Origin of the sequence: Actinoplanes oblitus, from assembly GCF_030252345.1 — a bacterium.
GTDB lineage: Bacteria > Actinomycetota > Actinomycetes > Mycobacteriales > Micromonosporaceae > Actinoplanes > Actinoplanes oblitus.
The window spans coordinates 115343-171706 of record NZ_CP126980.1; the positions used below are offsets into that span (position 1 = coordinate 115343).

At 69.4% G+C, this 56364-nt stretch carries 52 protein-coding genes, 4 tRNA genes and 3 rRNA genes (1 of these 59 running past the window's edge); 34 read left to right on the forward strand and 25 right to left on the reverse strand.

Features of this window, described 5'->3' with window-relative positions:
• Together Actob_RS00500 and Actob_RS00505 are read right to left on the reverse strand one after the other, a co-directional pair.
• Positions 1-217, reverse strand: partial view of a polynucleotide kinase-phosphatase gene (locus Actob_RS00500; RefSeq protein ID WP_284917935.1) — the beginning only. 2276 nt of this gene lie to the left of the window's left edge; 217 of the gene's 2493 nt are visible here — the first part of the coding sequence; it begins with the start codon at positions 215-217; the stop codon falls past the left edge of the window.
• Positions 214-1587: a 3' terminal RNA ribose 2'-O-methyltransferase Hen1 gene (locus tag Actob_RS00505; protein ID WP_284917936.1), complete on the reverse strand. Its 1374-nt coding sequence runs from the start codon at positions 1585-1587 to the stop codon at positions 214-216. The genes Actob_RS00500 and Actob_RS00505 overlap by 4 nt, the downstream gene beginning before the upstream one ends.
• A gap of 98 nt (positions 1588-1685) precedes the next feature.
• On the opposite strand from Actob_RS00505, the gene Actob_RS00510 reads away from it, so the two are divergent.
• Both Actob_RS00510 and Actob_RS00515 read left to right on the forward strand, forming a co-directional pair.
• Positions 1686-2168, forward strand: coding sequence for a SigE family RNA polymerase sigma factor (locus Actob_RS00510; RefSeq protein ID WP_284917937.1), 483 nt, complete (start codon positions 1686-1688; stop codon positions 2166-2168).
• Between the two features lie 153 nt (positions 2169-2321).
• Positions 2322-3359 carry an LCP family protein gene (locus tag Actob_RS00515; RefSeq protein WP_284917938.1) on the forward strand — a complete coding sequence of 346 codons (1038 nt, stop codon included), beginning with the start codon at positions 2322-2324 and terminating at the stop codon, positions 3357-3359.
• A gap of 10 nt (positions 3360-3369) precedes the next feature.
• Here the strand turns inward: Actob_RS00515 and Actob_RS00520 are convergent, their stop codons facing one another.
• Positions 3370-3555: a hypothetical protein gene (locus Actob_RS00520; RefSeq protein WP_284917939.1), complete on the reverse strand. Its 186-nt coding sequence runs from the start codon at positions 3553-3555 to the stop codon at positions 3370-3372.
• A gap of 766 nt (positions 3556-4321) precedes the next feature.
• On the opposite strand from Actob_RS00520, the gene fbaA reads away from it, so the two are divergent.
• Both fbaA and Actob_RS00530 read left to right on the forward strand, forming a co-directional pair.
• A complete protein-coding gene (fbaA, locus tag Actob_RS00525) occupies positions 4322-5347 on the forward strand; it encodes a class II fructose-bisphosphate aldolase (protein WP_284917940.1) in 1026 nt (341 codons plus the stop codon).
• Positions 5348-5450: 103 nt separating this feature from the next.
• On the forward strand, positions 5451-5972 hold the full coding sequence (locus Actob_RS00530) for a hypothetical protein (protein ID WP_284917941.1): 522 nt from the start codon (positions 5451-5453) through the stop codon (positions 5970-5972).
• A gap of 124 nt (positions 5973-6096) precedes the next feature.
• Here the strand turns inward: Actob_RS00530 and Actob_RS00535 are convergent, their stop codons facing one another.
• Genes Actob_RS00535 through Actob_RS00545 form a run of 3 tightly spaced genes read right to left on the reverse strand, consistent with a single transcriptional unit; the run spans position 6097 to position 7915 of the window.
• Entirely contained in the window at positions 6097-6270 is a 174-nt protein-coding gene (locus Actob_RS00535) for a hypothetical protein (RefSeq protein ID WP_284917942.1), read from the reverse strand.
• A gap of 30 nt (positions 6271-6300) precedes the next feature.
• Positions 6301-6684 carry a hypothetical protein gene (locus Actob_RS00540; RefSeq protein WP_284917943.1) on the reverse strand — a complete coding sequence of 128 codons (384 nt, stop codon included), beginning with the start codon at positions 6682-6684 and terminating at the stop codon, positions 6301-6303.
• A gap of 43 nt (positions 6685-6727) precedes the next feature.
• Positions 6728-7915: an LOG family protein gene (locus Actob_RS00545; RefSeq protein WP_284917944.1), complete on the reverse strand. Its 1188-nt coding sequence runs from the start codon at positions 7913-7915 to the stop codon at positions 6728-6730.
• A 75-nt stretch (positions 7916-7990) separates the two neighbouring features.
• Between Actob_RS00545 and Actob_RS00550 the strand changes: the two genes are divergently transcribed.
• On the forward strand, positions 7991-8980 hold the full coding sequence (locus tag Actob_RS00550) for an ADP-ribosylglycohydrolase family protein (RefSeq protein WP_284917945.1): 990 nt from the start codon (positions 7991-7993) through the stop codon (positions 8978-8980).
• Between the two features lie 99 nt (positions 8981-9079).
• On the forward strand, positions 9080-9502 hold the full coding sequence (locus tag Actob_RS00555) for a DUF3151 domain-containing protein (RefSeq protein WP_284917946.1): 423 nt from the start codon (positions 9080-9082) through the stop codon (positions 9500-9502).
• Positions 9503-9816: 314 nt separating this feature from the next.
• On the opposite strand, the gene Actob_RS00560 is transcribed toward Actob_RS00555, so the two are convergent.
• Both Actob_RS00560 and Actob_RS00565 read right to left on the reverse strand, forming a co-directional pair.
• Positions 9817-10776: a diacylglycerol kinase family protein gene (locus Actob_RS00560; protein ID WP_284917948.1), complete on the reverse strand. Its 960-nt coding sequence runs from the start codon at positions 10774-10776 to the stop codon at positions 9817-9819.
• Between the two features lie 3 nt (positions 10777-10779).
• Positions 10780-12072: an adenylosuccinate synthase gene (locus tag Actob_RS00565; protein WP_284917949.1), complete on the reverse strand. Its 1293-nt coding sequence runs from the start codon at positions 12070-12072 to the stop codon at positions 10780-10782.
• 81 nt (positions 12073-12153) lie between these two features.
• On the opposite strand from Actob_RS00565, the gene purD reads away from it, so the two are divergent.
• Positions 12154-13395 carry a phosphoribosylamine--glycine ligase gene (gene purD, locus Actob_RS00570; protein WP_284917950.1) on the forward strand — a complete coding sequence of 414 codons (1242 nt, stop codon included), beginning with the start codon at positions 12154-12156 and terminating at the stop codon, positions 13393-13395.
• A 118-nt stretch (positions 13396-13513) separates the two neighbouring features.
• On the opposite strand, the gene Actob_RS00575 is transcribed toward purD, so the two are convergent.
• A complete protein-coding gene (locus Actob_RS00575; protein ID WP_284917951.1) occupies positions 13514-13963 on the reverse strand; it encodes an SCP2 sterol-binding domain-containing protein in 450 nt (149 codons plus the stop codon).
• Positions 13964-14115: 152 nt separating this feature from the next.
• Between Actob_RS00575 and purB the strand changes: the two genes are divergently transcribed.
• From purB to purL, 4 genes are all read left to right on the forward strand, one after another.
• A complete protein-coding gene (gene purB / locus Actob_RS00580) occupies positions 14116-15537 on the forward strand; it encodes an adenylosuccinate lyase (protein ID WP_284917952.1) in 1422 nt (473 codons plus the stop codon).
• A 62-nt stretch (positions 15538-15599) separates the two neighbouring features.
• Complete coding sequence (purS, locus tag Actob_RS00585; protein WP_284917953.1) at positions 15600-15851, forward strand: phosphoribosylformylglycinamidine synthase subunit PurS; 252 nt, start codon at positions 15600-15602, stop codon at positions 15849-15851.
• A complete protein-coding gene (gene purQ / locus Actob_RS00590) occupies positions 15848-16558 on the forward strand; it encodes a phosphoribosylformylglycinamidine synthase subunit PurQ (protein WP_284922547.1) in 711 nt (236 codons plus the stop codon). The genes purS and purQ overlap by 4 nt, the downstream gene beginning before the upstream one ends.
• A gap of 41 nt (positions 16559-16599) precedes the next feature.
• Positions 16600-18933, forward strand: a complete 2334-nt coding sequence (purL, locus tag Actob_RS00595) for a phosphoribosylformylglycinamidine synthase subunit PurL (protein ID WP_284922548.1) — start codon at positions 16600-16602, stop codon at positions 18931-18933.
• A gap of 67 nt (positions 18934-19000) precedes the next feature.
• Here purL and Actob_RS00600 read toward each other — a convergent pair whose 3' ends face one another.
• Complete coding sequence (locus Actob_RS00600) at positions 19001-20758, reverse strand: carboxypeptidase-like regulatory domain-containing protein (protein ID WP_284917954.1); 1758 nt, start codon at positions 20756-20758, stop codon at positions 19001-19003.
• 162 nt (positions 20759-20920) lie between these two features.
• On the opposite strand from Actob_RS00600, the gene Actob_RS00605 reads away from it, so the two are divergent.
• From Actob_RS00605 to amcA, 5 genes are all read left to right on the forward strand, one after another.
• Positions 20921-21283, forward strand: a complete 363-nt coding sequence (locus Actob_RS00605) for a sterol carrier family protein (RefSeq protein WP_284917955.1) — start codon at positions 20921-20923, stop codon at positions 21281-21283.
• Positions 21284-21404: 121 nt separating this feature from the next.
• Entirely contained in the window at positions 21405-23012 is a 1608-nt protein-coding gene (purF, locus tag Actob_RS00610) for an amidophosphoribosyltransferase (protein WP_284917956.1), read from the forward strand.
• Positions 23013-23049: 37 nt separating this feature from the next.
• Complete coding sequence (gene purM, locus Actob_RS00615) at positions 23050-24198, forward strand: phosphoribosylformylglycinamidine cyclo-ligase (RefSeq protein ID WP_284917957.1); 1149 nt, start codon at positions 23050-23052, stop codon at positions 24196-24198.
• A gap of 186 nt (positions 24199-24384) precedes the next feature.
• On the forward strand, positions 24385-25488 hold the full coding sequence (gene amcB / locus Actob_RS00620; RefSeq protein WP_284922549.1) for a cyclophane-forming radical SAM peptide maturase AmcB: 1104 nt from the start codon (positions 24385-24387) through the stop codon (positions 25486-25488).
• On the forward strand, positions 25457-25684 hold the full coding sequence (amcA, locus tag Actob_RS00625; protein ID WP_284917958.1) for a multiple cyclophane-containing RiPP AmcA: 228 nt from the start codon (positions 25457-25459) through the stop codon (positions 25682-25684). Before amcB ends, amcA begins: the two co-directional genes overlap by 32 nt.
• A 345-nt stretch (positions 25685-26029) precedes the next feature.
• On the opposite strand, the gene Actob_RS00630 is transcribed toward amcA, so the two are convergent.
• Both Actob_RS00630 and Actob_RS00635 read right to left on the reverse strand, forming a co-directional pair.
• Positions 26030-26245, reverse strand: coding sequence for a DUF3073 domain-containing protein (locus Actob_RS00630; RefSeq protein WP_284917959.1), 216 nt, complete (start codon positions 26243-26245; stop codon positions 26030-26032).
• Positions 26246-26438: 193 nt separating this feature from the next.
• Complete coding sequence (locus Actob_RS00635) at positions 26439-27518, reverse strand: Glu/Leu/Phe/Val family dehydrogenase (protein ID WP_284917960.1); 1080 nt, start codon at positions 27516-27518, stop codon at positions 26439-26441.
• Positions 27519-27669: 151 nt separating this feature from the next.
• Here Actob_RS00635 and Actob_RS00640 point away from each other — a divergent pair, with 151 nt between their 5' ends.
• Together Actob_RS00640 and Actob_RS00645 are read left to right on the forward strand one after the other, a co-directional pair.
• Positions 27670-28509, forward strand: coding sequence for a hypothetical protein (locus Actob_RS00640; protein WP_284917961.1), 840 nt, complete (start codon positions 27670-27672; stop codon positions 28507-28509).
• A gap of 281 nt (positions 28510-28790) precedes the next feature.
• Positions 28791-29000, forward strand: coding sequence for a BldC family transcriptional regulator (locus Actob_RS00645; RefSeq protein ID WP_014687221.1), 210 nt, complete (start codon positions 28791-28793; stop codon positions 28998-29000).
• A 115-nt stretch (positions 29001-29115) separates the two neighbouring features.
• Here Actob_RS00645 and Actob_RS00650 read toward each other — a convergent pair whose 3' ends face one another.
• Positions 29116-29487: a PPOX class F420-dependent oxidoreductase gene (locus tag Actob_RS00650; protein ID WP_284917964.1), complete on the reverse strand. Its 372-nt coding sequence runs from the start codon at positions 29485-29487 to the stop codon at positions 29116-29118.
• A gap of 18 nt (positions 29488-29505) precedes the next feature.
• Between Actob_RS00650 and Actob_RS00655 the strand changes: the two genes are divergently transcribed.
• From Actob_RS00655 to Actob_RS00670, 4 genes are all read left to right on the forward strand, one after another.
• Entirely contained in the window at positions 29506-30282 is a 777-nt protein-coding gene (locus Actob_RS00655; RefSeq protein ID WP_284917965.1) for a class I SAM-dependent methyltransferase, read from the forward strand.
• Positions 30279-30845, forward strand: a complete 567-nt coding sequence (locus tag Actob_RS00660) for an RNA 2'-phosphotransferase (protein ID WP_284917966.1) — start codon at positions 30279-30281, stop codon at positions 30843-30845. Before Actob_RS00655 ends, Actob_RS00660 begins: the two co-directional genes overlap by 4 nt.
• An 83-nt stretch (positions 30846-30928) precedes the next feature.
• Complete coding sequence (locus tag Actob_RS00665) at positions 30929-31510, forward strand: hypothetical protein (RefSeq protein WP_284917967.1); 582 nt, start codon at positions 30929-30931, stop codon at positions 31508-31510.
• Positions 31507-32787: a PrsW family intramembrane metalloprotease gene (locus Actob_RS00670; RefSeq protein ID WP_284917968.1), complete on the forward strand. Its 1281-nt coding sequence runs from the start codon at positions 31507-31509 to the stop codon at positions 32785-32787. The genes Actob_RS00665 and Actob_RS00670 overlap by 4 nt, the downstream gene beginning before the upstream one ends.
• 1 nt (position 32788) lies before the next feature.
• Here Actob_RS00670 and Actob_RS00675 read toward each other — a convergent pair whose 3' ends face one another.
• Positions 32789-33037, reverse strand: a complete 249-nt coding sequence (locus tag Actob_RS00675) for a hypothetical protein (protein ID WP_284917969.1) — start codon at positions 33035-33037, stop codon at positions 32789-32791.
• A gap of 174 nt (positions 33038-33211) precedes the next feature.
• Here Actob_RS00675 and Actob_RS00680 point away from each other — a divergent pair, with 174 nt between their 5' ends.
• A complete protein-coding gene (locus tag Actob_RS00680) occupies positions 33212-33610 on the forward strand; it encodes a hotdog fold thioesterase (protein WP_328518461.1) in 399 nt (132 codons plus the stop codon).
• Positions 33611-33672: 62 nt separating this feature from the next.
• A complete protein-coding gene (locus tag Actob_RS00685) occupies positions 33673-34062 on the forward strand; it encodes a hypothetical protein (protein ID WP_284917972.1) in 390 nt (129 codons plus the stop codon).
• 1 nt (position 34063) lies between these two features.
• Here Actob_RS00685 and Actob_RS00690 read toward each other — a convergent pair whose 3' ends face one another.
• Positions 34064-34372, reverse strand: coding sequence for a hypothetical protein (locus Actob_RS00690; RefSeq protein ID WP_284917974.1), 309 nt, complete (start codon positions 34370-34372; stop codon positions 34064-34066).
• A 257-nt stretch (positions 34373-34629) separates the two neighbouring features.
• Here Actob_RS00690 and Actob_RS00695 point away from each other — a divergent pair, with 257 nt between their 5' ends.
• Positions 34630-35682: a calcium-binding protein gene (locus tag Actob_RS00695; protein ID WP_284917975.1), complete on the forward strand. Its 1053-nt coding sequence runs from the start codon at positions 34630-34632 to the stop codon at positions 35680-35682.
• Between the two features lie 791 nt (positions 35683-36473).
• On the opposite strand, the gene Actob_RS00700 is transcribed toward Actob_RS00695, so the two are convergent.
• From Actob_RS00700 to Actob_RS00730, 7 genes are all read right to left on the reverse strand, one after another.
• Positions 36474-36550, reverse strand: a tRNA-Phe gene (locus Actob_RS00700).
• A gap of 15 nt (positions 36551-36565) precedes the next feature.
• Positions 36566-36639, reverse strand: a tRNA-Asp gene (locus Actob_RS00705).
• Between the two features lie 60 nt (positions 36640-36699).
• Positions 36700-36772, reverse strand: a tRNA-Glu gene (locus Actob_RS00710).
• Between the two features lie 172 nt (positions 36773-36944).
• Complete coding sequence (locus Actob_RS00715; RefSeq protein WP_284917976.1) at positions 36945-37802, reverse strand: MerR family transcriptional regulator; 858 nt, start codon at positions 37800-37802, stop codon at positions 36945-36947.
• Entirely contained in the window at positions 37792-38394 is a 603-nt protein-coding gene (idi, locus tag Actob_RS00720) for an isopentenyl-diphosphate Delta-isomerase (protein WP_284917977.1), read from the reverse strand. Before idi ends, Actob_RS00715 begins: the two co-directional genes overlap by 11 nt.
• Positions 38395-38396: 2 nt before the next feature.
• Positions 38397-39872 carry a phytoene desaturase family protein gene (crtI, locus tag Actob_RS00725; RefSeq protein ID WP_284917978.1) on the reverse strand — a complete coding sequence of 492 codons (1476 nt, stop codon included), beginning with the start codon at positions 39870-39872 and terminating at the stop codon, positions 38397-38399.
• 28 nt (positions 39873-39900) lie between these two features.
• Positions 39901-40971, reverse strand: a complete 1071-nt coding sequence (locus Actob_RS00730; protein ID WP_407653531.1) for a polyprenyl synthetase family protein — start codon at positions 40969-40971, stop codon at positions 39901-39903.
• A gap of 67 nt (positions 40972-41038) precedes the next feature.
• Here Actob_RS00730 and Actob_RS00735 point away from each other — a divergent pair, with 67 nt between their 5' ends.
• The 6 genes from Actob_RS00735 to rrf all read left to right on the forward strand — a co-directional run bounded on the left by Actob_RS00735 (position 41039) and on the right by rrf (position 50383).
• Positions 41039-41926 (forward strand): phytoene/squalene synthase family protein, encoded by an 888-nt coding sequence (locus tag Actob_RS00735; protein ID WP_284917979.1) that lies wholly within the window; start codon positions 41039-41041, stop codon positions 41924-41926.
• A gap of 1 nt (position 41927) precedes the next feature.
• Positions 41928-43238 (forward strand): cryptochrome/photolyase family protein, encoded by a 1311-nt coding sequence (locus Actob_RS00740; protein WP_284917980.1) that lies wholly within the window; start codon positions 41928-41930, stop codon positions 43236-43238.
• A 157-nt stretch (positions 43239-43395) separates the two neighbouring features.
• Positions 43396-44763 carry a dihydrolipoyl dehydrogenase family protein gene (locus Actob_RS00745; protein ID WP_284917981.1) on the forward strand — a complete coding sequence of 456 codons (1368 nt, stop codon included), beginning with the start codon at positions 43396-43398 and terminating at the stop codon, positions 44761-44763.
• Positions 44764-45225: 462 nt separating this feature from the next.
• A 16S ribosomal RNA gene (locus Actob_RS00750) occupies positions 45226-46740 on the forward strand.
• A gap of 342 nt (positions 46741-47082) precedes the next feature.
• Positions 47083-50158: ribosomal RNA gene (locus Actob_RS00755) — 23S ribosomal RNA — on the forward strand.
• 108 nt (positions 50159-50266) lie between these two features.
• Positions 50267-50383 (forward strand): 5S ribosomal RNA (rrf, locus tag Actob_RS00760).
• Together the 16S, 23S and 5S rRNA genes form the textbook arrangement of a ribosomal RNA operon.
• 434 nt (positions 50384-50817) lie before the next feature.
• Here rrf and Actob_RS00765 read toward each other — a convergent pair.
• Both Actob_RS00765 and Actob_RS00770 read right to left on the reverse strand, forming a co-directional pair.
• A complete protein-coding gene (locus Actob_RS00765; protein WP_284917982.1) occupies positions 50818-52041 on the reverse strand; it encodes a phytase in 1224 nt (407 codons plus the stop codon).
• Between the two features lie 229 nt (positions 52042-52270).
• Entirely contained in the window at positions 52271-53593 is a 1323-nt protein-coding gene (locus tag Actob_RS00770; protein WP_284917983.1) for a serine/threonine-protein kinase, read from the reverse strand.
• Between the two features lie 42 nt (positions 53594-53635).
• On the opposite strand from Actob_RS00770, the gene Actob_RS00775 reads away from it, so the two are divergent.
• Together Actob_RS00775 and Actob_RS00780 are read left to right on the forward strand one after the other, a co-directional pair.
• Positions 53636-54184 (forward strand): RNA polymerase sigma factor, encoded by a 549-nt coding sequence (locus Actob_RS00775; RefSeq protein WP_284917984.1) that lies wholly within the window; start codon positions 53636-53638, stop codon positions 54182-54184.
• A gap of 81 nt (positions 54185-54265) precedes the next feature.
• Positions 54266-55462: an Ig-like domain-containing protein gene (locus Actob_RS00780; RefSeq protein WP_284917986.1), complete on the forward strand. Its 1197-nt coding sequence runs from the start codon at positions 54266-54268 to the stop codon at positions 55460-55462.
• 67 nt (positions 55463-55529) lie between these two features.
• On the opposite strand, the gene Actob_RS00785 is transcribed toward Actob_RS00780, so the two are convergent.
• Complete coding sequence (locus Actob_RS00785) at positions 55530-55718, reverse strand: hypothetical protein (RefSeq protein WP_284917988.1); 189 nt, start codon at positions 55716-55718, stop codon at positions 55530-55532.
• A 291-nt stretch (positions 55719-56009) separates the two neighbouring features.
• Between Actob_RS00785 and Actob_RS00790 the strand changes: the two genes are divergently transcribed.
• Positions 56010-56084, forward strand: a tRNA-Lys gene (locus tag Actob_RS00790).
• Positions 56085-56364: the final 280 nt, after the last annotated feature.

Genomic DNA, 56364 nt, shown 5'->3' on the forward strand with positions numbered 1-56364 from the left:
GCCGGCCGGCGGCCAGCCGCTTGCCGGCCACGTAGTGCAGCACCTCGAAGGCGTCCGCGGAGGCCGACTGGTCGTTCTCGTCGTCGGCGACCAGGCCACGGAAGAAGTCCGAGGAGAGCACCTGGGTCGGCGCGAAGTGCGTGCGGGCGAACGTCGACTTGCCGGATCCGGAGATGCCGACGAGCACGACCAGACTGAGCTCGGGAATGTCGATCATGCGGTCACCTCCGTCGTTGCTTCGATCTTCGCGAACAGCGCGAGCTGGGTGGGCGCCCCGGTGGTCTCGTCCTCATCACCGACGCCGCGGATGGTCACGGTGTAGCCGTACTGGGAAGCGACGCGGTCCGCCCAGGCGGCGAACTCGGCGCGGGTCCACTCGAAGCGATGGTCCGAGTGCCGCATCCCGGTCAGGCCCTCGTAGTGCACGTTGTACTCCACGTTCGGCGTGGTCACCACGACGGCACCGGGCCGGGCGCGACCGAACACGCTGGCCTCCAGGGCCGGGAGCCGGGGCAGGTCGACATGCTCGATCACCTCCATCAGCACCGCCGCGTCGTAACCGGTGAGCCGGTCGTCGTGGTACGTCAGCGCGGTCTGGATCAGCTTGATCCGATCCCGCTGCCGCTGCGGCATCCGGTCCAGCCGGAGCCGGCGGGCGGCCTGGTCCAGCGCCCGCGCCGAGACGTCCGCCCCGACGATCTCGGTGAACCGGGCCTCCTTGAGCAGGGCGGAGAGCAGCGCGCCGGGTCCGCAGCCCAGGTCGAGCACCCGGGTGGCGCCGGTCTCGGCGAGCGCGGCGAGCACCGCGTCGCGTCGCTGGGCGGCCAGCGGCGCTTTGCGGGTCACCGGCAGCTCGGCCTCCTCCTCGGTGACCGGCTGGTCCGCGTCGAGCAGCTCCAGCGCGGTGGTGGCCAGCGACTTGCGGTGCGCGAGATAGCGCCGGGCGATCAGCACCTTCTCCGGGTGGCCGGCCAGCCAGCCGGCGCCGGAGCGGAGCAGTTTCTCGATCTCGTCCGGGGCCACCCAGTAGTGCTTGCCGTCGTCCAGCACCGGGAGCAGCACGTAGAGGTGGTTGAGGGCGTCGGCGAGGCGGAGGGTGCCGGACAGGGTCAGCTCGACGTACCGGCTGTCGCCGCCGAGCACCGGCTCCAGCGGGATGGGGGTGGCGGTGACCGTCCAGCCCAGCGGCGTGAACAGGCGGCCGACCAGGTCGGGGGTGCCGCGCAGCACCGGCACCCGGATCTCCAGCGGGATCGCCTGGCCGGTCAGCTCCGGGCGGTCCTTCGAGGTGCCGCGCTGGGCGCTGCGGAAGACCTTGGAGAGGGCGCTGGCCAGCAGGCTGGACGCGGCGTAGGGACGGTCGTTGACGTACTGGCTGAGCTCGAAGGCGTCGGCGCGGGCGCGCAGCCGCTGCGGATCGACGTCCAGCAGCAGGGCCGCGGTGCAGCGCTCCTCGGTGGCCTCGGGGAACATGACGTACGCCGTACCGGTGGGCATGTCGAACTGATGGACCTTGTCGGGGTGTTTGACCAACAGGTATCCAAGGTCGGTCGCCGGCCGATGCGTCGTCGTCACAGTTAGCAGCACGCGGTAGATGGTCGCAGCGCCGCGAGATCGGTGCGATCGATTTGCTGGCGGCCGCAATGATTCCGGTGGTCGATCCCGTCGTAGGAGCGGAGGTGCCCGTGACCTACGAGGAATTCGCCGACAGCCGGCTCAGCGCGTTGCTGCGTTATGCCGTCATGCTCACCGGCGATCCGAACGCCGCGCAGGACCTGGTGCAGGAGACCATGGTCCGGGTCCAGTTGCACTGGCGCCGGGTCGCCCGCAGCGACTCGCCCGACGGCTACGTCCGCCGGATCATGACGAACCAGTTCATCGAGTCGCGTCGCACCTCCTGGTGGCGCCGGGTCCTGTTGCGGGCCGATCCCGACCCGGTCACCGCGGCGCCCACCGACCATGCCGCCGAGAGCGCCGAGCGTGACCGGGTCTGGTCGCTGCTGGCCGGCCTGCCGCGCCGCCAGCGTGCCGCCCTGGTCCTGCGGTATTACGAGGACCTGCCCGACCAGGAGATCGCCGACATCCTCGGCTGCGCCGTCGGGACGGTCCGATCGTCCATCTCGCGAGGGCTCGACGCGCTGCGCGCCGAGCTGGTGGAGGCCCGATGAGTGAGCTTGCGAGTGACTCAGTTGTGAACACGGTTGTCAGCTCATCGCGACGCCGGAGCGCGGCGGAGGTGGCGCCATGAGCGAGCTTGCGAGTGAATCAGTGGGCACAGTTGTCAGCTCATTGCGACGCCGGAGCGCAGCGGAGGTGGCGCGATGAGCAAGGTGGAAGAGGAACTTCGGGCGGCTTTCGAGCGACACGAGGCGCTGGTCCCGGATGCGGCGCCGGTGCGCGACCGCATCGACTTCGCTTGGGTACGTGTGAAGCGCCGTCGCGCCAAGCAGCGAGTGATCGGCGCCGCCGCCGCGGTGCTGCTCGCCGGCGCCGCCCTGCCGGTCGTGTCCAGTGGCTGGGGACATCGGGGATCACCGGCGGGGGAGGTGGCGCCGATGGTCGACGCGGCGACAGCCCCGATCACCGGCCCGGTCGACGTGCTGCTGATCGGCAGCGACCGCCCGGTCACCGAGGAGGTCGCCCGAGCCGACACGGTGATGCTGCTGCACGTGCCCGCCGATCGCAGCGCGGCATGGATGATCAGCTTCCCTCGCGACGGGGCTGTGGACATCCCCGGTTTCGGCACCGACAAGCTCAACTACGCGTTGTCGTACGGCGGTCCGGCGCTGGTCCGCGAGACCGTGGCGAGACTGACCGGCATCGAGCCGGATGCCACCGTGACTGTCGACTTCAGCGCGTTGAGCGCGGTCACCGACGCGGTTGGCGGGGTGCGGATGTGCCTGAGCCAGGCGATCGACCCCGCCTTCGGGCGCGCGGGGTTCGCCAGGGGCTGCCAGCAGATCGACGGCAGTGAGGTGGCTCCGCTGCTGAGGGCCAGGATCGGGTTGCGGCACGGCACCTACGACCGCGATCAGAACGCCCAGGCCTTCCTGCGGGCGCTGGCCACCAAGGTGAGCGGCGGCAACGGGACACCCGACCCGGCGGGGCTGCCGCGGTTGCTGGACGCGGCGAAATCCGGCATCCGGGTCGACGGCAACGTGACCGGTCTGCTCGCGGTGGCCGGCGCCCTCGGCAAGCCGAAACTGATCGGCATCCGGGAGACGACGTTCCATCCCGCCGGCGACGCGAAATACCGTGAGTCGATCTATCCCGCTGTCGGCGACAGCCTCTACCAGGCGATCCGCGATGATCGGTTGGCGGCGTGGGCGGTGGCGAACCCGAAATACGTCGCGCGCTGAGCCCGCCGGGTCAGCGGTACTCGTCGTCGAACTCGACGACGCGGCGCTGCTCCTCGGCGTCCCACTCGTTCGCCTCGGTGGCGGTCGGCGGTTCCTCGGCGTCGTCGTCCTGCCAGGCGGGGATCGCGTTCACCGCCTGCTCGGCGGCGTCGACCTCGGGTGTCTCCAGGTCGGCTTCCTCAATCAGGCGCGTCATCCTCGGCTCCCCTCTCGTGTCGCCGGCTCCTGTCCATGGTGCGCGCTTGCCCGCCCTGATGCCGCACAAACCGACACCGATCGCCGGGTAACCCTCGCCCCGCGCGCCGTTCCCTGGTCGGGTGGTGCTTCGGCCGGGCGGCGCTTCCGCAGTGGCCCGTCGTCTCGGCGGGCGGGTGCTGCTTCTGGCCGGGTCCACTGATCGGTGGGCGTTGAGCGGCGGCCGGTGGGCGTAGAGCGGCGGCCAGCGGGCGTTGGCTGGCGGGGGTTGAGCATCGAGCCGCGGGTGGTGGAAGTCGGGACGTGGGCTGCGGCTGGCGGAGGTTGAGCAATGAGTCGCGAGTGGCGGAAGCCGGGCGTTGGGACCTGCGCTGCGAGCGGTGGAAATCGGGCCTCTGGGGCGTCGGCCATAGGTGGTGGAAGTCGAGCGTTGTGTGGCGAGTGACGGGCGGCCGCACGGTGGACGAGCGGGAAGATTTGTGATGTCGCTCGCGGTGCGGCGGTCCGAGGGGTGGGACCGGCGCGCCGGAGCGACGGATGGGACTACCGAGAGTCGCTGCCTTCCGGCTGCCCACGGGCTTGACCGGACCGGGACACACCAGCCCGGAGACGCCGCCGACGGGTCCGGGCGGCGGGAAGCGTCGATTCCCCGGCGGCGAATTTCGGGGCGATTTCCGCTACGCACCGCGACTGCGGAATACTGCCTGCTGGAGGACAGCGCGGTCCTGCCCTCTGCTGCCCGCATTGCAAAAGCAAGGAGCGCACCGATGCCTATCGCTTCTCCCGAGGTCTACGCCGAAATGCTCGATCGCGCCAAGGCCGGCGCGTTCGCTTACCCGGCGATCAACGTGACGTCCTCGCAGACCCTCAACGCGGCCCTGCAGGGCTTCGCGGAGGCCGGCAGCGACGGCATCGTCCAGATCTCCACCGGTGGTGCCGAGTACGCCTCCGGCCCGACGATCAAGAACATGATCACGGGCGCGGTCGCGCTGGCCGAGTACGCCACCGAGGTCGCCAAGCACTACCCGGTCAACATCGCGCTGCACACCGACCACTGCCCCAAGGACAAGCTGGACAAGTACGTCCGTCCGCTGATCGCGATCTCCCAGGAGCGCGTCAACAAGGGTCTCGCCCCGCTGTTCCAGTCGCACATGTGGGACGGCTCGGCCGTGCCGCTGGACGAGAACCTGGCGATCGCCGAGGAGCTGCTGGCCTCCGCCGCGGCCGCGAAGATCATCCTGGAGATCGAGGTCGGCGTCGTCGGTGGCGAGGAGGACGGCGTCTCCGCCGCGATCGACGACAAGCTCTACTCGACCGTCGAGGACGGCCTGGCCACCGCCGCCAAGCTGGGCCTGGGCGAGCGGGGCCGCTACCTGACCGCGCTGACCTTCGGCAACGTGCACGGCGTCTACAAGCCGGGCAACGTCAAGCTGCGCCCGGAGATCCTCAAGGAGATCCAGGACGCGATCGGCGCCAAGTACGGCAAGGAGAAGCCGCTCGACCTGGTCTTCCACGGCGGCTCCGGCTCGCTGCTCTCGGAGATCCACGGCGCCCTGGACTACGGCGTGGTGAAGATGAACATCGACACCGACACGCAGTACGCGTTCACCCGCCCGGTCGTCGACCACATCATGCGCAACTACGACGGTGTGCTGAAGGTGGACGGCGAGGTCGGCAACAAGAAGGCGTACGACCCGCGCGCCTGGGGCAAGCTGGCCGAGAACGGTCTGGCCAAGCGCGTCGTCGAGGCCTGCGAGCACCTCCGCTCCACCGGAACCACTCTCTCGAAGTAATCGAACGACAGCGGCCGGTCCCCGTTGGCGGGGACCGGCCGCTGTCGTCTTGCGTGGTTACGCAACGACATGGGTACGATCGTCCAGTCTTGATCAAGGGACGGTGATCGTGCTCGCTATCGAGGGTTGGAAACCCGAGTGGCATCACGATGCCGAGGCCCTCGCCGCCACGCATCGACACATGTTCGTGCGGCTCATCGGCCGGAAATTGCGATCGAGCTGGCTGCTCTGGGATGTTGCTCAGCGTGGTTGGTTCGCCGACGGACCGGTCATCCTCGACTTCGGACCGAGTCGCGTAGAGATCACTCACCGTAAATTCGACGAGTGTGCCATCACCTGGGACCAGATCGACATGTCGGTCCCGATCGACATGTACGAGCATTTCGACTGGCGCGCCGACCCGCATGCCGCGCTGCGCAACGCCCGCGGCCGCCCGCTGCGCGCCGTCAACATCATCGAGCGCACCACGCCGGCCGACTGGCGGCCCCGGGTGCTGCACGCGATCGAGTTCCTGTTCGACGGCGCCCGCCTCGCGATCTACAACGCGATGGACGAGAACGGGCTCACCGACGTGCCGGAGGCGGACCTGCCGGCGGCACACTGGCGCCGCGTCCACATCGCCTGACCGGCCGCTGCCGGCCAGACCGTCGCTGTGCCGGCCATCACCGGCCCGCTGTTGCTGGGCCGCCGCTGCCTGACCGGCCGGCTTGCGGCGGCGACCCCCGCTGTCGCCGCCGCCCGTCGCGGGATCAGACGCCGCCCATCCCGCTGATGCCGGGGTTGGGCCGGGCCATGCTGCCCTCGTAGCCGGTCGGCTCAGGACCGTGGTAGGTCGGGTCCCCGGGGTTGCCGCGCCGCCGATAGGCGACAGCCGCACCGGCTCCGAGCGCCACACCCGCCACGATCAGGAAAAACGTAATCATGTTCAACTCCCCGTGCTGGTAATGGATGTTTCAGTAACTGCCGCTGTCCCCGCCGCCCCCGAACGAGCCGCCTCCGCTGTCACCCCACGAGGACGACGACCCGCCGTCGCTCCAGGAGGACGACGACCCGCCGTCGCTCCAGGAGGACGACGAACCGCCGTCGCTCCAGGAGGACGAGTCGTGGTGGTGGTGTCCATGACCGTGATGCTGGCTGCCGCTGTCGTCGGAGTAGATCGGCGACGAGTCGGTGTAGGCGGTCGGGCTGTCGGGGGTCGCGTCGCTGGTGCCGTGGAACCCCGCAACACCGGGGTGCCGCCGGCGGGGTGCCGGGCCACGCTGCTGTTGGCGCCCGGTCACGAACGTCATGAGTGCGATGGCCGCCACGGCCACCAGAACCAGGAGGATAATCGCCATGCCCGCAGTGTGGGCTATCCCGCCAACCCACTCTGACCAGCGCCTATCCGACCAACGCCGTCATCGCCTCGTCGAGCGAGTCGGTGACCACGATCAACCCGGACTGGTCGCCGTGCGGTGACCGGGCCAGCAGCGTGCCCAGCAGGTCGACCACCGGCAACTTGGTCCAGTGCTCGACGCCGAGGAAGACGAACGCCCCGGACGGCCCGTCGGTGCGGTAGAACGTCTTCGTCGCGGCCTGGAAGACCTCCTGCACGGTGCCGGCCCAGCCCGGTGCGAAGACGATGCCGCCCCGGGACAGCCGCAGGATCGAGTCCTCCCGGACCGCGTTGGAGAAGTACTTGCCGATCTGTCCGGCGAACAGGTTGGCCGGCTCGTGGCCGTACAGCCAGGTGGGCAGGGCCAGGCCACCGTGCCGGAGCCGGTCGGCCAGGTCCACCGCGGGCAGGGGGTAGGCCGCCCGGACACCCAGCGCGGCAGCGGTGTACGGGTCGTGGTCCAGAAAGTCCGGCGCGGGTACCAGCATGTCGATGGCGGCGGCCAGGTCCCGCTCGGTCCGGGAGGCGAAGTACGCCCCCAGGTTCGCCGCCTCCATCACGCCCGGCCCGCCGCCGGTGACGATCAGCCGACCACCCTTGGCCAGCCGCCGGGCCAGCGTCGCCGCCATCCGGTACGGCTCCGAGCCGCGCGGCTCGGCGTGGCCACCCATGATCCCGACCGCACCCGAGGTGCCGTGCTCGGCCGCCCAGGCGGAGAGCGCCTTGCCCAGCGCGTTGTCGATCCCGGCGTCGTGCAGTCGCTGCGCGACCGCCTCGCGGACGTCCGGCACCGCGCCGCCGTGATCCAGGAAGTGCCGGTAGACGAGCGTGTCGTACATGCCGGCGAAGCCCGCCTCGGCGAACCCGGCGGCCAGGTCGTCCGGCGTGTACAGCAGCGCCGGATGGGTCGGGTAGGGACAGCTGCGGAACGACGGGATCAGGTGCGCGCCGCGGCGGATCAGGTCGGTCTCCACCTCCGGCGAGACGATGTGACAGCCGACGAAGAGCGTGTCCCGGACGTCGACGGCGGACAGGTCGGGCGGATTGCGGTCCAGTCGCAGACCGAGAACGATCAGACCGGCGAGGGAGTTCCTGGCCAGATGGGTATCGAGTTCTTCGCGAGATTCGATCTCGTGGGCGGTGGCGTCGAACGGCACGTCGCCGCCGAGTACCGGTTGCAGGGGATCGGGCATGCCGTCCATGGTGCGCCAACGTCACGAGCGGACGGCGCACACCCCGAACGTTGACGGCGAACATAGAGTTGTCCCATGCGTGCTGCATCGGGATCGATGTTTGGACTGGCCTACGGCGACGCGCTCGGTAAACCCACCGAGTTCATGGACTATGCGGCCATCGTCGCCCGCTACGGCCTGGCCGGTCCCCGGCAGCTCGCCGGCGAGCCGGCCCTGGTCACCGACGACACCCAGATGGCGCTCGCGGTCGGCGAGGCGCTCCTGGAGGTGCCGGACCCGACGCCCGCGCGGCTCGAGCCGGTGCTCCGGCGTCGTTTCCTGGCCTGGGCGTACAGCCCGGAGAACGATCGCGCGCCGGGGATGACCTGCCTGCGGGCGATCGGCGAACTGGCCAGGAACGGCCCGTGGATCGAGGCGACCCAGTCGGGTTCCAAGGGCTGCGGGGCGAACATGCGGGTGACCCCGGTCGGTCTGGTCCCCGGGCTGACCGAGGACCAGCGGGCCGGCGTGGCACAGTTCCAGGCCGCGCTGACCCACGGGCACCCGACCGGTCTTGCGGCGAGCGAGCTCACCGCGTACGCCGTCTTCTGGCTTCGTGGCGGCCTCGCGCCGGCGGACCTCCTCGCCGCCCTCCGCGATCGCTGCGATGAGCAGCGCAAGAACTATCGCGGGGACTGGCTCGGTGAGCTGTGGCGGCGGCCGCTGGTCGACTCGCCGGAGGATTTCATCGCGCGCGGCTGGGACGAGTGCGCGGCCGTGCTGGACAAGGTCGCCGCGGGTCTCGCGGCCGGGCGTTTCGAGGGCGACCCATGCCAGGTCACCGGCGCCGGCTGGATCGCCGAGGAGGCCCTGGCCACCGCGCTCTACTGCTACCTGATCTCACCGGACGAGCCGGTCACCGTCCTCGGCCGGGCCGCCGCGTCCTCCGGCGACTCGGATTCGATCGCCTGCCTGGCCGGTGCGTTCGCGGGTGCGGCGCGCGGGCTCGGCGCCTGGCCGGGCGACTGGCAGACCCAGATCGAGTACTCGGACCGCCTGATGCGCCTCGGCACCGCCTGGGACTGAGGCCGCCCGTCCGAAGCCAAATCAAGATCAAAACCGCTTTCGGTACGCCGATCGCCGAGCGGCCGGAATGATCGTGGCGCGACCGGGTTGAATGAGGGCATGCAGAACCTCCTTCCCGAGCCGCCGGCCACGCGCCTGCCGGCCGACGCCGAAGCCGACCAGGAGCTGGCCGCCGCCGCGACCGCCGGCACCGACGAGGCGTTCAAAGCGGTCGCGGCCAAGTACCCGGCCTACAGCGCGGTGTGGGCCCCGCTGGCCGCTGACGCTCTGGCTGCCGGCGAGCCGGTGACCGCTTATGCCTACGCCCGCACCGGGTACCACCGCGGCCTCGACGCCCTGCGCCGCAACGGCTGGAAGGGCCACGGGCCGGTGCCCTGGTCGCACGAGCCGAACCAGGGTTTCCTCCGCTGCCTGCACGTGCTGTCCCAGGCCGCTGCAGCGATCGGCGAGGCTGACGAGGCGGCCCGCTGCGCCCAGTTCCTCCGCGACAGCGACCCGGCCGCCGCCGACGCTCTCTCCTGACCACAACGGCCCGGCCCAGACGAACTGGGTCGGGCCGACCAGTAGCCAACTGGTGGTGTCAGCGCTCCTGCCACGGCCAGCAGGTCTCGTGGCTGGCGCTCACGGTGGTGTCCGCGCTCCGGATACCACCGTCACGGCCAGCCGGGGTTTGGTGGCTGGCGCTCAGGGTGGTGTCCGGGCTCCGGATACTACCGTTACGGCCAGCCGGGGTTTGGTGGCTGGCGCTCAGGGTGGTGTCCGGGCCCCGGATACCGCCCGGATACCACCGTTACGGCCAGCCAGGGCTGATCTTGACGGCGGCGCCGGTATCTCCCTCAGGAAGAAGGCGCGTAGACGGCCCAGGCTCCCGCCTCGGTCCACCAGGACCTCTTGCGGCTGGTCGAGCCGGCCACCCCGTCGTCAAGGAACTGCAGCTCACCCTCCCGGGGCAGCACCGACACGGCACGCCCGCGAGCCCGGCGCACCTCCACGCGTACCCGAGTGCCCTTGAAACGCTGCTTGACCACCACCGGAACCGCCACCGCGACCTCCACCCGGCCGTCGGCCGGGTTTCCCTCGGCCAGCAGCCGCAACCCGTCGAACTCGGCGTAACCACCGCCGTTGCCGATCGCGCAGGCCAGGATGGGCTCCTCGCCCTCGCTCAGGACGCTGTCGTCGACCTCGACCCGGCCCCGCCACGGGACCGCCGCGCCGCTGTCGTCGGCGCCACCGAGCAGCGCGCCGTCCAGGGTGACCGAGCCGCCGTCGTTGCGCAGCAGGTCGAGGCGTTTCGCCGAGCCGGCCAGCACCGCCTTGGCCACGTCGGACGGGCTGCGCGGCAGGCCCAGCTGCGCGGCGAGATCCGTGTCGCCGGCCGGGTCGAGCGGCAGGATCGCTACCGGCGGCAGGTCGGGCACGGTGCGGGTGGCGGCCAGGTCGGCGGGACGCTTGCTGGGCGGCGGCGCCCAGCGGCGAACCATCCGGCGCACCACGGCCCGCAGCTGCCCGTCGGCGGCGACGGCCACCACCAGGCGCGGGCCGTCGGCCGGGCCCGGCCAGGTCAGGCCGTCGGTCCGGGCCGGCCCGTCGAACCGGGCCAGCACCGCGTCGATCTCCTGATCCGAACCGGCCAGCACCGTCTCCACCCGCGCGCCACCGTCCCGGAGCGCGTCGGCGCAGGCCAGCACGGGGGTCCGCGGGGTGGCGCAGAGGGCGTTGCACCCGCCGCAGCCGGCGGATCCGGAACCGCACGAGTCGCCCGACCCCTCGGCCAGGCTGAGGATGACGACCTCCATGACCTAGGCCTCGCTCAGCACCGAGTGCCGCTCGATGACCGCCTCGCGGCCCGGGCCGACGCCGACGATCGAGATCCGCGCGCCGATCCGCGCCTCGACGAACTCGACGAAGTCCTGCGCCTCCTGGGGCAGGTCCGCGAACTTGCGGCAGCCGGAGATGTCCTGCTTCCAGCCGGGCATCGTCTCGAAGATCGGCTTGGCGTGGTGGAAGTCGGTCTGGTTGATCGGCATCTCGTCGTGCCGGACGCCGTTCACCTCGTAGGCCACGCAGACCGGGATCTCGTCCAGGCCGTCGTAGTTGTCCAGCTTGGTCAGCACGAAGTCGGTGACGCCGTTGATCCGCTGCGCGTAGCGGCCGATCACCAGGTCGAGCCAGCCGATCCGGCGCGGGCGGCCGGTGGTGGTGCCGTACTCGTGGCCGACCTCGCGCAGGTAGTCGCCCCACTTGTCGTGCAGCTCGGTGGGGAACGGGCCCTCGCCGACCCGGCTGGTGAACGCCTTGAGCACGGCCACCACCCGGTCGATCCGGGTCGGCGGGATGCCGGAGCCGGTGCAGGCGCCGCCGGCCGTCGCGTTCGAGCTGGTCACGAACGGGTACGTGCCGTGGTCGACGTCGAGCAGGGTGGCCTGCCCGGCCTCGCAGAGCACGACCTTGTCGTTGTCCAGCGCCTGGGACAGCTCCAGGGCGGTGTCCGCGACGTACGGCCGGAGCCGGTCGACGTACGACAGCAGCTCCTGCACGACGTCGTCGACCTTGACCGCGCTGCGGTTGTAGATCTTCGACAGCACCTGGTTCTTGAAGGCCAGGGCGGCGGTGACCTTCTGCCGGAGGATGGACTCGTCGAAGAGGTCCTGCACCCGGATGCCGACCCGGTTCATCTTGTCGGCGTAGGTCGGGCCGATGCCGCGACCGGTGGTGCCGATCCGGCGGGCGCCCAGGAACCGCTCCGACACCTTGTCCAGCGAGCGGTTGTACGACGCGATGACGTGCGCGTTCGCGCTGATCCGCAGCCGGGACGTGTTGATGCCCCGGGCCTCCAGGCCGTCGATCTCCTGGAACAGCACGTTCAGGTCGACGACGACACCGTTGCCGATCACCGGTACGACGTTCGGGGAGAGGATCCCGCTCGGGAGCAGGTGGAGTGCGTATTTCTCGCCGTCGATGACGACGGTGTGGCCCGCGTTGTTGCCACCGTTGAACTTGACCACGTAGTCGAGCCGGTCACCCAGCAGGTCCGTGGCTTTGCCCTTACCCTCGTCGCCCCACTGGGCGCCGATCAACACGATCACCGGCACTTTTAGATATGCCTTTCCCCAAGGTCGTACCTGGAGGAGCCCGGGTACTGCCGAAGTTTACGCGACGTAGGATGGACCGTCGTGCGCGTACTTCTGATCGGCTCCGGTGGGCGCGAGCACGCGCTTGCCGTCGGGCTCGCCGCCGACCCGTCCGTCGAGTTCCTGGCCGCCGCGCCGGGAAACCCCGGGATCGCCCAGGTGGCGGAGCTGCACCCGGTGACCGCCACCGATCCGGCCGCTGTCGCGGCGCTCGCCGTCGAGCTGAGCGCCGACCTGGTTGTGATCGGCCCGGAGGCCCCGCTGGTGGCCGGCGTCGCCGACGCGGTCCGGGCCAAGGGCATCGCCTGCTTCGGCCCGTCCGCCGCCGCCGCGCGGCTGGAGGGCTCCAAGGCGTTCGCCAACGAGGTGATGGCGGCCGCCGGCGTGCCGACCGCGCGGTCGTTCGCGTGCACCACCGTCGAGCAGGCGAAAGCCGCGCTGGCCGAGTTCGGTGCGCCGTACGTGGTGAAGAACGACGGCCTGGCGGCCGGCAAGGGCGTCGTCGTCACCGACTCGCTGGACGCCGCGGTCAAGCACGCCGAGGAGTGCGGCAAGGTCGTCATCGAGGAGTTCCTGCCCGGTCCCGAGGTCTCGCTCTTCGTGATCACCGACGGCACCGCTGTCGCCCCGCTGATGCCGGCCCAGGACTTCAAGCGGCTCAAGGACGGCGACGAGGGGCCGAACACCGGCGGCATGGGCGCTTACGCTCCGCTCGACTGGGCGCCGGACGACCTGACCGAGCGGGTGCTCCGGGAGACCGTGGAGCCGACCCTCGCCGAGATGCGCAGGCGCGGCACCCCGTTCGCCGGCCTGCTCTACGTCGGCCTCGCGCTCACCCCGGACGGGCCCAAGGTCATCGAGTTCAACGCCCGCTTCGGCGACCCGGAGACCCAGGTGGTGCTGGCCCTGCTGGCCACGCCGCTGGCCGGGCTGCTCAAGGCGGCCGCCACCGGCACGCTGGCCGGGCACCCGCCGCTGCGCTGGCACGACGGTGCCGCGGTCACCGTCGTGGTGGCCGCCCACAACTATCCGGCCACCCCGCGCACCGGTGACGTCATCGAGGGTGCCGAGGTGCCTGGCGTGATCCACGCCGGCACGGCACGCGACGCCGAGGGGCGGCTGATCTCGGCAGGTGGCCGGGTGCTCAGCGTCACCGCCACCGGCACCGACCTGAGCGCCGCGCGGGAGGCCGCCTATGCGCTGGTCGCGGGCGTCGCCCTGCCCGGCGCGCAGTTCCGCTCCGACATCGCGCTGCGCGCGATCAAGGGCCAGATCAAGATCTGATTCCGGTACGCCGGGAGCCGCTCGCCCGTGGTCACGCGGCGAGCGGCTCCGGGCGTACGGAAAAGGGTGTGCGGTGATCGCGGGCAACCGCGACCGGACCGCACACCCTTTCGTGCTCTCAGGCCTTGGGGATGTCGAAGAGCTTGGCGATGCTGGCGGCCAGGGCCAGGTCGCCCTTCGCCTTGATCTTGCCGGTCATGAACAGCATCATCGGGTTGCCGTCGCCCGCCACGACCTTGAGGAAGGTCACCGCGTCCATGGTCATGGCCAGCTTCGGGTCGCGGACCGGCTCGTTGGTGACGGTGCAGGCACCGTTCTCGATCACGGTCTCGTAGGTGTTCGACGCGCCGTTCGGGCCGGTGATGATCCAGTGGATGACGGCCTGGGCGTCGCCCGCCTTGTCCGCGCGGAACAGGGTCGGCATCCGGTTGAAGACCTCGTCGAGGATCTTGCCGCGCGAGTCCGACGCCATGATCTCGCTGATCTTGGAGTCCGGAGTGGACTTGACGAGCTGGGCGAACTCCTTCGGGCCGATCGAGGAGAGCGACTCGAGGTTGAATTCAGTCATCGGTGGACCTTTCGGATGAGCGTCGAACTTACTCGCCAGTAACCTTAGTGAGAATGCCGCCTTTTCGTGCAGTCTGCCACCCCCAATTTCGTCGGCACCCGGTGTTAGCGGGTGCGGTGGGCCGTGTCGGGGCGCATGGAAGAATCGGTGCCGTGACCATCCCGAACGTGCTTGCCAGCCGCTACGCCTCCGCCGAACTCGTCACGCTCTGGTCCCCGGAGGAGAAGATCCGGATGGAGCGCCGGCTCTGGCTGGCCGTCCTGAAGGCCCAGCGTGATCTTGGTGTCGCGGTGCCCGAGGGCGCCGTCGAGGCGTACGAGTCAGTCCTCGACCAGGTCGACCTGGCCTCCATCGCGGCCCGCGAGCGGGTCACCCGGCACGACGTCAAGGCCCGCATCGAGGAGTTCTCCGAGCTGGCCGGGTTCGAGCAGATCCACAAGGGAATGACCTCCCGGGACCTCACCGAGAACGTCGAGCAGCTGCAGATCCGGGCGTCGCTGGAGCTGATCCGGGACCGGGTGGTGGCCACCCTGGCCCGGCTGGCCGCGCTCGCCGTCGAGCACTCCGACCTGGTGCTGACCGGTCGCTCGCACAACGTCGCGGCGCAGGCCACCACGCTCGGCAAGCGGTTCGCGTCGGCGACCGAGGAGCTGCTGATCGCGTACGAGCGGCTGACGGACCTGCTCGGCCGGTACCCGCTGCGCGGCATCAAGGGCCCGGTCGGCACCGCCGCCGACCAGCTGGACCTGCTCGACGGCTCGTTCTCGTCGCTGGAGCAGCTGGAGGCCAAGGTCGCCGAGCACCTCGGCTTCACCCGGGTGCTCAGCAGCGTCGGCCAGGTCTACCCGCGCTCGCTCGACTTCGACGTGGTGTCCGCGCTGGCCCAGATCGTCGCCGGCCCCTCCTCGCTGGCCACCACGATCCGCCTGATGGTCGGCCAGGAGCTGGTCACCGAGGGCTTCAAGCCGGGGCAGGTGGGCTCCTCGGCGATGCCGCACAAGATGAACACCCGCTCGTCGGAGCGGGTGAACGGCCTGGCCGTGATCGTCCGGGGTTACCTGTCGATGGTCGGCGAGCTGGCCGGCGACCAGTGGAACGAGGGCGACGTCTCCTGCTCGGTGGTGCGCCGGGTGGCCCTGCCGGACGCGTTCTTCGCCACCGACGGGCTGTTCCAGACGTTCCTCACCGTGCTCGACGAGTTCGGCGCCTACCCCGCGGTGATCGCCCGCGAGCTGGACCGGTTCCTGCCGTTCCTGGCCACCACCAAGCTCCTGGTGGCCGCGGTGCGCAAGGGCGTCGGCCGCGAGGTGGCCCACGAGGTGATCAAGGAGCACGCGGTCGCCGTGGCGCTCGCCATGCGGGAGAAGGGCGTGGCGGTCAACGACCTCTTCGACCGGCTCGCCATCGACGGCCGGCTCCAGCTGTCCCGCGCCGAGATCGACGCCCTGGTCGCCGATCGGGCCGCGTTCGTCGGTGCCGCCCCGGCTCAGGTGCGTGCGGTGGCCGATCGGGTCGCCGAGATCGTCGAGCGGCACCCGGCCGCCGCCGGTTACGCCCCCGCGCCCATCCTTTGAACTGCTTGAACAGTTGACCAGGTAGGCTCCTTCGTGCTTACACCTATCAGTCAGGAGTGCCCGTGGCTCGCGTCGTGGTCGACGTCATGCTCAAGCCGGAGATCCTGGATCCGCAGGGTCAGGCGGTGGCGAATGCCCTGCCCCGGCTCGGCGTCACCGATGTCTCCTCTGTCCGCATCGGCCGTCGGATCGAGATCGAATTCGATGGCGAACCCGACCTGGATCGGGCTCGTGAGATCGCCGACAAGCTGCTCGCCAACCCCGTGATCGAGGACTACCAGGTCCGGGTCGTGGCTGCGGCGGAGGTTGCCTGACCATGCGGATCGGTGTGGTCACCTTCCCCGGATCATTGGACGACGGGGACGCCGCCCGCGCCGCCCGGATCGCCGGCGCCGAGGCCGTCCGCCTCTGGCACGGGGACCCGGATCTGCACGGGGTGGACGCCGTGGTCCTGCCCGGCGGCTTCTCGTACGGCGACTATCTGCGCTGTGGCGCCATCGCGCGATTCGCTCCGGTGATGGAGACGATCGTCGACGCGGCCCGTGGCGGCCTGCCCGTGCTGGGCATCTGCAACGGCTTCCAGGTCCTCTGCGAGGCGCACCTGCTGCCCGGCGCGCTGACCCGGAACCAGCACCTGCACTTCCGCAACCGAGACCAGTGGCTCAAGGTCGAGGCCACGAACACCGCCTGGACCAACGGCTTCACGCCCGGCCAGGAGATCCTCATCCCGGTGAAGAACGGTGAGGGCTGCTACGTCGCCGACCCGGCCACCCTCGACAAGCTCGAGGCCGAGGGCCGCGTGATCGCGCGATACATCAAGGGCAACCCGAACGGGTCGCAGCGCGACATCGCCGGTATCACCAACGAGGCCGGCAACGTCGTCGGCATCATGCCGCACCCGGAACACGCCGTGGAGGCGCTGACCGGACCGTCGCTCGACGGCCTCGGCTTCTTCACCTCCGTCCTGCGGGCCCTGGCGGGGTCGTCAGCGGGCGGTCAGCTCGCAGGGGGACAGCAGTGACCACGCAGCAAGACAAGTCCGGCTTCGCTGCGACCGACGTCCTGGCCGAGGGGTTCGCGGACGGGCCGGACACGGTCCAGAAGGCCGAGCAGTCCTCGGACGAGCTCCAGCCGTACGCCGAGCTCGGTCTCAAGGACGACGAGTACGCGCGGATCAAGGAGATCCTCGGCCGCCGGCCGACCGCCTCCGAGCTCGCGATGTACTCGATCATGTGGAGTGAGCACTGCTCGTACAAGTCGAGCAAGGTGCACCTGCGCGAGTTCGTCGCCAAGGTCCCCAAGAACACCCGGATGCTGGCCGGCATCGGGGAGAACGCGGGCGTCGTCCAGGTCTCCGACGACCTCGCGGTCACCTTCAAGGTCGAGTCGCACAACCACCCGAGCTACGTCGAGCCCTACCAGGGCGCGGCGACCGGCGTCGGCGGCATCGTCCGGGACATCCTGGCGATGGGCGCCCGCCCGATCGCGGTGATGGACCCGCTGCGCTTCGGCGCGGCCGACCACCCGGACACCGCCCGGGTGCTGCCCGGCGTGGTCGCCGGCATCGGCGGCTACGGCAACTGCCTCGGCCTGCCGAACATCGGCGGCGAGATCGTCTTCGACCCGTGCTACCAGGGCAACCCGCTGGTCAACGCGCTGAGCATCGGCGTCCTGCCGGTCGAGCGGCTGCAAAAGAAGGAAGCCACCGGCACCGGCAACATCGTGGTGCTGCTCGGCGCCCGGACCGGCCGGGACGGCATCGGCGGGGTCTCCGTGCTGGCGTCCGCCACCTTCGACGAGGAGGCCGAGCAGCGCCGCCCGTCGGTGCAGGTCGGCGACCCGTTCATGGAGAAACTCCTGATCGAGAGCTGCCTCGAGCTGTACGACGCCGGCCTGGTCACCGGCATCCAGGACCTCGGCGGCGCCGGCCTGACCTGCGCGCTCACCGAGACCGCCGCGGCGGCCGGCACCGGCATGCGGGTCTGGCTGGAGCGGGTCCCGCTGCGCGAGGCCTCGATGTCGCCCACCGAGATCCTGGCCAGCGAGTCGCAGGAGCGGATGCTCCTGATCGTCACCCCGGAGAACCTCGACGCGGTCCTCAAGGTCGCGGAGAAGTGGGGCGTCTGGGCCACCGCGATCGGCGAGGTCACCGCCCGCGCCGAGGACGGCACCCCGGGCCGCCTGGTGATCACCTGGAACGACCACGTCGTGGTGGACGTGCCCCCGGGCTCGCTCGCCGACGACGGTCCGGTCTACGAGCGGCCGCTGCGCGAGCCGTCCGACCTGATCCTGCTCCAGGCCGACCGGGCCGAGACGCTGCCGCGCCCGTCCACCGGCGACGAGCTGCGCGAGACGGTGCTGCGGATGATCGCCTCGCCGAACCTGTGCGACAAGACCTGGGTGACCGAGCAGTACGACAGGTATGTGCTCGGCAACACCGTGCTCGCCCAGCCGGAGGACGCCGGCGTGCTGCGGCTCGACGAGGAGAGCAACCTCGGCGTGGCGCTGTCGGTGGACGGCAACGGGCGGTTCGCGCGGCTCGACCCGTACGAGGGTGCGAAGCTGGCGCTGGCCGAGGCGTACCGGAACGTCGCCGTCACCGGCGCCGAGCCGATCGCCGTCACCGACTGCCTGAACTTCGGCTCGCCCGAGGACCCGGCCGTGATGTGGCAGTTCGCCCGCGCGGTGCAGGGCCTGGCGGACGGCTGCCAGCAGCTGGGCACCCCGGTGACCGGCGGCAACGTCAGCTTCTACAACCAGACCGGCGCCGCGGCGATCCACCCCACCCCGGTGGTCGGCGTGATGGGCCTGTTCGACGACGTCACCCGGCGGATCCCGATGGGCTTCAAGGCCGGCGGCGAGCTCCTCTTCCTGCTCGGCGAGACCCGGGCCGAGCTGTCCGGCTCGGAGTGGGCCTGGGTGACCCACGGTCACCTCGGCGGCCGCCCGCCCAAGGTCGACCTGGCGGCCGAGCAGACGCTCGGCAAGCTGATGGCGCGGGCCTCGCAGACCGGCCTGGTCAGCGCGGCGCACGACCTCTCCGACGGTGGCCTGGCGCAGGTCCTGGTGGAGAGCTGCCTGCGCTACGGCACCGGCGCGACGGTGACCGTCGAGTCGGCGTTCGTCGAGCTGTTCAGCGAGTCGGCGGGGCGTGCCCTGGTGGCCGTGCCGCGCGGCCACGAGAAAGCGTTCGTGGCGCTGGCCGCCGAGCTGGGCGTCCCGTGCGCCAAGATCGGCGTCACCACCGACGCGGCGGCGCTGGAGGTGACCGGGCAGTTCACGATCCCGCTGGACGAGCTGCGGACGGCGTACTCCGGCACCCTGCCGAAGCTGTTCGGTGCGCCGGCCGGCGAGAGCCGTTCGGTGACGCTGGAGCTGATCGAGCCGCAGTCCTGACCGGCACATAGCGAAAAGGGCCCCGCGCGATCGCGCGGGGCCCTTTCTCGTTGCCTACCTGGTCAGGTCACTCTTCCCAGTCGCGGTTGCCGCGCCGGTGCGGGTCCTGCCCGTACGGCCCGGGCTGTGCCTGGTTGCCGTAGTTGCCGCCGTGCTGGTCGTAGCCCGGCTGCTGGCCGTAGCCGGCCTGGTCGGGCTGGCCGTAGCCACCCTGCGCCTGGTCGTAGCCGGCCTGGTCGTAACCGCCGTGACCCTGGTCGTAGCCGGCGCCGTACCCGCCGGCGCCGCCGTAGGTGCCACCGTTGTCCGCCTGGTTGCCCCAGCCGGCCTGGTCGTCGTAGCCGCCACCGTAACCGTCGTTGTTCGGCTGGTAGAGGTTGGTGTGCTCGTCGTACCGCTGCGGCTGCTGCGGCTGCTCCGGCTGGTACATGCTGGTGTGCTCGTCGTAGCGCTGCTGGCCGTTGTCGTAACCGCCGGCCTGCGCGCCGTACTGACCGCCGTCGGCGTACTCACCGCCGCCGTAGCCACCCTGGTTGTCCCACTGGCTGCCGGCCGCGCCGCCGCCGCCGACGAAGCCACCGGCCGGCGGCATCGGAGCGCCGTACGGGTCGGGGAACTCGTCCTCGACCGGCGCCCGGTGGATCATCGTGGGGGCGTCGCCGATACCGCCCGCGCCCATCGCGGCGCCCATCCCGGGGCCGGCCACCATGGTGGCGTCGTTGCCGCGGGCGCCGACCGGCGCGGCCACCCGGGTGGCGTCAGCGGCGTACCGGCCGGGGCCGGCCGGACTGCCGATCGGGCCGCCGCCGAAGCCGTCCGCGTCGTCGTCGTTGTTGTTCTGCGCGCTCTTGCGGCGCAGCATGACCAGCACCATCGCGCCGATCCCGGCCGCCACCAGCAGGCCGCCGACGACCAGCAGCATCCAGGAGATGCCACCGTCCTCGGAGGCATTGGTGGTGTCCGCCGCGACAGTGTTCGCCGCGGTGGCCGCGTCGGTGGTCGGCTCGTCGTCCTCGGTGGCCTCGTCGGCAGGCGTCGCGCTGGCCGAGACGCTCGGCGAGGCGCTCGCCGAGGCGGACGCGGCGGCGGCCGGCTTGAGGGTGACGGTGGCGCTGACGCTCCGGTTGGCCCGGCCGTTGACAGTGGTCTTGCCGCCCTTGTAGCCGTCCAGGACGGCGCCGACGGTGATCGATCCCGGCGAGATCGGCTGCGCGTCGGACGAGGTGAAGGCGAACTGGCCGTCCCCGTCGGTGGTCGCCTGGTACGTGTGGCCCTGGCTGTCGGTCATCGCGACGCTGGCGCCGGCGAGCCGGGTGCCGTCGACGGCGCGGACCTTGCCGGAGACCTGCCGGACCGTCTTCGGCGCCTCGGGGCCCTTAGCGGTGATCTTCACCTTCCGCGTGGTGGGCGGGGAGCCGGCGACGGTGGCCGTCACCTGGAAGAAGAGATCCTGCGTCTGACCCTGGCCGACCTGCGGCAGCGCGATCTGCGCGTTGAAGGACTGCTTCTGCCCGACGGGGATGGTGGCGGTCTGGCTCCCGCAGCCGCTGTTGCACGCGCCGCCGGCGAGCTCGGCCACGATGCCGACGTTGGGATCGCCGCCGCCCTGCTCGCCACCGGTGCCCCCGCCGTCGCCCTGCGACCCGGGGTTACCAACCGTGTACGACACGGTTACAGTGGTGCCGGAGGCGCCGCTCAGCGACTCGGGCATCTGCACGGTGGGTGAGTCAGCCAGTGCAGCAGTCTGCACGCCGGCCACCAGGCCGACGACCAGCGCCAGGAACGCACCGGCCTGGATCGCCCGGCCTCGTAGGTGCGTTGTCACGTCCACCGCCTTCACCGCCTTCCGTGTCGCGCGGTCTCCGGCTTCCTGCCCGTCAGATCTCCCGCGACTCATACGCCGTCGGCAACTATGCCTTGTCGCACGCCTTTTGCGCGACCCAGGGGCGTGTGCCGTTGTCGGCGAACCGCGTCGTATCGTCCCGACATGTCGCCTGCGCACAATAATTCCGAGTCGGTGGCCGCGGCGTTGGACGCGCTGGACCGGGGTGCGGAACCTGACCGCCCGGTCCTGCGTGACGCGGTCCGTGCCCTGCTGACCGAGTTGTCCCAGCGCGCGCCTGGCCGTTCGGTGGAGGTGCGAATTCCACCTTTCGGTGCGATTCAGTGCGTGCCCGGTCCGCGGCACACCCGCGGCACACCGCCCAATGTGGTGGAAACGGATCCGATGACGTGGCTGCTCGTGGCCACCGGCCGCCTCGGCTGGGCGGAGGCGGTCGGCGACGGCCGCCTGCGGGCCAGCGGGATCCGCACCGATCTCACCGAGTACCTGCCGCTGACCCCGGAATGAGGCAGGGCCGGGCGGCTCCGGGCTCGCGTACACTGGGCGGTCGGAGCGAGCGGAGTTCGGGCAGACCAGCGGTGGTCGCGCTTCGAGCAGTTCGTGCGAACCGACATGAGGGAGCAAGCAGGTGCCCCGAGGCGACGGCCGATTGACCGACGATCTCGACCCCCAGGAGCGCGGCCCCCAGGATGCCTGTGGCGTCTTCGGCGTCTGGGCCCCCGAGGAAGAGGTCGCCAAACTCACGTACTTCGGGCTCTACGCACTGCAGCACCGGGGGCAGGAGGCCGCCGGCATCGCGGTGAGCGACGGCTCCGGTGTCGTGGTCTACAAGGACGTCGGCCTGGTCTCCCAGGTCTTCGACGAGCCGACGCTGGCCAGCCTGCGCGGCCACCTCGCGATCGGGCACGCGCGCTATTCGACCACCGGCGGGTCGAACTGGGAGAACGCGCAGCCCACCATCCGGGCCACCACGGCAGGCACCACCATCGCGCTGGCCCACAACGGCAACCTGGTGAACACCGCCGAGCTGGCCAAGGAGGTCGCCGACCGCGGCCTCGAGGTGGGCGACGCCACCTCGGACACCGCGCTGGTCACCACCCTGCTCGCCGGTCGTCCCGACATGTCGGTCGAGGCCGCGGCGCTGGAGGTGCTGCCCACCCTGCGTGGCGCGTTCAGCTTCGTCTTCATGGACGAGCACACCCTGTACGCCGCGCGTGACCCGCAGGGCGTGCGCCCGCTGGTGCTCGGTCGGATGGAGCGCGGCTGGGTGGTCGCCAGCGAGACCGCCGCCCTGGACATCACCGGCGCCAGCTTCGTCCGCGAGGTCGAGCCCGGCGAGATCATCGCGATCGACGAGCACGGCCTGCGCTCCTCGCGGTTCGCCGCCCCGGAGCCCAAGGGCTGCCTCTTCGAATACGTGTACCTCGCCCGCCCGGACACCACCATCGCCGGTCGCAACATCTACGCCGCCCGCGTCGAGGTGGGCCGCAAGCTGGCCAAGGAGCACCCGGTCGAGGCCGACCTGGTGATCGGCGTCCCGGAGTCCGGCATCCCGGCCGCGATCGGGTACGCCGAGGCGTCCGGCATTCCGTACAGCGCCGGCTTCATGAAGAACGCGTATGTCGGCCGCACCTTCATCCAGCCCTCGCAGACCATCCGCCAGCTGGGCATCCGGCTCAAGCTGAACCCGCTGCGCGAGGTGGTCCGGGGCAAGCGGATCGTGGTGGTCGACGACTCCATCGTCCGGGGCAACACCCAGCGCGCCCAGATCCGGATGCTGCGCGAGGCGGGTGCCCTCGAGGTGCACGTGCGGATCTCCTCGCCGCCGGTGAAGTGGCCGTGTTTCTACGGCATCGACTTCGCCACCCGCGCCGAGCTGATCGCTAACGGTCTGGAGCTGGACGGCATCCGCCGCTCGATCGGCGCCGACAGCCTGGGTTACGTGTCGCTGGACAACCTGGTCCAGGCCACCGAGCAGCCGCGGACCCGGCTCTGCATGGCCTGCTTCGACGGGGAGTACCCGATCGAGCTGCCGGCCGCCGACCTGATCGGCAAGCACGTGCTGGAGGGCGTCGGCCGCCGGGCCGCGATGCCGGGAGCGTCGGAGGAGGCGGCCGAGGCGGCCGTCACCGACCTCGAGTCCGGTTACGAGGCCCGTGAGCACGGTGCCGACCACGCGGCACCGTCGCCGCTGGTCGCCAGCCCGGGTGGCGCCTCCGCGCTGCACCATCCGTGACTTTTCCGTTTTTCGCAGAACCGCTAAGGGGAGAACCGTGACGCACGTGTCCGAGCGCAGTGCCGGATCGAACGGCGCTGAGGGCGGCGACCGACAGCCGTGGACGGCAGGCGCCGGCCGCGGGCCGCGCAAGCGCTCCGCGACGTACGCGGCCGCGGGTGTCTCGATCGACGCCGGCGATCGGGCTGTCGAGCTGCTCAAGTCCAAGGTGAAGAAGACCACCCGTCCCGAGGTGATGGGTGACCTGGGTGGCTTCTCCGGGCTGTTCCGGCTGAACACCGCGAAGTACAAGAGCCCGATCCTGGCCTCGTCCACCGACGGCGTCGGCACCAAGCTGGTCATCGCTCAGCAGCTCGACATCCACGACACGATCGGTATCGACCTGGTCGCCATGGTCGTCGACGACCTGGTGGCCTGCGGCGCCGAGCCGCTGTTCCTGCTCGACTACATCGCCTGCGGCGAGGTCGTCCCGGACAAGATCGCCGAGATCGGCGCCGGCATCGCCGACGGCTGCCGCTACGCGGGGTGTGCCCTGCTCGGCGGCGAGACCGCCGAGCACCCGGGCGTGCTGCGCCCGGACGAGTACGACGTCTCCGCCACCGGTGTCGGCGTGGTCGAGGAGAGCGAGATCCTCGGCAAGGAGCGGGTCGAGCTGGGCGACGCGGTGATCGCCATGCGCTCCTCCGGCCTGCACTCGAACGGTTACTCGCTGGTCCGTCACGTCCTGCTGGGCGCCGGCCGGATGCGCCTGGACACCGTGGTCGACGACTTCGGCACCTCGCGCACCCTGGGCGAGGAGCTGCTGACCCCGACCAAGATCTACGCCAAGGACTGCCTGGGCCTGATCGAGGAGACCGACGTCCGGGCGTTCTCGCACGTCACCGGCGGCGGCATCCCCGGCAACCTGAACCGCGTGCTGCCGGGCACCATGGACGCCGTGGTGGACCGTTCCACCTGGCGCCCGCAGCCGATCTTCGACCTGATCCAGGCCAAGGGGCGGATCGAGGACTCGGAGATGGAGGCCACCTTCAACATGGGCGTCGGCATGTTCGCGATCGTCTCGTCCGACGACGCCGACCGCGCGATGGCCTACCTGGCCGGCCGCGGGGTCGAGGCGTGGCAGGTCGGCGAGGTCATCGAGGGTGACGGCCAGGTGCGGATGATGGGCTCCTACACCCGGGGCTGACAGTGAGTGACGGTGACCGCTCATACGTGAGTCTGGTTCGTCATAGGTCCACCGTGAAATGATCCGTGTGTGCCGATGTCCGGCACATACGGATCTTTCGCATGAGTTCTGGACCGCGAGGCCTAGCCTGGCCCTGTGTCACGGGCGCCGGACGGGAGGTACGCGATGGCGGACGCGTGGAGCGGGATGAGTGGCATCTCCGCGGAACCCTCCTACGTGGTGATGCAGCCGACTACTCTGTGCAATCTGGCCTGCGGCTACTGTTACCTGCCGTTCCGCCGGGAGAACTGGAAGATGCCGGTCGCCGTGGCCGAGGCGGTCGCCGCCGAGGTCGCCGGTTTCGCCGGGTCGGGCCGGTTCTCCGTGGTCTGGCACGGCGGTGAGCCGCTCGCGGCCGGCCCGGACCACCTGGCCGCGCTCGTCGCGCCGTTCGGCGCGGGTGTGGAGCATCACGTGCAGACCAACGCGACGCTGATCGACGACGCCTGGTGCGAGTTCTTCATCGCCCACGACGTCCGGGTCAGCGTGAGCGTGGACGGTCCCCGGGAGCGCAACGGCGACCGGGTCGATCGGGGCGGCAAGCCGGCCTACGACCTGATCACCAAGGGGATCGAAGCGCTTCAGCGGCACGGCATCCCGTTCTCCGCCCTCTGCGTGGTCTCCGAGCCGCGTCCCGGTGTGGCCACCGAGCTCTACGACTACTTCCTCGGCCTGGGCTGCGAGGTGCTCGGCATCAACGTGGAGGAGCAGGAGGGGGTCAACCTCCGGCTGAACCGCCATGACCCGGCCGCGGTGACCGCGTTCTGGGCCGAGCTGGTCGGTGCCTGGCGCGCGGCGCCACGGATCCACCTGCGTGAGGTGGAGTGGTCACTGCGATACGCCGCGGCGGTCCTCGACGGCACCGCCGACGGGCTGTTGCCCCGGCAGCTGGATCCGATTCCCACGGTGGCCCACGACGGCTCGGTGGTGCTGCTCTCGCCCGAGCTGGCCGGCTTCCACGATCCCCGGTACGGCGACTTCACCAGCGGCAACGTGCTCACCACCCCGCTGCGCCGGATCCTCGCGGAGGCGGCGGCGACGCCGTGGATCGGCGAGTTCCTGGAGGGGGTCGAGGGGTGCCGGCGCAGTTGCCCGTACTTCGGCTTCTGTGGCGGCGCCCACGCGGCCAACCGCTACTTCGAACACGGCAGGTTCGACGTCACCGAGACGAACCACTGCCGGAACAGCAAGATTCGCCTACTGGAGGGAGTGCTGGATCATGCCCGAGATCATCAGGCCACTGCTGTCTGACGGCGTGGAGACGGATCCGGTGACGGCACGGGTGCACGACACCCGGGACGGTCTGGCCGCGCTCATCGAGGAGGCGGAGACGGCTCGCCGGCAGCGTGCCGAGGAGGCGGTGCCGGGCAGCGGCTCGGCGGTGTGCGCGTGGAACCACTTCGAGAACATTCCCACGTTCTACAACTGGAACAACCGGCCGCGGTGAGACCGCCGGATGCGGAGCCGCATCAATGCGGGCGAACGCGGTGAGGCCGCCGGATGCGGGGCACCCAGTTGCGGGTGAACCCGTTGGTGGACGGCAATCGGCCACGCCGAAGCCAGTTCGCGCCCACGCCGACGGATCACGCGGGTGGGCGGCATCCGGCGCCGCCGAAGCGTTGTCGGGCCCACGCGAACGAGACAGCGCGTGGGCACCCCGGCAACGCTGAAGCGAGGCTCGGTCGAAGCCCACGCGGACAAAGCCCGCGTGGGCTTCAGTGCAACCGTAGGAGTTGATGACCGCGACACACGGGAGCACGCGGGTCAATCCGCGTGCTCTGTGCAATACGGGTCAAAGCCGCCTTGGAGGCGACCAGGAATCCTGGTCGTCGTCAGCGTCATCCTCGTCATCGTCGACGAACTCTTCGTTGTCGTCGTCGAAATGACGGTCGGACTGGCGTGTCCCAGCCAGTTCGCGCTGCAAGGCGGTGAGGTCGGTGTTCGGGGAGTGATACTTCAACTCCCTTGCCACCTTCGTCTGCTTGGCCTTAGCACGGCCGCGCCCCATGGCTCGACCCCCTCGCACAGAATTCGGGGCAGCCCGAAGGCGGGCCCCGATGACGTCAGGCATCTCTCGTGGGTCTTACGGTACATGGACGATGCCGTCTTCGGCACCTCGGGTTGCGTGTGACACTGCCGCGCGTCGCGGTTCGCTTTCTCCGACGCCGCGCGGCAGGCCCTGAACCGGTCCAGTGAGGCGTCTACCTGAGGTAGATCGAACGCAGTCGGCCGACCTCCGCCATGCGGCGTTCGGCCAGCCGGTCGGCGGCCACGGCCGGCGGCACGCCCTCGTCCCCGGCGAGCTGGAGGATGCGCCGGGTGGTGTCGAAGATGGCGGTGGCCCGCAGTTTCGCCCGATCGAAGTTGAAGCCCTCGATCTCGTCGGCCACCTGGATCACGCCGCCGGCGTTCACCACGTAGTCCGGGGTGTAGAGGATCCCGCGGTCGTCCAGCAGCTTGCCGATGCCCGGGTGGGCGAGCTGGTTGTTCGCCGCGCCGGTGACCACCTTGGCGCGCAGCACCGGGACCGTGTCGTCGTTCAGCGCGCCACCCAGGGCACAGGGCGCGTAGACGTCGAGGTCGGCGGTGATCAGCGCCTGGTTGTCGGCGACCAGCTCGACCGCCGGGTGGGTGGTCCGGGCCCACTCCAGGGCGGCCGGGTTCACGTCGGTGGCGACCACCGTGGCGCCGTCCTCGATCAGGTGGCCCACCAGGTACTTGCCGACCTTGCCCAGGCCGGCGACACCGACCGTGCGACCGGCCAGGGTGGGACTGCCCCAGGTGTGCTCGGCGGCGGCGCGCATGCCCTGGAAGACACCCCAGGCGGTGAGCACCGACGAGTCGCCGGCGCCGCCGTGCTCCACGCTGCGGCCGGTGACGTAGCGCGTCTCCCGGGCGATCACGTCCATGTCCGGTACGTAGGTGCCGACGTCGCAGGCGGTGTAGTAGCGGCCCTTCAGCGTCTCGACGAACCGGCCGTACGCCCGCAGCAGCGACTCGGACTTGACGGTGGCCGGGTCACCCCAGATCACCGCCTTGCCGCCGCCCAGGTCCAGACCGGCCAGCGCGTTCTTGTACGCCATCCCGCGGGACAGCTTGAGCACGTCGGCGAGGGCGGCGTCCTCGCTCTCGTACGGGTAGAACCGGGTGCCGCCGAGCGCGGGCCCGAGGGCCGTCGAGTAGATCCCGATGATCGCTTTGAGGCCGGAGACCCGGTCCTGGCAGAAGACGACCTGTTCGTGCCCGGTGGCGTCGCTGCCGTCGGTGTCGAACACACCCATCTTTAGTTCTCCTGATTCGTCGTGTGGGCCTTCGTGGGGCCCCGGACCCGGCGGGGTAGGCCGGACAAGGCGAGCGTAGTCGCGGGAATGGCACGGCGATTACGCCCGCGCGGGAAGTTCCTCCCGGCCGGATTCGTGAAAGGATCGCGCCGTGCCGTCTCTGTTCGCGTCGTACCTACGGGTTTACGAGCCGCTGACCGCCTTCGACCGGGAGCGGCAGGTTTTCTGGCGCCGTTATGCCAAGGAGGGTCGCGACCTCGGGCCGGTCGAGGGCCCGGTCCGGCAGCGCACCGCCGTGCTGGAGGCGCTCGGCGCCGGCTGGACCCGGCTGCCCGACCTGCCCGATGAGGCGTACGTGCTGGAGTGGGAGAACGCGCTGCTGGTCTGCCCGTGGAACCTGCGCCTGCGAGTCGCCGAGGCGGCGCTGAACGCCCGGGACGGCGTGCCGGCGGTGCTCGCCGACGCCTTCGTCCCGCCGGTGCTGGCCGGTCAGGCCAAGGCCGTGGTCGAGGACTGGCGCAGCGGTGCCCGGGTGCTGGAGCAGGGGGTGCCCCGGGTGCACGAGCAGATCGCCACCTGGGGCGTGCCGCTGCGCTGGTTCGCCTTCGTGGACCTGGACGAGCGGGAGATCTCGCTGACCGCCCGCCGGCGCACCCTGCGCTACCGCACCGAGATCTCCAAGGCACGCCGGCGGGCGCACCGGGCGGTCTCGGTGCTGCGCAAGTCGCTGGGCGACGCGCCGATCACCGAGGCGGTCGAAGAAGGCACCCGGTGGTTGGAGGAGTTCCATCCCCGCTCGGTCGTCGAGCTCGACTACGGCGGCCTGGTCAACCTCCTTCCGGAGGACAAACTCCGGGAGGACGATTCACCCGGGTTGGTGGCCGCCGGGCTGTCGGCACTGTCCCGGGGTGACGCCGACGCGGCCAGTGAGGCGTACGAGAAGTTGGTCGCTAGATGGCGAGTTGTCCAACTTCTGGAGCGGTCCAACTGACCTGCGGAAATAGGACAGACCGGGAACTTCTCCCGCCGATGAGAGCGCTCCCGAAGCGAACACTCTTCGTGATCGGTGCCAGGCGAAGCGTGATAATCGGACTAAACGAGACACTATCTGGCGTAGAAAACACGCAAAAATCGGGCATGCTTCATCCGTCTATCTGGGGACGTTCGTCCGTTCGGCCCATGTCGGACATCGGGGACTAGCCGGACCATGAGAGACGCACCGGCCGGCGGGACCCCGGCCGATGTTTTTAGGTACCTGTGGAGGAGTGACCGATGGCATCGCGTACGCACGATCCTGAGCCGCTACTAACGCCGGCCGAGGTGGCGTCGATGTTCCGTGTCGACCCGAAGACCGTCACCCGGTGGGCGAAGGCTGGCAAGCTCAGCGCTATTCGCACGCTCGGCGGCCACCGTCGCTACCGGGAGTCGGAGGTTCGCGCCCTGCTGCAGGGGCAGATTCCCACGCAGCGTCAGGGTGACTGACCGGTTCGACCTAGATCGTTGTAAGGGGCGTGCGCTGGGGAAGGCGTATCGCCCCTTCTTCGTCTGCTGAGTTCCCCGGACGGCCCGTTTTACTAGATCAACGAGCCGGGTGCGGTCAGGATACGAGGACCGCCACGGTTCCCTCGGTGCCGCGGCGGATCCGGCTGCCGAGCATGGTCAGCCGCCCGATCAGGCCGTACTTCCGCTTCAGCGTCTCGCCGACGCGCACCCGGTCGGCCAGGTCGCCGATCCGCGCGGTGGCCTCGATCGCCTCGCCGATGGGGTTGCCCCGGAAATCGCAGGCGGCAACGGTGACCCGCCCGTTGTTCTTGATCCGCTTCAGCTTGCCGGTGCCGGCCACCGTCCAGAACGCCAGGCCGCCGCCGTCGGGCACCACCCAGAGCGGGGTCGGCACCGCTCGTCCGTCCCTGCGGTATGTCGTGAGCAGGACGTATTTCTCCGAGGCGAGTTGCTCCAGGGTGGGCATGCCACAAGAGTAGTGACCATGGAGCAGCCGACGATCGGCGACGCCTTCGGCGACATGATCAGAGACGCGTACGCGGTACGGACCGGCATCGGCCCGCGCCCGCTGGCCGGTGGGCGCCTGCCCCGGCCGGTGATCGAGGTGATCGAACGGGACGACGGGCTGATCAACGGCGCTCCCGCCGACCACTACCTGGACGAGCCGGACGCCTGGCAGCCGCACGACCATCGAGCCCTGCGGCTGTGTCGCGGCCACGTGCTGGACATCGGCGTCGGAGCGGCCCGGATCGCGCTCGAGCTGCAACGCCGCGGCATGGCGGTGACCGGCCTGGACACCTCGGCCGGCGCGATCGAGGTGGCCCGCAAGCGCGGCCTGCGCGACACCGTGCTGAGCACCGTGGACGGGTACGCCCGCGCCACCGCCCGGTACGACACGTTCCTGCTGCTCGGCAACAACCTGGGCCTGCTGGAAGGCCCGGAGCGGGCGCCGGTCTTCCTGGACGCGCTGGCCCGGCTGGCGAACCCGGGTGCGCGGATCATCGCGCAGGGCGCCGACCCGTACGGCACCAAGGATCCGGTGCACGTGGCGTACCACCGGCGCAACCGGGACCGCGGCCGGCTCGGCGGGCAGCTGCGGCTGCGGCTGCGCTACCGGCTGGTGGCCAGCGACTGGTTCGACTACCTCAACTGCTCGGTCGACGAGCTGGCCGAGTTGCTCACCGGTACCGGGTGGCGGCTGAAAGCGATCGACCGCGAGGACCACCCGTACTACCTTGCGGTCATGGAGCGAGACCGTTGACCGAACTCTCCCGGGATCAGGTGCGCCTCAGCCGGCGGATGTCCCTGGTACTGCGCCACCGGCCCGAGGTGGCCGGTCTGACGCTCGACGCGAACGGCTGGGTGCCGGTCGCCGATCTCCTCGCCGCCCTGCGGATCAGCCGTGCCGAGCTGGACCACGTGGTCGCCTTCAACGACAAGTCCCGCTTCGCGATCGCCGCCGGCGACGACGGCGTGGAGCGGATCCGGGCCAGCCAGGGGCACTCCCGCCGGGTCGCCGTCGACCTGGACCTGCCGTCGGCCGAGCCGCCCGCGGTGCTCTACCACGGCACCCCGCGGGCCAACCTCGACTCGATCCTGCGCGACGGCCTGCGCCCGGGCTCCCGGCACCACGTGCATCTGTCGGTGGACGTGCCGACCGCGCTGACGGTGGGCCGGCGGCGGTCGGCCGACGTCGTGGTGCTCACCGTCGCGGCGGGCGCGATGACCGCCGATGGGCACCTGTTCCATCGCAGCGCCAACGGGGTCTGGTTGACCGCTGTCGTCCCACCGGCGCACCTTTCGCTAAAACGGACAAATCCGTAATCTGCCAGCTTGAGCGTCCATCCACAATGGTGGTACGCCCGGATCACCGGACATCTCCCGGGTCGTCTCGTTAGCGTGGACGGATGGGGACGGTCACGCGGCGTCATCTCACCGATATCCCCAGTGCACCCGGACTCGTCAGCGCCCTCGTTCTGGTCGTGGTGCTGGTGACCCTCGCGCTCGGTCTGCCGGCGCTCGACCGTGCCGTCCCGGCCCAGCGCGCGGTGCCGGCCGGGCAGCCGTACCGGGTCGGCGCCGGAGTGACGGTGGTGCCGCCACCGGGCGCGACGCTCGACGTCACCGGCACCAGGCCGGCCGACGACCGCGGCACCGCGCTGTTCCGGCTCGGCCGGGTGCGGTACGCGATAGCGGTGCAGCCCTTCTCCGGTGACCTCACCGCGGCCGCCGTCCGGCTCCGCCAGCGGATCACCGGCAACTCCGGCTACCAGGTGACCGGCACGCAGCTGGCGGTCTCCACCGCCGGCGGCCTGGCCGGTCTGCAGGGCGGGTACACCGCCGGCGACCGCGGCGGCCGGTACGCGGTCTTCGTCGCGCACGGCCTCAGCGTCGAGGTCACTGTCAGCGGTGCCGACCTGGACCTGGACCACACCCTGCCGGCCATCGACGCGAGCACCCGGACGCTGCGCTACGAGGGCGGCCGATGAGCGACCCGGTGCGGCCCGGCGCCGCCCGGGCGGCCACCCTGGTCCGGCTGCCCGCGTTCTGGGTGGTGGTCGTCCTGCTGGCGGCCGGCGCGGTCCGGATGTCGCAGCTGCTGGGCCGGTTCCTGGCCGCCTACCCGGTCGCCACGGTCACCGCCCTGGTCCTGTTCGCGCTGCTCGCCGTCCCGTTCTGGCTGTTCGTCCAGGAGCTGGACTTCCTGGAACGGGAGCCGGCCGGCCTGCTCGTCGTCGCGTTCGCCTGGGGTGGTCTGGTGGCCACCAGCGTCTCCATCCCGGGCAGCACGGCCCTGGAGGATCTGATCGCCAAGCTGGGCTCACCCGGCCTGGCCGCGGACTGGGGTGCCGCGCTGGCCGGTCCCACGGTCGAGGAGATCGCCAAGACGCTCGGCGTGGTCGCCATCGTGCTGATCGCCCGCTCCCAGGTGAACAGCGTGCTGGACGGGGTGGTCTACGGCGCGCTGGTCGGGCTGGGCTTCCAGATCGTCGAGGACATCGTCTTCGCGATCGGCGCTGTCGCGCTGGCCGGGCAGGGCGACGAGGTCCAGCCGGTGATCACCACGTTCCTGGTCCGCGGATTCCTGGCCGGGGTGTGGAGCCATACCCTGTTCGGCGCGCTGGCCGGCGCCGGCATCGGCTACCTGGTGGTCGCCACCGATCGTGGCTGGCCGCGCCGGCTCGCCATGGCCGCGCTGGCCCTCTTCGGCGCCTGGGCCTCGCACGTGCTGTGGAACTCGCCGCTGTTCCGCGACGGCCTGGGCAACGGCGCGGTGGCACTGCTCGCCGTGCTGGTCTTCAAGGGCCTGCCGCCGCTGCTGCTGATCCTCTGGCTGGTCCGCCGCGCGCACGACCGGGAGGCGGAGTTCTACGTCGCCCGGCTGGCCCGCCTCGGCGATCCCGAAGTGATCACCGAGGGCGAGCTGCGGGCGCTGGGCTCGGGTGCGCGCCGGGCCGCGGCCCGCCGTCATGCCGCGGACCGCGCGGGTCGCAAAGCCAGGGCTGCGGTACGCCGTTTGCAGCGTGCCCAGGCCCGGCTGGCGGTCGAGCTCAGCCGGGCCCCGGAACTCGCCGGGCCGGCGCACTCCCTCGCCGGCCCGCAGCACGCCGAGGTGCGCGCCCACCGGGCCGCCCTGGTCGCGCTGGGACACCCGGAAGCGGTCGAGGGCCACCGGTCCTGGCGGCACACCGCTTCGACGGCGGTCACCGCGGCGGTGGCGATCGCCGTGCTCTGGGTCGCGCTGTCCGCCCTCGGCGGCTCCTGACTCAGGCGACCGGCGGGATCCCGCCGTCACCGTCGACGATGGTGTCCGGGGTGCCGTCCTCGTCGAGGTCCACCATCGTCACGTCGACCTTGCCGTCGCCGTCGGTGTCGAACTGGAACAGGTCCGGCTTGCCGTCCCCGTCGGTGTCCGACACCCACACGTCGATCTTCCCGTCGTGGTTCGCGTCGCTGGTGATCAGGTCGACGCGGTCGTCGCCCCGGGTCTCGACGATCTCCTGCGGCTCGCTCATCTCGTCTCCTTCAGCTCGGGTTCCGCCCGACTGTGCCGCTTCGTCACCCCCGGCACAACCGCCACATCAATACCCGGCACACGCAAGGGGCAGTCCGCCGGCGGTGCCGGGTACCGCCGGGCCCGGCGCGCGGCGCGGGTAACGTACGCCGTCGTGGATATCGCGGAAGACGGCATGCAGCACCTCTTCACCAGCAACGGAGGCGGTGCGCTCGCCGAGCGGATGGGCATCAGGATCACCGAGGCGACCGCCGAGCGGGTGGTCGGGACGATGCCCGTCGAGGGCAACACCCAGCCGTACGGCCTGCTGCACGGCGGGGCGTCCTGCGTGCTCGCCGAGACCCTCGGCTCGGTCGGCGCGGTGCTGCACGGCCAGACAGTGGACCGGCCGTTCGCCGTCGGGGTGGACATCAACGCGACCCACCACAAGGCGGCCCGCTCCGGGCTGGTGACCGGCGTCGCGGTGCCGGTGCACCGGGGACGTGCCGTCGCCACCTACGAGGTGGTCCTGGAGGACGAGGCCGGCGAGCGGGTCTGCACCGCCCGGATCACCTGCCTGCTGCGCGGCGCGTGATCAGTAAGGGTTCCGCACTGATCAACGGGCGGTCCTTGACGGTTCCGCGTACGGTTCTCAACGTGACCGAAGTACCACAGCATGCGTTCGACGACGCCACGCAGATCCTGACCTGCGCGCTCAGTGGTGACCACGATGCTGTGGCCAGCACCTTCGACGCCGTCGTCTCGCGGGACGGCGTGGTCGGCGCCTGGGATGTCGCGTGGTGCCTCGCCGCGACGATGGTCGGCGACCTGCCCGGCGGTGGTGGCTGGACCCTCGAGTTCCCCGGCATCGACGACGCGCGTTACGACAAGCGCTGGGTCGCCCGCTTCGTCAGCGCGTATGTGAACGGTGACTTCCCGACCGGCGAGGCGCTGTTCGGCGCCGCGATCGCCGACGGGCAACTGCCGGACTGCCTGCTCGCCCTCGCCGGCTCCACGGTCGCCACCCTGCGTCATCGGGCGGCGTGACTCACCGCGTCTTGTGGTAAAGCGCTTTCGCGTACTGCGTCGCGGCGGCCGCGTTGTACATCGACGCGAACGACATGAAGAACTGGTTGTCGGAGATCGTCCGGGACGCGTGTGCGGTACCGGCGAACCGGATGTCAGCTTCCGCCTCGGACAGGCCCCGCGCCTTGAACTGCCGACGCATCGCCTGCTTACCGCTGCGGAAGGCGTCGGCGGCCTCCTCGGCCAGCTTCAAGAAGGTCATCGCCTTCTCGCTCATCGCCTCGGCCAGGTTGTAGGCCGTCTGTTCTTCCTCGTTGGTGAAGGTCTGCACGACGCTGAGCCTCCTCACGAACCCGGGTCCAGAGCGGACCGATCCCGATAACACTCTGATTGAGGCGGCGGCCGCCTACAAGGGCCCACGCATGCCGGGGGCCGCGCGATCCACGTAGGAGCGTGACGCCGATCACGGTGATGACTGCCGACAATCGGTCGAAACGGGGAGGCGCGCCGGAACGGTACCGTTCTACGATGTGGCGTCGCCGGTGATCGACATCGCCGAATCCGCTTCTCTTCGGGGGAAATGCCGTCATGTTCCTGACCAGTCGCAAGGCTCTCGCCACGATCGGCGCCACCGCCGTCGCCGTGGCCGCGGCCACCACCCTCTTCGCCGCCCCGGCGCAGGCCGCCACCGCGGGCCTGGCGCGGGTGTCCGGCACCACCGTCAAGTTCAACGCCCTGATGACCAAGTCGAACTCGCTGGTCATCACGGTCTCCGGCCGCACCGTCACGCTGGACGACAAGGTCGCCATCAAGGCCGGCAAGGGCTGCAAGGCGGTCCGGGGTGACAAGACCAAGGTCAAGTGCACCACCTCGTCGAAGCCGAAGAAGCTGATCATCGCGCTCGGCGACAAGAACGACCGGGTCGTCAACAAGACCGGCATCTACATGCTGGCCGACGGCGGCACCGGCGACGACACGCTGTACGGCGGTAGCGGCGCCGACCAGCTGCAGGGCGCGTCCGGCAACGACAAGCTCTACGGCAACAACGGCAACGACAAGCTGTTCGGCGAGAACGGCAACGACTTCCTGGTGGCCGGCGCCGGCAACGACGACATCTACGCCGGCGCGGGCAACGACCGGGCCTACGGTTACGCCGGCAACGACCGCATCGCCGGTGAGGCCGGCAACGACGCGATCTACGGCGGCGTCGGCAACGACACCATCGTGGGACTGGCCGGCAACGACTCGCTGAGCGGCGAGGACGGCGCCGACGTGATCTTCGGTGACGATTACAAGGCCGGCCCCTACGGCGCCGACTCGATCTCCGGTGGTAACGGCAACGACATCCTGCTCGGCGGTTCCGGCAGCGACAAGCTCTACGGCGGCAACCACGACGACACCCTGTACGGCGCCTACGCCAACCAGGACTCCGGTGCTCCGTACGGCACCACCGGCTCGGACTACCTCGCCGGCGGCAACAACGGCACCCGCGGCGACTACTGCCTGACCGTGGGCGCCGCCAGCTACAACACCTGCGAGTACAACTGGACGACCGCGTCGGTCTCCGCCCTCGACGCCGAGTCCACCCACCCGCGGGTCCCGGCCGACGTGAAGAAGCGCCTCGCGGACGCCTCGCACTGACGCACCCGGCACAGCGCACCACAGCGGCGCCCGGCGGTCCTCCGCCGGGCGCCGCCCTTTTCCCGCGAAGAGCCCGCCTCACGCGCCAGGTCCGCTCCTCTTCCGCGCAGACCCTTTCCGGTACGCCCGGAGCAGCCCAGCCTCGATCACGGTCCACACGCCGGCCGCCGCAGGCCGGAGCTGGATCGGGTCGTCCGCTCCGGTACGCCCGGAGCAGCCCCGCCTCGATCACGGTCCACACGCCGGCCGCCGCACGCCGGAGCCGGACCGGGTCGTCCGCGCCAACGCACGTGTCGACGGCAGCGCCTGCCAGCCCCGCCCGTAACCGCTGCGCCTGCTGCTCGGCCCCCGCCCGCCCTCGACGCCGGGCACCTGCCCCTGGCCGAGTGTCTCCGTCCCCGCACGCACGACAGGGCGCGTTACCTACTCATCCGGCATGAAGCGAAACAGCCGCCGCCCCGGCTCGCGCGAAGCACCGTGCCGTAGCCGAAATTCGTCCTGTGACGGCAGTCACCGGTCGGCGGAATCGCGCTTTAGCGGGTCCGAACCGGCGCCGGCCGCCGTTTACCGGAGGGGTCAGAGGCTTCGTGAGGGGCGTTGCCCCATCAGGCCGGACGTTTCACCATTAGCCAGCCTGGCTTGCCTCTGGCGTGCGACGGAAATCCCTCGGAGCAATCCGCTGGCAAGTTGTCGCGATCGGAAGGTCCGGCGATGGGCGGTCACGCCCGGAAAGCAAAACGTCCACCATGCGTTTCCGCAGGTGGACGATGCTCAAAGCCCGGCGAGAGGCCTGGTGGCCAGGGGCGGGGTCGAACCGCCGACCTTCCGATTTTCAGTCGGACGCTCGTACCAACTGAGCTACCTGGCCGCGCTTGGTGCTTTGCGGTCCTGACGGGACTTGAACCCGCGACCTCCGCCTTGACAGGGCGGCGAGCACTCCAACTGCTCCACAGGACCTTGCTATTCACTTCTGTCTTGCTCTGGCCGGCTCGCGACCTGCGCCGCAAACCTTACCAGTACCCCCAACGGGATTCGAACCCGTGCTACCGCCTTGAAAGGGCGGCGTCCTAGGCCACTAGACGATGAGGGCAACTCCGCCATCATTGCACATCGAGCTGGCGACCCGATCTGCAACGCTTGGTGGCCTTCGCCCCAACCGCGCCCCGTTGAAGGCTTGCAAAGCATATGTGATCCACCAAGCGCCCGCCAAATCGGTATCCCCCTTTTCGCCGGCAAGTCGTTGACCTGCGAAAACAGGGGGTCTATATCGATGCCAGCAAGTGCAGTGCCTCGGCCAGGCCGGTCAGCCGGGTGATCCCGGGCGGAAGATCGTCTTTCGGCCAGCCCGGACCGGCGGCCGCGATCACCACCGGCGGGCACGGGGCGTCCCGGACCCGGATCAACTGGTCGACGGTGCCGGTGTGCGGCCCCTGCGACCAGAGCACCACGGCGGCCGGCCCGGTCCGTCCGATCGCGTCCAGCAGCGCGGCCGGGGGCAGCCGGGCGCCGAAGAGCCGGCACGCCACACCGGCCTCGCCCAGGGCGGCGGCCAGCGCCTCCAGGGCGAGGGTGTGCTGCTCCTCGTCGGCGGCGGCGAGCAGGACCCGCGCCACCCCGGCCGGTCGCGCGGTGGCGGCGAGCACCTCGGTGACGGTCCGGGACAGCAGGTGCTCGACCTCCACGTAGCGCTGGGTGGTCTGGTAGCGGTCGCCGATGCCGATCAGCACCGGCACCATCACCTCGGTCCAGGCCGCCACCACGCCGCACTGGCTCACCGCGGTGCGCAGGATCTCCCGCATGCCCGGCGCGTCCAGTCGCAGCGCGGCCCGGGCCAGCCCGCGAGCCGCCGCATCCAGCCGGACCGGCGCCGGATGCAGGGCCGGATCACCCTGCGGGGAGTTCCGGGCCCAGGCGGCGGCCTCAGCGGGCGCCACGCCCTGCGCGGTGAGCCGTTGCATGACCTGCAGGCGGCCCATGTCCTCGTCGGTGTAGCGCCGGTGGTGCCCGGGCTCGTGCCGGCTGGGGCCGAGCCCGTATCGCTGGTGCCAGGTGCGCAGGGTGGTGACCGCGACACCCAGGCGGCGGGCGGCGGCTCCGGCGCTCAGCGCCTCATCGGCCACCCGGCCCCTCCGTAAGCAGGGCAGCCGGTCGCTCCGCGAGGGTGTCCGGTTGCTGGGAAAGGCTGCCGAGCAGCACCTCGAAGACCCCGGCCAGCCACGGCGCGTAGGACTGCGGTGCGGCTGGCAGGTCGGCGCGCAGCGACGGCGGCGAGACCCACCGCAACTCGGCGATCTCGGCCGGGTCGGGCTCCGGCACCACCCCGTCGGGCAGGCGGCCCACCAGGACGTGGTCGTACTCGTGCTCGACCCGTCCGGTGACCGGGTCCGCCGCCCGGTAGGTGTACGTGCCGACCTCGGTCAGCGCGACATCGCGTACCGAAAGCTCCTCGGCGAGGCGGCGACCAGCCGCCTCCGTCACCGTCTCGCCGGGCCCGGGGTGGCCGCAGCAGCTGTTTCCCCAGCGCAGCGGGAAGCGGGTCTTCACCGCGGCCCGCCGCTGGAGCAGCACCCGCCCCTCGGCGTCCTGGAGGAAGACCGAGAAGGCCCGGTGCAGTCGTCCGGGTTCCTGATGCGCGTCGGCGACGGTGGCCGAGCCGACGGCCCGTCCGTCGCCGTCGACCAGCTCGACCAGGTGCGTCTCTCGCAGGCTCATGTTCAACCCCCTGTGATCCGGCTCGCGGCCAGCTTCCCGGAGATGAGCACCATCGGCACGCCGACACCGGGTTGTGTGCCCGAACCGGTGAAGACCACGTTGGGCAACTCGGGATGCAGGTTCGCCGGGCGGAACGGACCGGTCTGGGAGAACGTGTGCGCGGCCGCGAACGGGGTGCCCGCTGCCATCCCCTCGTCCGCCCAGTCGGCCGGGGTGATGATCCGCTCGACCTCCACGCCGTCCCGGAAGCCGACGTAGCCGCGCTGCTCCAGGGTGCGCAGCAGCTCGTCGGCGTAGCGCTGGGCGAGACCGCCGCGCCAGTTCATCGGGCCGCTCTCCAGGTTCGGCGCCGGCGCGAGCACGTAGTAGGTCTGCTTGCCGGGCGGGGCCGCGGCGGGATCGGTGTGGGTCGGGTTGGTCACCAGCAGTGACGGGTCGCTCATCAGTAGGCCCTGGTTGATCACCTCGTCGAAGGTGCGCTTCCAACCCGTACCGAAATGGATGTTGTGGTGGGCGATCTTCGAGTACGCCTGCGTCGAACCGATGTGCAGCACCACACAGGACGGTGAAAACCGCAGGCGGCGCGAGCGGCGCTCGGGCAGCAGGTCGCGGTAGGCGATGGGCAGGTCCGGGTTGAGCACGACGGTGTCCGCCGCTATGAACTCGCCACCGGCGGTACGCACGCCGGTCGCCCGGCCGTGCTGGGTGATCACCCGCTCGACGGTGGTGTCGTAACGGAACGTCACTCCGTGCTTCTCGGCGGCGCCGGCCAGCGCCCGCGGCACGGCGTGCATGCCGCCCTTGGGGTAATACACCCCGACCACCGAGTCGAGGTACGCGATCACCGCGTAGACGGCGAGCGCGTCGTGCGGCGCGAGACCGGCGTACATCGCCTGGAACGAGAAGATCCGCTGGGTGCGCGGGTCCCGGAAGTAGTCGTTGATCTTCGGCTGGAGCCGGCGGAACGCGCCCATCCCGAGCAGCCGCAGCAGGTTCAGGTTGAGCAGGTCGAACGGACTGTCCAGGTTCCGATCGATGAAGTGGTTCCGCTCCAGCTGCCACAGCTGCCTGGTGAAGTCGACGAACCGCAGGTAGCCGTCGGCCTCCCGGGGCCCGCAGACCCGGGCGATCTCGGCGGCCATCCGGGTGGTGTCCGAGCGGACGTCCAGAGTGGAGCCGTCCGGGTAGTACGCCCGGTACGCCGGGTCGATCGGCGTCAGATCCAGCCAGTCGGCGAGTTTCTCACCGACCGCGGCCAGCGGCTCGGCGATCAGTTCCGGCATGGTCAGCACCGTCGGGCCGGTGTCGAAGTCGAAGCCGCCGACCGAGAGCCGGCCGGCGCGACCGCCCGGCACCGGTTCCCGCTCGACGACGGTGACCTCGCGGCCGGCCGCGGCCAGGTGCAGGGCGCAGGAGAGGCCGGCCAGGCCGGCCCCCACTATCACGACACGATCGGTAGGTCCGGTCACAGTACGCACGCGGCAGCTCCAGGGGTGTGGGCACTCATCATGCCGGTCGCTGCGTGGCGACCGTGGCCAGCTCGACGAGCGTGGCCCGGGCCTCGTCGTCGATGGGCGCCGACGCCAGCGCGGCCAGTCCTTCGGTGACCCGGGACCGGATCATCTCCTCGACCCGGGCCGGCGCGCCGGTCTCCGTGACGATCGTCGCCTTCCGCTCGATCCCGGCCGACTCGAGCTCGGCGAGCTGGGCCGGGGTGGCCATCCGCCGGGCAAGCATGAGCAGCGCTGTCGGCTTCCCGGTGCGCAGGTCGTCGCACGCCGGCTTGCCGGTCACCGCCGGGTCGCCGTAGACCCCGAGCAGGTCGTCGCGCAGCTGGAAGGCCTCGCCCACGGCCAGCCCGTACGCGCGGTAGGCCTCGGTCACCTCGGCGTCCGTCACCCCGGCCAGCGCCAGCCCGAAGTCGAGCGGCCACTGCACCGTGTAACTGGCGGTCTTGTGCCGGGCGACCAGCAGGGCCCGGTCCACCGACCAGGACGACGGATCGGTCTCGCCGAGCACGTCGAGGTACTGCCCGGCCACCGCCTCGACGCGCATCCGGTCATACCGGGCACGCACCTCGAGCAGGGTCACCGGCGGCAGCGGCGTGCGGGCGAGCAGCTGGTCGGCCCAGACCAGGCACAGGTCGCCGACCAGGATCGCGGCCGAGGAACCGAACCGGGCGCCGTGCCGGGCCCCGAAGATCCGGTGCGCGGTGGGCCGGCCCCGGCGGGTCGCCGAGTCGTCCATCAGGTCGTCGTGGACCAGCGCGAACGTGTGCATCAGCTCCAGCGCGCCGAGCGCCGGCAGCAGCGGCTCGGCCGACGCGCCGGGACCGGCGACGCCGCGCCAGCCCCAGTAGGCGAACGTCGGGCGCAGCCGTTTCCCGCCGGCCATCACCAGGTCACGGGCGGTGCGAGCGAAGCCGCCCAGGGCCGGGTCGACGGTGTCCAGGGCGGCGATCTGCGAGGCGAGGAAATCGGCGAGCGTCCCCTCGACGGCATTGACCAGCCCGGCGTGGGAGACGTGCTGGCGGGGTATCGCACTCAGGCGATTTCCCTCGAGGGTGTCATTGGCCACGCTCAGTACCGTACCCTAACTTTCGGATGTTGCGTCGATTCGTGCGTCGATTTACCGGAGGACCGGGATGGATACCGACCTGGCGGCTGCCTACGAGCGCTGCCGAGAGCTGCACCGAGAGCACGGACGCACGTACTACCTGGCGACCCGGTTGCTACCGGCCTGGAAGCGCCGGCATGTCCACGCTCTGTATGGATTCACCCGATTCGCCGACGAGATCGTCGACCGGACCGAGTCCCAGCCGCCCGCCGAGCGCGCCGCCGCGCTCGGCGCCTGGTCCGACCGGTTCCTGGCCGGCCTGCGCGGCGAGCCGGTCGACGACCCGCTGCTGCCGGCCGTGCTGCACACCATCGCGGTCTTCGACCTGGACCTGGACGACTTCGAGAAGTTCCTCCGCAGCATGGCGATGGACCTCACCGTCAGCCGCTACCCCACCTACGCCGACCTGCTCGACTACATGGAGGGGTCGGCCGCCGTGATCGGCACCATGATGCTGCCGATCCTCGGCTCCTCCGACCCGGCCGCCGCCCACGAGCCGGCCCGGCAGCTTGGCCTCGCCTTCCAGCTGACCAACTTCATCCGGGACGTCGGCGAAGACCTCGCCCGCGGCCGGATCTACCTGCCCGAGGAGCACCTCGCCGAGTTCGGTGTCACCCCGGAGGACCTGGCCGCCGGGGAGGCCACGCCGGCGATCCGCGCGCTGATCAGGGCCGAGGTGGCCCGCGCCCGGGAGCACTACGCGGCCGCCGCGCCCGGCATCCCGCTGCTCGAACCGGCCTCGCAGGCCTGCATGCGCACCGCGTTCCAGCTCTACGGCGGGATTCTCGACGAGGTGGAGGCGGCCGGTTACGACGTCTTCGCCCGGCGTGCCACGGTGCCGAACCGCCGGCGGGCCGCGGTCGCCGTCCGCAGCCTGCTCACCCGGCCCGGCACCCCGGTCCAGCTGGCGGCCTGAGATGGCCGCCCGGATCGCGCTGCTCACCCGGGACCTGCGCGTCCACGACAACCCGCTGCTCAGCGGCGACGGCGAGATCGTCCCGCTGTTCGTGCTCGACCCGCGCCTGGCCGGGCTCTCCGCCAACCGGCAGCGGTTCCTGCACCAGTGCCTCGCCGACCTGCGGGACAGCCTCCGGGACCGGGGCGCCGACCTGGTGATCCGGGAGGGCGACCCGGTGGCCGAGACCGTCCGCCTGGCCCGGGAGGTGGACACGGCAACGGTGCAGGTGGCTGGCGATGTGACCGATTACGCCCAGCGGCGGGAGCGGCGGTTACGGACCGCGGGGCTGGACCTGCGGGTGACTCCCGGGGTCACGGTGCTACCGCCCGGGGCGGTGCGGCCGGCCGGTGGGGGCCAGTCCTATCGCGTCTTCACGCCGTACTGGAAATCCTGGGAGCGGACCGGGTGGCGGGAGCCCGCCGCAACCCCTCGCACGATCGCGATGCCGGACGGCATCGCGCCGGGCAGGCTGCCCGAGACGCCCGCCGGCGAGTCACCGGACGCGCTCGCCGGCGGCGAGACCGAGGCTCGCCGCCGGCTCCGCGCGTGGTCCGGAGAGCTTTCCCGGTACGCCGACGAGCACGACGACATGGCCGCCGACAACACCAGCAGGCTCAGCGCCTACCTGCGGTTCGGCTGCCTCTCGCCACTCGAACTGGCCCTCGCCGCGAAGGCCACCGACTCCCCGGGCGCACAGGCCTTCCTGCGCCAACTCGCCTGGCGCGACTTCTACTACCAGGTCACCGCGGCCTTCCCGAGGATCTCCACGCAGCCGATGCGGCCCTCCGCGGACACCACGTGGCGCTCCGACGAGGACGCACTCCAGCACTGGCAGGACGGGCTCACCGGGGTGCCGATTGTCGACGCCGGGATGCGCCAGCTGCGTGCCGAGGGCTGGATGCACAACCGGGCCCGGCTGATCACCGCGGCGTTCCTGACCAAGCACCTGGGCATCGACTGGCGGCTCGGCCTGCGCTGGTTCTCCCGCTGGCTGATCGACGGTGACGTGCCGAACAATTCCGGCAACTGGCAGTGGACGGCCGGCACCGGCAACGACACCCGGCCCTACCGCAGGTTCAACCCGATCCGGCAGGCGCAGCGATTCGACCCGCAAGGCGAGTACGTTCGTCGGTACGTGCCGGAGTTGAAGGACGTCGACGGCGGAGCCGTGCACCAGCCGTGGCGTCTGCCCGAGCCGGTGCGCCGCGGCCTCGACTACCCCGGCCCTCTGGAGTCACACCGGGACGAGGCGGTCTGGCTGCGGAACTGAGCTGCGGGGTCCACCGGCTGGTTGCGTCCGTCAAAACGTCCTCACCGGTGGACCTCGCGTCGGTTACCCGCTTTACCGGCGCTTGATGCTCCCCACCGACGCCCTCGCCTGGAGTTACCCACGCTCCGGTGACACGCGTTTCTGCTTAGCTGGGCGCATGGTTGAAGTGCGGCAAGTGGACGTGGTGGTCGTCGGGCTCGGTGTCGGCGGCGAGGAGGTCGCCGGTCGTCTGGCAGCGGCCGGGCTGAACGTGATCGGGGTCGAGCACCGGCTGGTCGGCGGCGAGTGCCCGTACTGGGGCTGCATCCCCACCAAAATCATGGTCCGGGCCGGGAACGCCCTGGCCGAGGCGCGCCGGATCCCCGGACTCGCCGGAAAGTCCACCGTGGAGGCGGACTGGGCGCCGGTGGCGCGCCGGATCCGCGACGAGGCCACCGACGACTGGAACGACAAGGTCGCGGTGGACCGCTTCACCGGCAAGGGCGGGACGTTCGTCAGGGGCACGGCATCGCTGGCCGGTCCCGGCCAGGTGCGGGTCGGGGACCAGGAATTCGCCGCTTCGCGCGGCGTGGTCATCGCCACCGGCACGGCCGCGGTGGTCCCACCCATCGAAGGACTTTCCGGTACGCCGTACTGGACGAACCGGGAAGCCGTGGAGGCGGCCACCCTGCCCGAGTCGATGCTGGTGCTCGGGGGCGGGGCGATCGGGTGTGAGCTGGCCCAGGCGTACGCGCGGTTCGGCGTGCGGGTGACCGTGATCGAGGGATCGCCCCGGCTGCTCGCCCAGGAGGAGCCGGAGTCGTCCGAGGTGGCCGCCGCGGCGCTGGCCGCCGACGGGGTGCGAGTCGAGTTCGGCACCCGGGCCGAGCGGGTGGCCTTCGACGGCGCCTTCCACGTGACGCTCACCGACGGGACCGTGCTGACCGGGGAGAAACTGCTGGTCGCGACGGGTCGTACGGCCCGGCTCGGCGGCCTCGGCCTGGAGACCGTGGGACTGGACCCGGCCGCCCGCTACCTCACCACCGACGAGCGGATGCGCGCCGGCGACAAGATCTGGGCGGTCGGTGACGTCACCGGCCATGGCGCCTTCACTCACATGGCGATGTACGAGGCGGACATCGCGGTGCGGGACATCCTCGGCGAGGGCGGGCCGGCGGCCGACTACCGCGCGCTGCCCCGGGTCACCTTCCTGGATCCGGAGATCGGCGCGGTCGGGATGACCGAGAAGCAGGCCCGGGACGCGGGGCTGAACGTCCGGGTCGGGTACGTGCCGCTGAACCAGACGTCGCGGGGCTTCATCCATGGACCGGGGAACGAGGGGTTCATCAAGCTGGTGGCCGACGCCGACCGGGGAGTGCTGGTCGGCGGGACCACGGCGGGGCAGGCGGGTGGCGAGATGATCGGGGCGGTGTCGGTGGCGGTGCACGCGGAGGTGCCGGTGTCGACGCTGCTCAGCTCGATCTGGGCGTACCCGACGTTCCACCGGGGTCTCGGGCAGGCGTTGTCGCCGCTCGCCGGTTCCTGAGCCGGCCAGGTTCCGCGTTTTCCTGCGCTGAGCTGGGGAGACGCGGGACACTGGACCCCGATTTGGAGGACCGGGAAACCGGCGGGTAATGTTTTGCGAGCCGGCAGGGAAACGGGCGAGCAAGCGGAGAGATCCGCAAGCGGCCGTCCTGCCAAATCCTCTGATCACGAGACCACGGCAGTGCTGTGGGCTAGCTCAGCGGTGGCCGTACTAGGTCAGATCGGCACCAACCGGGATAAACCGGTTGACAACGCCGGACCGGCCGAGTAACGTAGAGCGAGTGCCCCGGAGGGCGGGCCGCGAAAGCGGTTCTTCTGATGGTGTGCGGTTGTTCTTTGAGAACTCAACAGGGTGCTTGAAAAGCCAGTGCCAATTATGGCAATACCCCGGCTGATCATTTCGATGGTCAGTGGGAGATTCCTTTGGCAACATTTTTGTTGCCGGGACGCTTTACAACAGATTTTGTTGGAGAGTTTGATCCTGGCTCAGGACGAACGCTGGCGGCGTGCTTAACACATGCAAGTCGAGCGGAAAGGCCCTTCGGGGTACTCGAGCGGCGAACGGGTGAGTAACACGTGAGTAACCTGCCCCAGACTTTGGGATAACCCTCGGAAACGGGGGCTAATACCGAATATGACCTAGCTTCGCATGGAGCGTGGTGGAAAGTTTTTCGGTTTGGGATGGACTCGCGGCCTATCAGCTTGTTGGTGGGGTAATGGCCTACCAAGGCGACGACGGGTAGCCGGCCTGAGAGGGCGACCGGCCACACTGGGACTGAGACACGGCCCAGACTCCTACGGGAGGCAGCAGTGGGGAATATTGCACAATGGGCGGAAGCCTGATGCAGCGACGCCGCGTGAGGGATGACGGCCTTCGGGTTGTAAACCTCTTTCAGCAGGGACGAAGCGCAAGTGACGGTACCTGCAGAAGAAGCGCCGGCCAACTACGTGCCAGCAGCCGCGGTAAGACGTAGGGCGCGAGCGTTGTCCGGATTTATTGGGCGTAAAGAGCTCGTAGGCGGCTTGTCGCGTCGAATGTGAAAACCCGAGGCTCAACTTCGGGCTTGCATTCGATACGGGCAGGCTAGAGTTCGGTAGGGGAGACTGGAATTCCTGGTGTAGCGGTGAAATGCGCAGATATCAGGAGGAACACCGGTGGCGAAGGCGGGTCTCTGGGCCGATACTGACGCTGAGGAGCGAAAGCGTGGGGAGCGAACAGGATTAGATACCCTGGTAGTCCACGCTGTAAACGTTGGGCGCTAGGTGTGGGGGACCTCTCCGGTTCTCTGCGCCGCAGCTAACGCATTAAGCGCCCCGCCTGGGGAGTACGGCCGCAAGGCTAAAACTCAAAGGAATTGACGGGGGCCCGCACAAGCGGCGGAGCATGCGGATTAATTCGATGCAACGCGAAGAACCTTACCTGGGTTTGACATGTACGGAAATCCTGCAGAGATGTAGGGTCCTTCGGGGCCGTTCACAGGTGGTGCATGGCTGTCGTCAGCTCGTGTCGTGAGATGTTGGGTTAAGTCCCGCAACGAGCGCAACCCTCGTCCCATGTTGCCAGCATTCAGTTGGGGACTCATGGGAGACTGCCGGGGTCAACTCGGAGGAAGGTGGGGATGACGTCAAGTCATCATGCCCCTTATGTCCAGGGCTTCACGCATGCTACAATGGCCGGTACAAAGGGCTGCGAAATCGTAAGGTGGAGCGAATCCCAAAAAGCCGGTCTCAGTTCGGATCGGGGTCTGCAACTCGACCCCGTGAAGTCGGAGTCGCTAGTAATCGCAGATCAGCAACGCTGCGGTGAATACGTTCCCGGGCCTTGTACACACCGCCCGTCACGTCACGAAAGTCGGCAACACCCGAAGCCGGTGGCCTAACCCCTTGTGGGAGGGAGCCGTCGAAGGTGGGGCTGGCGATTGGGACGAAGTCGTAACAAGGTAGCCGTACCGGAAGGTGCGGCTGGATCACCTCCTTTCTAAGGAGCATTCTTCCGTCGAAAGATGGACAGAAATCCTGCACCAGCCGAATGTGTTGGTGAGGAGCTCACAGGCGGAGACACTGGCTAGTTTTAACCGGCAACGGTTTTGTGGTTAGTACAGCTCTTCGGAGCGTGGAATCCCACGGAATGCGGCTGGTAAGAGCGATGAGCACCCTGTTGGGTATCTGAAAGAACAACCCTTGTGGTTGGTCTTCAATGCCAGGCACGGCCTGGCCTCCCATACCGACTGCGGTTGCAGTGCTGGTGAGAGGCCGTGATGGTTGTGGGTTGGTCGTTGGTTGAGAATTGCACAGTGGACGCGAGCATCTTGTTTTCTGTGGTTAAGTTGTCAAGGGCGAACGGTGGATGCCTTGGCACCAGGAGCCGATGAAGGACGTGGGAGGCCGCGATAGGCCTGGGGGAGCTGTCAACCTAGCTGTGATCCCAGGGTGTCCGAATGGGGAAACCTGGCACGAGTCATGTCGTGTCATCCATGCCTGAATTCATAGGGCATGTGAGGGGAACGCGGGGAAGTGAAACATCTCAGTACCCGTAGGAAGAGAAAACAACCGTGATTCCGTGAGTAGTGGCGAGCGAAAGCGGATCTAGCCTAAACCTTTTGCGTGTGATAGCTGTCAGGCGTTGCGCAATGGGGGTCGTGGGACCTGCTTATCATGGCTGACATCATGGTGAAGAGTTATAAAGCTAGCTGCTAGTCGAATGGTGTGGGAAAGCCAGCCGTAGACGGTGAGAGCCCGGTAGACGAAAGTTTCTAGCCTCTTTGCAGTGTTCCCGAGTAGCAGCGGACTCCTAGAATCTGCTGTGAATTTGCCAGGACCACCTGGTAAGGCTGAATACTTCCTGGTGACCGATAGCGGACAAGTACCGTGAGGGAATGGTGAAAAGTACCCCGGGAGGGGAGTGAAATAGTACCTGAAACCGTTCGCCTACAATCCGTCAGAGCCTTTCGGGGTGATGGCGTGCCTTTTGAAGAATGAGCCTGCGAGTTAGTGGCATGTGGCGAGGTTAACCCGTGTGGGGTAGCCGTAGCGAAAGCGAGTCTGAATAGGGCGTTTTTAGTCGCATGTTCTAGACCCGAAGCGGGGTGATCTAGCCATGGGCAGGTTGAAGCGTGGGTAAGACTGCGTGGAGGACCGAACCCACCAACGTTGAAAAGTTGGGGGATGACCTGTGGTTAGGGGTGAAAGGCCAATCAAACTCCGTGATAGCTGGTTCTCCCCGAAATGCATTTAGGTGCAGCGTCGTGTGTTTCTTGCCGGAGGTAGAGCACTGGATGGTCTAGGGGGCCCACAAGCTTACTGAAATCAGCCAAACTCCGAATGCCGGTAAGTGAGAGCGCGGCAGTGAGACTGCGGGGGATAAGCTTCGTAGTCGAGAGGGAAACAGCCCAGATCGCCAGCTAAGGCCCCTAAGCGTGTGCTAAGTGGAAAAGGATGTGGGATCGCATGGACAACCAGGAGGTTGGCTTAGAAGCAGCCACCCTTTAAAGAGTGCGTAATAGCTCACTGGTCAAGTGGTTCCGCGCCGACAATGTAGCGGGGCTCAAGCACACCGCCGAAGCTGTGGCATTCACGACTAGTTCGTGGATGGGTAGGGGAGCGTCGTGCAGCGGGTGAAGCGGCGGAGTGATCCAGCCGTGGACGCTGTACGAGTGAGAATGCAGGCATGAGTAGCGAATGAAGGGTGAGAACCCCTTCCGCCGGATGACCAAGGGTTCCAGGGCCAGGCTAATCCGCCCTGGGTGAGTCGGGGCCTAAGGCGAGGCCGAGAGGCGTAGTCGATGGATAACGGGTTGATATTCCCGTACCCGCAAAGAAACGCCCAAGACGAACCCATCTGTACTAACCACGCAAAGCAGTGGCGGTCTTCGGACCAAGACTGTGGAGTCTGGGACCTTGGGTGGTAGTAGTTTAGTGATGGGGTGACGCAGGAAGGTAGATGATCCCGGCCGGTGGTTGTGCCGGGGTAAGCGTGTAGGCCGTACCGTAGGCAAATCCGCGGTGCATGTAGGCTGAGACGTGATGCCGAGCCGTTCTGGTGAAGTCATTGATCCTATGCTGCCGAGAAAAGCCTCTAGCGATGTTTCGAGCGGCCCGTACCCTAAACCGACACAGGTGGTCAGGTAGAGAATACCGAGGCGACGGGTGAACTGTGGTTAAGGAACTCGGCAAATTGCCCCCGTAACTTAGGGAGAAGGGGGGCCGGACGCGTGAAGCCCCTTGCGGGTGGAGCGTGGTATGGCCGCAGAGAGCAGGGGGAAGCGACTGTTTACTAAAAACACAGGTCCATGCCAAGTCGTAAGACGATGTATATGGACTGACGCCTGCCCGGTGCTGGAACGTTAAGGGGACCTGTTAGCTCTTCGGGGCGAAGCGGAGAACTTAAGCGCCAGTAAACGGCGGTGGTAACTATAACCATCCTAAGGTAGCGAAATTCCTTGTCGGGTAAGTTCCGACCTGCACGAATGGCGTAACGACTTCCCCACTGTCTCAACCACAGGCCCGGCGAAATTGCAGTACGAGTAAAGATGCTCGTTACGCGCGGCAGGACGGAAAGACCCCGGGACCTTTACTATAGCTTGACATTGGTATCTGAATTCGATTGTGTAGGATAGGTGGGAGCCGGTGAAGCTCGGACGCCAGTTCGGGTGGAGGCGTTGTTGAAATACCACTCTGTTGGGTTTGGGTATCTAACTTGCGGCCCTGATCGGGTCGAGGGACAGTGTCTGGTGGGTAGTTTAACTGGGGCGGTTGCCTCCTAAAGGGTAACGGAGGCGCCCAAAGGTTCCCTCAGCCTGGTTGGCAATCAGGTGTTGAGTGTAAGTGCACAAGGGAGCTTGACTGTGAGACTGACGGGTCGAGCAGGGACGAAAGTCGGGACTAGTGATCCGGCACTTGCGTGTGGAAGCGGTGTCGCTCAACGGATAAAAGGTACCCCGGGGATAACAGGCTGATCTTCCCCAAGAGTCCATATCGACGGGATGGTTTGGCACCTCGATGTCGGCTCGTCGCATCCTGGGGCTGTAGCAGGTCCCAAGGGTTGGGCTGTTCGCCCATTAAAGCGGTACGCGAGCTGGGTTTAGAACGTCGTGAGACAGTTCGGTCCCTATCCGCCGTGCGCGTTGGATACTTGAGAAGGGCTGTCCCTAGTACGAGAGGACCGGGACGGACGAACCTCTGGTGTGCCAGTTGTTCCGCCAGGAGCATGGCTGGTTGGCTACGTTCGGAAGGGATAACCGCTGAAAGCATCTAAGCGGGAAGCTCGCTTCGAGATGAGGTATCCCACCACCTTGAGTGGGTAAGGCCCCCAAGAGACTATTGGGTTGATAGGCCGGAGATGTAAGCACGGTAACGTGTTGAGTTGACCGGTACTAATAGGCCGAGGGCTTAACCACCCTAAATTTTCTGCTTGCGTCCACTGTGTGATTCACAGCAAACGAACAACCACCCTGATATGCCGGTGACGGTATGACAGGTTGCTGGTTGGTTCTGCTGATGGCTGTTTCGGTGGTCATAGCGGAGGGGAAACGCCCGGTTACATTCCGAACCCGGTAGCTAAGCCCTCCAGCGCCGATGGTACTGCACTCGGGAGGGTGTGGGAGAGTAGGACGCCGCCGGACTCAACGTATGGAAACGCCCACCCTTCGGGGTGGGCGTTTCTTTTTTGCTGCCCAAAAACAGGTAGAGGCCGGTCTGCTGCCCGAAACCGGGCCGGCGGCGGGATGCTGACCTGCCGGCCCGGGAAGGGCGGGACAACGGCGCCCTGCAGGAGGACCGGCGGCGCAGCCCGCGGGGGCGCAACGACGCCTTGCTCGAGGTCCGGCAGCGCGGCTTGCGGGCGGAACAAACGGCGTCTTGCGCGGAGTCCGGCGGGGCGGGATCACGACGCCTTACAGGGCGAGCTGACCGGTTAGGGCATGTGCTGCGGACGGCGTGTGCGGGCCGGAGGGCGATTTCAGGCGTTGGCCGGCTCGTGGCAGAAAGAAAACACCCCGCCCAGGGAACGGGCGGGGTGTTTTTGTTTCGGGAGCTGATGGGCGTACCGAAAGCGGGGTTAGATCTTGGTGATGTGGAGGCTGCGCCAGTCGACGAACTTGAAGTTGGTGCTGGTGCGGCCGCCGTCGGGGGTGTTCTCGCCGTCGTGGAGGACCAGCAGGCCCTTCGGGTAGCCGGGGAGGGCGACCGAGGTGGCGGCGGCGCCGTCGGAGTGCTGGACGCCGTCGACGCGGGGGCCGTCGGTGACGGCGAAGAGGGTGACCGGGCGGTTGGTGCGGCGGTCGTAGACGTAGAACGTGCTGTCGCCCTGGCTGGAAACGATCAGGTAGCCGTCGCGCTTGCCGGTGGCGTAGAGCGTGGTGCCTTCGACGTCCGCGGTGATCCGGCCCCCGAAGCCGGGGTCGTTCGCGGAGTCCAGCACGCACTCCTCGGCGTCGGCGTCCCAGGTCGCCGGCACGCCGTACTCTTTGACCTTCTCGACGATCCGCGGGATGCTGCCGAACGTGCCGCCCTTCAGATCGATCCTCCAGAGGGCGACGTCCTCCTGCGCGGCGTAGAGCACGCCCGCCTCGGCGTCCACCACCATGCCCTCGACCTGCGGGCCCTCACCCGGCTCGGCGCACGGTGACCAGGTGCCGCCGTTCGGCAGGCGGAACGAGCTCGGCAGGTCCAGGGTGTCCGAGGTGCGGTAGGTGACCTTGCCGTGCCGCTCCTCCAATCGGAAGATGCCGAGCCGGGTGCTGTGCCGGCGGCTGACCACGGCGTACCGGTCATAGGTGGCCAGGCCGTAACCGGTGGCCTGCTCCTCGACCTCGGCCTGGTCCTTCGAGAAGAGCAGCGGGACGTCCGCCGAGGTGACGTCGATCAGGCCGGCCGCGGTGATCCGGTAGATGCGCAGCTTGTCCAGGCCGCGGTCGGTGACGACGGCCAGGTCGACCTTCTGGTTGCCGAGCTTGAAGCCGGAGATGAGGTCGACGTTGTTGAAGCGTCCGCCGTCCGGCGTCGCGATCGTCTGGACCTCGCGGCCGGTGAGGTCGTAGACCCGCAAGCCGCCGTTCTTGGCCGTGCCGATCACCAGGCTGCGGGCCTTGTTCGCCGGGTTGACCCAGATCGCGGGATCGTCGGCGTCGGCATTACCGCCGGCCTCGTCGTGGTACAGGGCCGGGGTCTCGACCTTGGCGGTGATCTCACGGGCCGGTCGGCGCTCGGAGCCGTAGGCCGGTACGCCCGCGGCCAGCGTAGTCAGCGCTACGAGTGCGGCGATTCCGGAAGTACGTTGCATGGTCTGCACGATCCCTGATCTACCTGTCTTCCGGGTGGCCGGAGACTGAACAGGCCACCCACCCGTGATCCACTTGTGATCTTGGATGGTCCGCAGTCCCGCCAGGTCGTTATCCGGCCGTTATGAAGCGTTCCGAACCCGCGTCGCGAACCGCGCATCGCATCTGATGACAGCAATACGGGGAGCTTCGAAAGAGGAAGACATGACACGGCGTGGACGAGCACGGCTGCTACGAGCGGGTCACCCGGAGCGTGCGCAGTATGTCGTCGGTGCGGTCGGCCTCGTCGTCCTGCCGGATCTGAAGGTAGACGCCGCGGCCACCGGGGCCGGTCAGCAGCACCTCGGTGTACGAGAGGGCGGTGCCGGCACAACCGGTCCAGCGCCGGGCCGACCCGCTCAGCTCGCCGGCCGAGACCCGCCGATCCGGCTGCCGGGTGCAGGAGCCGTGCACCGGCAGGGTGGCGTCCACCGGTTCCCGGATCCACCGGCCGGCGCCGGCCAGAACGGCCGGCGAGGCGGCCGCCGGATCGATCAGATCGGCGCCGACCTGGAGCCCGGGCTGTCCGCCGGCGGGCAGGCCGATCGACGCCGGGTCCCAGCCGCCGTCACGCAGTTGCCGGGACCAGGACGAGGGCACCGCGACCGACACGACGCCGTCCGCGGAACCGACCCGGGTCCAGCCGGGCGGGGTGCCGCCCGGGACCGCCGCTCCACCGGCCGCGGCCAGGGCGGCCAGGCACACGACCGCCCCGGCGACGCGGGCCAGCCGGCGGCTCGGGGAGGTGCTCAGCGCCTCGGCGAACGCGGCGGCGGTGGGCCAGCGGCGATTCCGGTCCGGGTCGAGGGCGCGGAGCACCGCCCGGTCGATCTGCCGGGAAACACCGGGACGCAGCTTGGACGGCGCGGCCACCGCACCGGGCCGGGGCGGCTTGCCGGTCAGCATCTCGTAGGTCAGGGCGCCTATCGCGTGCACGTCGACGCGGACGTCCAGGCCGCCGCCCGGCAGGCTCTGCTCCGGCGCCATGTAGCCGGGCGTGCCGGCCACCACGGTGAACCCGGAGGCCTGCGCGATCTCCTTGGCCAGTCCGAGATCGGCGACCAGCACCCGCTCGTCGCCGCGGACCGTGTCGAAGAGCACGTTCGACGGCTTCAGGTCGCGGTGCAGCACCCCGGAGTCGTGCAGGACGGTCACGGCCCGGGCGATGTCGGAGGCCGTGCGCAGGGCTGCCCCGATCGGCATCGGCCCGCCGGCCAGGCGGTCGGCCAGCGTGCCACCGGCCGCGTAGGTCATCACCTGGTACGGCCGGCCGTCCGGCAGCTCGCCGAAGTCGTGCACCCGGACCAGCCGTTCCGAATCGGCCCGGCGCAACACCTGGGCCTCCTGCTCGAACCGGGCCCGGACATCCGGGTGGTGCGCCCAGTTGTCGGCCAGCACCTTGATGGCCACCTGGGACTCGAGAACGTCGTCCTCGGCCAGCCACACCGTGGCGAACGCGCCGGAGCCGAGGCGTCCGGTGACTCGGTATCTACCGATCGTGGTTGGCGCGGGCACGTTCGTATTATGAACGTCACTGCAACGGGGAGAAGTTGATCTATGGCACGCGACGACGACCAGGAGGAACTCGCCCGGCGGGCGGCCGGCGGCGACCGGGTCGCGCTGGACACGCTGCTCGGCCGGATCCAGCCGTCGGTGCTGCGGCGATGCGCCCGGTTCCTGCCCTGCTATCAGGATGCCGAAGAGGCCTGCCAGGACGTGCTGCTGCAGGTGGCGCGGAACATCAGCAGATTCCGGGGGCAGTCGAAGTTCAGCACCTGGCTGCACGTGATCATCGCGAACAGTTCGCGGCAGACGTACCGGTCGCTGAAGCGGCGGGCGGTCGAGCAGGCACACGGGGTGCCGCCGATCGACGTGCCGGACGCCCGTACCACCAGCGTCATCGCCGGCTCCCGGCTTGACCTGCTGGACGCCCTGGACCGGCTGGAGAACCGCAATGCCGACCTGGTCGGGCCGATCGTGCTGCGCGACATCTGCCAGCTCGACTACCGCGAGATCGCCCAGCACCTGGGCATTCCGGAGGGGACCGTGAAATCCCGGATCCATCAGGGACGGGCCCGGGTGCGGGAGTATCTCGGCGCGGGTTGATCGGGGGCGCGCGGCTCCGCCTCGCAAGGCATCAGCTGCCCCATCTTCGTTCCGGACGCGCTGACTGGCACCGCCATCGACGTGACGGTTCGCGCCGTCGACACCGCAGGTAACCACGCCGACCTGATCACTCGGGTGCACGTCGTCGCGGTGACCTTGTCCGGCACACTCACGCCGAAGGCCGGAACAGCGATGCGTAGCGGACCCACGACCGCCACGCTGAGCGACATCCCTGCCGGGACAAGCAAGGTCGAGATGACGGATGGGCTCAACGGCGCCGTTCTCGCCACGCTCACTGCCGCGCCATGGGCCTTCACGTGGAACGCCGCCACGACCGCCGCCCCGCCGTGCTTCCGGCTCAGCGAAACGGCCGGCGACAGCACGACCTACTGCTCCAACTACGTCGTCTCCGACGAAGCTCCCGTGATCAACTCGGTATCGGTGTGGCACGAATTCGGCGGCGACCAGTTCGGCGGCAGGCAGGCCTGGTCCAGCCGGCTCGACCAGGGCAACGGCTGGATCGGCACCGACGGCACGATCACCTCGAACGCCACGGACAAGGTCGGCATCGATCACACCGAGCTGTGGGTCGACGGCGTTCTCCGCAGCAGCATCACCGGGCGGTGGGCCTCCTTCCCGTGGCACGACGCGACGCGCGGAAAGACCTCCGCGAACCTTGAGGTGCGCGTGACGAACCGGGTCGGCCTCACCACCATCAAGGCGTTTCGCCTGAATATCGACAATGCCGGGCCGGTGCTGCGGCTCACGCCGCGAAACGGCACGCTGCTGCGCGGCAACCAGGTCGTCGTGACCAGAACCGCGACCGACCAGCACCGGATCGTCCTGCCCGAGTCGGCCGGTTTCAGCTCCCAGACGCAGCCCTCGCCGCTGTCGTACTGCGACGTCCTGACCCGGCGCGCGGACGGCGGGATCCTGTTGACCTTCTCGGTTCACGACGAGCTCGGTAACCCGTCCACGGTCAACAGCTGGGTGACCGTGGACACCACGAAAGCCACGGTGGCGTTCGCGAAGGCGCCGAAGAACAAGGCCAAGGTCAAGGGAACCGTCAAGATCACCGCGTCGGCCAGCGACAGGTACGGCGTCGCCCGGGTCCAGCTGCTGGTCAACGGCAAGGTCGTCGCGACAGACACCACGGCGGCCTACAAGTTCTCGATCAACACCAAGAAGTACGGCAAGAAGCTCAAGGTCCGGCTGCGGGCGTACGACCGGGCCGGCAACGTGACCACCACGTCGGCGCGTACCTGGTATAGCCACTGATCTGACGCGTGATGGCCCGGTTTCGCTGGTCCAGCCAGCGCGCCATCGCGTGCTTCGCTCCGGGCGGTCATGGTGCATCGCCGTTTGCTGGAAGTCCCCAGCGGACCGGGCCACCCGCCAAGGCCCGCCCGGCGTCGAGCAGTGCTTCCCGCGTGGGGCGGGGCGTCCAGCCGGGCGTCTCGCGGGCGGCCACGTCGGAAACCCGCCGGACCACGTCGGCGCTGGGATTGGTGTGGTCGATGCGGGTGGCCCTCATGGGGACCAGCAACCTCCTGAGTCACCCTGCGGGGAAGGCTCCTTGCGGCCCCACCAGGTCGGGCCGTACTCACAAGAGGCACTCGACGGTAGCGACGTCCATCTTCATGCCGCCCATCTCGGTGAGCTGCCCTCCCTCCGCGGTAGCGAAGCGGATGGCGCGGGTTCGACCGCGTCGCAACACGAAAGTCCAGGCTATGCCCGCAAAAGCTGCGGAGGTGGATATCGCGTAGGCTGGCCTGGAGTTGCCAGGTACTCTGGCCTGGCGTCGCCAGGTACTCTGGCGCGCTGCGGGCTGCTAGCTCAATGGCAGAGCTGAGGACTTTTAATCCTTAGGTTCGGGGTTCGAATCCCCGGCGGCCCACCATTCTTTACCTGGGGAAACGCTGTTTCCTCATCGATTTCGCCGTTGTGGGTGGCTTCGTTTCCGGGGAGCGGAGCTACCTGGCAGCGACTCGGCTGGCCCGCCGGATGCGCGTCGCACCAGGGCGGCGGCTTCAGCGCACGACGACCTCCGCCGTCTTTTAGCCGGCCTTGAGGTCGGGCGGCGAAAGGTTCCGGTTGCCCCCGTCCTCCGGTCCGGGCTGCCCTCTGGCCAGCGCACGGCCTCTTCCCGACCACCACCAGCCCTGCCTTGATCATCAACT

Excerpts from the sequence above, each read along its gene's own strand:
- Actob_RS00535 (WP_284917942.1), bottom strand. The coding sequence starts at position 6,270 with ATGATTACGTTTTTCCTGATCGTGGCGGGTGTGGCGCTCGGAGCCGGT.
- Actob_RS00555 (WP_284917946.1), top strand. The coding sequence starts at position 9,080 with ATGCAGAACCTCCTTCCCGAGCCGCCGGCCACGCGCCTGCCGGCCGAC.
- amcA (WP_284917958.1), top strand. The coding sequence starts at position 25,457 with ATGCCCGAGATCATCAGGCCACTGCTGTCTGACGGCGTGGAGACGGAT.
- Actob_RS00550 (WP_284917945.1), top strand. The coding sequence starts at position 7,991 with ATGCGTGCTGCATCGGGATCGATGTTTGGACTGGCCTACGGCGACGCG.
- Actob_RS00675 (WP_284917969.1), bottom strand. The coding sequence starts at position 33,037 with ATGAGCGAGCCGCAGGAGATCGTCGAGACCCGGGGCGACGACCGCGTC.
- Actob_RS00515 (WP_284917938.1), top strand. The coding sequence starts at position 2,322 with ATGAGCAAGGTGGAAGAGGAACTTCGGGCGGCTTTCGAGCGACACGAG.
- Actob_RS00740 (WP_284917980.1), top strand. The coding sequence starts at position 41,928 with ATGGCCGCCCGGATCGCGCTGCTCACCCGGGACCTGCGCGTCCACGAC.
- amcB (WP_284922549.1), top strand. The coding sequence starts at position 24,385 with ATGAGTGGCATCTCCGCGGAACCCTCCTACGTGGTGATGCAGCCGACT.
- Actob_RS00645 (WP_014687221.1), top strand. The coding sequence starts at position 28,791 with ATGGCATCGCGTACGCACGATCCTGAGCCGCTACTAACGCCGGCCGAG.
- Actob_RS00670 (WP_284917968.1), top strand. The coding sequence starts at position 31,507 with ATGAGCGACCCGGTGCGGCCCGGCGCCGCCCGGGCGGCCACCCTGGTC.
- Actob_RS00735 (WP_284917979.1), top strand. The coding sequence starts at position 41,039 with ATGGATACCGACCTGGCGGCTGCCTACGAGCGCTGCCGAGAGCTGCAC.
- Actob_RS00540 (WP_284917943.1), bottom strand. The coding sequence starts at position 6,684 with ATGGCGATTATCCTCCTGGTTCTGGTGGCCGTGGCGGCCATCGCACTC.
- Actob_RS00785 (WP_284917988.1), bottom strand. The coding sequence starts at position 55,718 with ATGAGGGCCACCCGCATCGACCACACCAATCCCAGCGCCGACGTGGTC.
- fbaA (WP_284917940.1), top strand. The coding sequence starts at position 4,322 with ATGCCTATCGCTTCTCCCGAGGTCTACGCCGAAATGCTCGATCGCGCC.
- Actob_RS00775 (WP_284917984.1), top strand. The coding sequence starts at position 53,636 with ATGGCACGCGACGACGACCAGGAGGAACTCGCCCGGCGGGCGGCCGGC.
- Actob_RS00650 (WP_284917964.1), bottom strand. The coding sequence starts at position 29,487 with ATGCCCACCCTGGAGCAACTCGCCTCGGAGAAATACGTCCTGCTCACG.
- Actob_RS00695 (WP_284917975.1), top strand. The coding sequence starts at position 34,630 with ATGTTCCTGACCAGTCGCAAGGCTCTCGCCACGATCGGCGCCACCGCC.
- Actob_RS00655 (WP_284917965.1), top strand. The coding sequence starts at position 29,506 with ATGGAGCAGCCGACGATCGGCGACGCCTTCGGCGACATGATCAGAGAC.
- Actob_RS00765 (WP_284917982.1), bottom strand. The coding sequence starts at position 52,041 with ATGCAACGTACTTCCGGAATCGCCGCACTCGTAGCGCTGACTACGCTG.
- Actob_RS00680 (WP_328518461.1), top strand. The coding sequence starts at position 33,212 with ATGCAGCACCTCTTCACCAGCAACGGAGGCGGTGCGCTCGCCGAGCGG.
- Actob_RS00665 (WP_284917967.1), top strand. The coding sequence starts at position 30,929 with ATGGGGACGGTCACGCGGCGTCATCTCACCGATATCCCCAGTGCACCC.
- Actob_RS00635 (WP_284917960.1), bottom strand. The coding sequence starts at position 27,518 with ATGGGTGTGTTCGACACCGACGGCAGCGACGCCACCGGGCACGAACAG.
- Actob_RS00630 (WP_284917959.1), bottom strand. The coding sequence starts at position 26,245 with ATGGGGCGCGGCCGTGCTAAGGCCAAGCAGACGAAGGTGGCAAGGGAG.
- Actob_RS00575 (WP_284917951.1), bottom strand. The coding sequence starts at position 13,963 with ATGACTGAATTCAACCTCGAGTCGCTCTCCTCGATCGGCCCGAAGGAG.
- Actob_RS00560 (WP_284917948.1), bottom strand. The coding sequence starts at position 10,776 with ATGGAGGTCGTCATCCTCAGCCTGGCCGAGGGGTCGGGCGACTCGTGC.
- Actob_RS00520 (WP_284917939.1), bottom strand. The coding sequence starts at position 3,555 with ATGACGCGCCTGATTGAGGAAGCCGACCTGGAGACACCCGAGGTCGAC.
- Actob_RS00605 (WP_284917955.1), top strand. The coding sequence starts at position 20,921 with ATGTCGCCTGCGCACAATAATTCCGAGTCGGTGGCCGCGGCGTTGGAC.
- Actob_RS00745 (WP_284917981.1), top strand. The coding sequence starts at position 43,396 with ATGGTTGAAGTGCGGCAAGTGGACGTGGTGGTCGTCGGGCTCGGTGTC.
- Actob_RS00545 (WP_284917944.1), bottom strand. The coding sequence starts at position 7,915 with ATGCCCGATCCCCTGCAACCGGTACTCGGCGGCGACGTGCCGTTCGAC.
- idi (WP_284917977.1), bottom strand. The coding sequence starts at position 38,394 with ATGAGCCTGCGAGAGACGCACCTGGTCGAGCTGGTCGACGGCGACGGA.